41 protein-coding genes, 3 pseudogenes and 1 CRISPR repeat array (1 of these 45 running past the window's edge) are annotated in these 57,671 nt (G+C 67.2%); of the genes and pseudogenes, 9 read left to right on the forward strand and 35 right to left on the reverse strand.

Going from position 1 to position 57,671, the window contains the following annotated elements:
• Positions 1-1,280: a CRISPR direct-repeat array (repeat unit 36 nt; unit sequence GCCGCAATGGAGCCCAGGCGGTTTCGCCTGGGAGAC).
• A gap of 173 nt (positions 1,281-1,453) precedes the next feature.
• From cas2 to QJR12_RS12915, 13 genes and pseudogenes are all read right to left on the reverse strand, one after another.
• Positions 1,454-1,753, reverse strand: a complete 300-nt coding sequence (gene cas2 / locus QJR12_RS17760) for a CRISPR-associated endonuclease Cas2 (RefSeq protein WP_366526311.1) — start codon at positions 1,751-1,753, stop codon at positions 1,454-1,456.
• Between the two features lie 3 nt (positions 1,754-1,756).
• Positions 1,757-3,430, reverse strand: a pseudogene (cas1, locus tag QJR12_RS12860) (CRISPR-associated endonuclease Cas1).
• A complete protein-coding gene (locus QJR12_RS12865; RefSeq protein WP_300582831.1) occupies positions 3,427-4,377 on the reverse strand; it encodes a hypothetical protein in 951 nt (316 codons plus the stop codon). The pseudogene cas1 and the gene QJR12_RS12865 overlap by 4 nt, the downstream one beginning before the upstream one ends.
• Positions 4,377-5,111: a CRISPR-associated endonuclease Cas3'' gene (locus QJR12_RS12870; protein ID WP_300583419.1), complete on the reverse strand. Its 735-nt coding sequence runs from the start codon at positions 5,109-5,111 to the stop codon at positions 4,377-4,379. Before QJR12_RS12870 ends, QJR12_RS12865 begins: the two co-directional genes overlap by 1 nt.
• Positions 5,112-5,695: 584 nt before the next feature.
• Complete coding sequence (cas3u, locus tag QJR12_RS12875) at positions 5,696-7,387, reverse strand: type I-U CRISPR-associated helicase/endonuclease Cas3 (protein ID WP_300582834.1); 1,692 nt, start codon at positions 7,385-7,387, stop codon at positions 5,696-5,698.
• Positions 7,384-9,018 carry a type I-U CRISPR-associated protein Csb2 gene (gene csb2, locus QJR12_RS12880; protein WP_300582837.1) on the reverse strand — a complete coding sequence of 545 codons (1,635 nt, stop codon included), beginning with the start codon at positions 9,016-9,018 and terminating at the stop codon, positions 7,384-7,386. The genes cas3u and csb2 overlap by 4 nt, the downstream gene beginning before the upstream one ends.
• Positions 9,018-10,289, reverse strand: a complete 1,272-nt coding sequence (gene cas7u, locus QJR12_RS12885; RefSeq protein WP_300582840.1) for a type I-U CRISPR-associated RAMP protein Csb1/Cas7u — start codon at positions 10,287-10,289, stop codon at positions 9,018-9,020. The genes csb2 and cas7u overlap by 1 nt, the downstream gene beginning before the upstream one ends.
• 172 nt (positions 10,290-10,461) lie before the next feature.
• A complete protein-coding gene (locus QJR12_RS12890) occupies positions 10,462-10,881 on the reverse strand; it encodes an A24 family peptidase (RefSeq protein WP_300582843.1) in 420 nt (139 codons plus the stop codon).
• A 10-nt stretch (positions 10,882-10,891) separates the two neighbouring features.
• Positions 10,892-11,722, reverse strand: coding sequence for a shikimate dehydrogenase (locus QJR12_RS12895; protein WP_300582846.1), 831 nt, complete (start codon positions 11,720-11,722; stop codon positions 10,892-10,894).
• The gene (locus QJR12_RS12900; protein ID WP_300582848.1) at positions 11,676-12,920 is read right to left on the reverse strand and encodes an endolytic transglycosylase MltG; all 1,245 of its coding nucleotides are present in this window, start codon (positions 12,918-12,920) and stop codon (positions 11,676-11,678) included. The genes QJR12_RS12895 and QJR12_RS12900 overlap by 47 nt, the downstream gene beginning before the upstream one ends.
• Entirely contained in the window at positions 12,913-13,431 is a 519-nt protein-coding gene (gene ruvX, locus QJR12_RS12905) for a Holliday junction resolvase RuvX (RefSeq protein ID WP_300582851.1), read from the reverse strand. Before ruvX ends, QJR12_RS12900 begins: the two co-directional genes overlap by 8 nt.
• The gene (alaS, locus tag QJR12_RS12910; RefSeq protein ID WP_300582854.1) at positions 13,432-16,137 is read right to left on the reverse strand and encodes an alanine--tRNA ligase; all 2,706 of its coding nucleotides are present in this window, start codon (positions 16,135-16,137) and stop codon (positions 13,432-13,434) included.
• A 161-nt stretch (positions 16,138-16,298) separates the two neighbouring features.
• On the reverse strand, positions 16,299-16,688 hold the full coding sequence (locus tag QJR12_RS12915) for a secondary thiamine-phosphate synthase enzyme YjbQ (RefSeq protein ID WP_300583421.1): 390 nt from the start codon (positions 16,686-16,688) through the stop codon (positions 16,299-16,301).
• 167 nt (positions 16,689-16,855) lie between these two features.
• Here QJR12_RS12915 and QJR12_RS12920 point away from each other — a divergent pair, with 167 nt between their 5' ends.
• Together QJR12_RS12920 and QJR12_RS12925 are read left to right on the forward strand one after the other, a co-directional pair.
• Positions 16,856-17,485 carry a hypothetical protein gene (locus QJR12_RS12920; RefSeq protein WP_300582857.1) on the forward strand — a complete coding sequence of 210 codons (630 nt, stop codon included), beginning with the start codon at positions 16,856-16,858 and terminating at the stop codon, positions 17,483-17,485.
• Between the two features lie 249 nt (positions 17,486-17,734).
• The gene (locus QJR12_RS12925; RefSeq protein WP_300582859.1) at positions 17,735-18,355 is read left to right on the forward strand and encodes a hypothetical protein; all 621 of its coding nucleotides are present in this window, start codon (positions 17,735-17,737) and stop codon (positions 18,353-18,355) included.
• 213 nt (positions 18,356-18,568) lie between these two features.
• Here the strand turns inward: QJR12_RS12925 and QJR12_RS12930 are convergent, their stop codons facing one another.
• From QJR12_RS12930 to QJR12_RS12960, 7 genes are all read right to left on the reverse strand, one after another.
• Positions 18,569-19,927, reverse strand: a complete 1,359-nt coding sequence (locus QJR12_RS12930; protein ID WP_300582862.1) for a replication-associated recombination protein A — start codon at positions 19,925-19,927, stop codon at positions 18,569-18,571.
• A 95-nt stretch (positions 19,928-20,022) separates the two neighbouring features.
• Positions 20,023-21,414: an HNH endonuclease signature motif containing protein gene (locus QJR12_RS12935; protein WP_300582864.1), complete on the reverse strand. Its 1,392-nt coding sequence runs from the start codon at positions 21,412-21,414 to the stop codon at positions 20,023-20,025.
• A gap of 348 nt (positions 21,415-21,762) precedes the next feature.
• Entirely contained in the window at positions 21,763-23,250 is a 1,488-nt protein-coding gene (locus QJR12_RS12940) for a hypothetical protein (protein WP_300582867.1), read from the reverse strand.
• A 187-nt stretch (positions 23,251-23,437) separates the two neighbouring features.
• A complete protein-coding gene (locus tag QJR12_RS12945) occupies positions 23,438-26,839 on the reverse strand; it encodes a transglutaminase family protein (protein WP_300582869.1) in 3,402 nt (1,133 codons plus the stop codon).
• Between the two features lie 90 nt (positions 26,840-26,929).
• A complete protein-coding gene (locus QJR12_RS12950) occupies positions 26,930-27,847 on the reverse strand; it encodes a transglutaminase family protein (protein ID WP_300582872.1) in 918 nt (305 codons plus the stop codon).
• Positions 27,844-30,507 (reverse strand): circularly permuted type 2 ATP-grasp protein, encoded by a 2,664-nt coding sequence (locus QJR12_RS12955; RefSeq protein WP_300582875.1) that lies wholly within the window; start codon positions 30,505-30,507, stop codon positions 27,844-27,846. Before QJR12_RS12955 ends, QJR12_RS12950 begins: the two co-directional genes overlap by 4 nt.
• Before the next feature lie 290 nt (positions 30,508-30,797).
• Positions 30,798-31,583, reverse strand: coding sequence for a DUF5134 domain-containing protein (locus tag QJR12_RS12960; protein WP_300582878.1), 786 nt, complete (start codon positions 31,581-31,583; stop codon positions 30,798-30,800).
• Positions 31,584-31,690: 107 nt separating this feature from the next.
• Here QJR12_RS12960 and QJR12_RS12965 point away from each other — a divergent pair, with 107 nt between their 5' ends.
• Both QJR12_RS12965 and QJR12_RS12970 read left to right on the forward strand, forming a co-directional pair.
• Entirely contained in the window at positions 31,691-32,644 is a 954-nt protein-coding gene (locus QJR12_RS12965) for a helix-turn-helix domain-containing protein (protein ID WP_300582882.1), read from the forward strand.
• Between the two features lie 562 nt (positions 32,645-33,206).
• A complete protein-coding gene (locus QJR12_RS12970; RefSeq protein ID WP_300583424.1) occupies positions 33,207-33,542 on the forward strand; it encodes a transglycosylase family protein in 336 nt (111 codons plus the stop codon).
• Positions 33,543-33,583: 41 nt separating this feature from the next.
• On the opposite strand, the gene aspS is transcribed toward QJR12_RS12970, so the two are convergent.
• A complete protein-coding gene (gene aspS / locus QJR12_RS12975) occupies positions 33,584-35,359 on the reverse strand; it encodes an aspartate--tRNA ligase (RefSeq protein WP_300583426.1) in 1,776 nt (591 codons plus the stop codon).
• Positions 35,360-35,434: 75 nt separating this feature from the next.
• Between aspS and QJR12_RS12980 the strand changes: the two genes are divergently transcribed.
• Both QJR12_RS12980 and QJR12_RS12985 read left to right on the forward strand, forming a co-directional pair.
• A complete protein-coding gene (locus tag QJR12_RS12980; protein ID WP_300583428.1) occupies positions 35,435-36,373 on the forward strand; it encodes a 2-dehydropantoate 2-reductase in 939 nt (312 codons plus the stop codon).
• Positions 36,374-36,455: 82 nt separating this feature from the next.
• Positions 36,456-37,334: a neutral zinc metallopeptidase gene (locus QJR12_RS12985; protein ID WP_300582885.1), complete on the forward strand. Its 879-nt coding sequence runs from the start codon at positions 36,456-36,458 to the stop codon at positions 37,332-37,334.
• 15 nt (positions 37,335-37,349) lie between these two features.
• On the opposite strand, the gene QJR12_RS12990 is transcribed toward QJR12_RS12985, so the two are convergent.
• Positions 37,350-38,240, reverse strand: coding sequence for a dihydrodipicolinate synthase family protein (locus QJR12_RS12990; protein ID WP_300582888.1), 891 nt, complete (start codon positions 38,238-38,240; stop codon positions 37,350-37,352).
• Between the two features lie 2 nt (positions 38,241-38,242).
• Positions 38,243-39,028: an aldolase gene (locus QJR12_RS12995; protein ID WP_300582890.1), complete on the reverse strand. Its 786-nt coding sequence runs from the start codon at positions 39,026-39,028 to the stop codon at positions 38,243-38,245.
• A gap of 140 nt (positions 39,029-39,168) precedes the next feature.
• Here QJR12_RS12995 and QJR12_RS13000 point away from each other — a divergent pair, with 140 nt between their 5' ends.
• Both QJR12_RS13000 and QJR12_RS13005 read left to right on the forward strand, forming a co-directional pair.
• Positions 39,169-39,702: an XRE family transcriptional regulator gene (locus QJR12_RS13000; protein WP_300582892.1), complete on the forward strand. Its 534-nt coding sequence runs from the start codon at positions 39,169-39,171 to the stop codon at positions 39,700-39,702.
• A 60-nt stretch (positions 39,703-39,762) separates the two neighbouring features.
• Entirely contained in the window at positions 39,763-41,355 is a 1,593-nt protein-coding gene (locus QJR12_RS13005; RefSeq protein ID WP_300582894.1) for a metallophosphoesterase family protein, read from the forward strand.
• Positions 41,356-41,491: 136 nt separating this feature from the next.
• Here the strand turns inward: QJR12_RS13005 and QJR12_RS13010 are convergent.
• The 6 genes and pseudogenes from QJR12_RS13010 to QJR12_RS13035 all read right to left on the reverse strand — a co-directional run bounded on the left by QJR12_RS13010 (position 41,492) and on the right by QJR12_RS13035 (position 48,490).
• Positions 41,492-43,164, reverse strand: a pseudogene (locus tag QJR12_RS13010) (NRAMP family divalent metal transporter).
• Positions 43,164-44,495, reverse strand: a complete 1,332-nt coding sequence (locus QJR12_RS13015; protein ID WP_300582897.1) for a CBS domain-containing protein — start codon at positions 44,493-44,495, stop codon at positions 43,164-43,166. The pseudogene QJR12_RS13010 and the gene QJR12_RS13015 overlap by 1 nt, the downstream one beginning before the upstream one ends.
• A gap of 158 nt (positions 44,496-44,653) precedes the next feature.
• Positions 44,654-44,815: pseudogene (locus QJR12_RS13020) on the reverse strand (ABC transporter ATP-binding protein); the annotation flags it as partial.
• Between the two features lie 602 nt (positions 44,816-45,417).
• A complete protein-coding gene (locus QJR12_RS13025) occupies positions 45,418-46,431 on the reverse strand; it encodes an Rv2578c family radical SAM protein (protein WP_300582899.1) in 1,014 nt (337 codons plus the stop codon).
• A gap of 122 nt (positions 46,432-46,553) precedes the next feature.
• Positions 46,554-47,825 (reverse strand): histidine--tRNA ligase, encoded by a 1,272-nt coding sequence (hisS, locus tag QJR12_RS13030; RefSeq protein ID WP_300582902.1) that lies wholly within the window; start codon positions 47,823-47,825, stop codon positions 46,554-46,556.
• A complete protein-coding gene (locus tag QJR12_RS13035) occupies positions 47,822-48,490 on the reverse strand; it encodes an MBL fold metallo-hydrolase (protein ID WP_300582905.1) in 669 nt (222 codons plus the stop codon). The genes hisS and QJR12_RS13035 overlap by 4 nt, the downstream gene beginning before the upstream one ends.
• A 118-nt stretch (positions 48,491-48,608) precedes the next feature.
• On the opposite strand from QJR12_RS13035, the gene QJR12_RS13040 reads away from it, so the two are divergent.
• Positions 48,609-49,472, forward strand: coding sequence for a peptidylprolyl isomerase (locus tag QJR12_RS13040; RefSeq protein WP_300582908.1), 864 nt, complete (start codon positions 48,609-48,611; stop codon positions 49,470-49,472).
• A 30-nt stretch (positions 49,473-49,502) separates the two neighbouring features.
• Here QJR12_RS13040 and QJR12_RS13045 read toward each other — a convergent pair whose 3' ends face one another.
• The 6 genes from QJR12_RS13045 to secD form a co-directional block, all read right to left on the reverse strand.
• Positions 49,503-49,811 carry a hypothetical protein gene (locus QJR12_RS13045; protein WP_300582911.1) on the reverse strand — a complete coding sequence of 103 codons (309 nt, stop codon included), beginning with the start codon at positions 49,809-49,811 and terminating at the stop codon, positions 49,503-49,505.
• A gap of 461 nt (positions 49,812-50,272) precedes the next feature.
• Complete coding sequence (locus tag QJR12_RS13050) at positions 50,273-52,645, reverse strand: bifunctional (p)ppGpp synthetase/guanosine-3',5'-bis(diphosphate) 3'-pyrophosphohydrolase (RefSeq protein WP_300582913.1); 2,373 nt, start codon at positions 52,643-52,645, stop codon at positions 50,273-50,275.
• 32 nt (positions 52,646-52,677) lie between these two features.
• On the reverse strand, positions 52,678-53,211 hold the full coding sequence (locus QJR12_RS13055) for an adenine phosphoribosyltransferase (RefSeq protein WP_366526312.1): 534 nt from the start codon (positions 53,209-53,211) through the stop codon (positions 52,678-52,680).
• Positions 53,208-54,866 (reverse strand): ABC transporter substrate-binding protein, encoded by a 1,659-nt coding sequence (locus QJR12_RS13060; RefSeq protein WP_300582916.1) that lies wholly within the window; start codon positions 54,864-54,866, stop codon positions 53,208-53,210. The genes QJR12_RS13055 and QJR12_RS13060 overlap by 4 nt, the downstream gene beginning before the upstream one ends.
• Before the next feature lie 4 nt (positions 54,867-54,870).
• Entirely contained in the window at positions 54,871-56,151 is a 1,281-nt protein-coding gene (gene secF / locus QJR12_RS13065) for a protein translocase subunit SecF (protein ID WP_300583433.1), read from the reverse strand.
• A gap of 46 nt (positions 56,152-56,197) precedes the next feature.
• Positions 56,198-57,671: the 3' portion of a protein translocase subunit SecD gene (secD, locus tag QJR12_RS13070; protein ID WP_300582918.1), read on the reverse strand. It continues 263 nt past the right edge of the window; only the last 1,474 of its 1,737 coding nucleotides appear in the window; its start codon lies off the right edge, out of view; its stop codon occupies positions 56,198-56,200.

The raw sequence follows: 57,671 nt of genomic DNA on the forward strand, positions 1-57,671 counted from the left end.
GCCGCAATGGAGCCCAGGCGGTTTCGCCTGGGAGACGTGGTGGTGTGGCGCTTGCGGTCAGGCCCGTGTCGGTGCCGCAATGGAGCCCAGGCGGTTTCGCCTGGGAGACATGCGGACCCGGCTGGCCCGCGTGTACCACTTGGCGACGCCGCAATGGAGCCCAGGCGGTTTCGCCTGGGAGACGGGTAACGTGTTGTTCGGGCCGGCGAACGGTCCCTCTGCCGCAATGGAGCCCAGGCGGTTTCGCCTGGGAGACGCTCGCGAACAAAATGAGGAGGAAGCGGGAATACCGGCCGCAATGGAGCCCAGGCGGTTTCGCCTGGGAGACCCTGGGGGCACGTACCGCTAGGGAAGTGGTTGAGACTGCCGCAATGGAGCCCAGGCGGTTTCGCCTGGGAGACCCCGTGGACCGCGATCGCACCACCCGGGCGTGTGGGGCCGCAATGGAGCCCAGGCGGTTTCGCCTGGGAGACGCTGATAGTCCAGACGGTGGCCGGAGCCTGTTGTGTAGCCGCAATGGAGCCCAGGCGGTTTCGCCTGGGAGACGTTCTCGGCGATCCCCGCCAACCCCTTCGACACCCCGCCGCAATGGAGCCCAGGCGGTTTCGCCTGGGAGACACTCGTCCAGCAGCTGCCCGGGATGCGGATGCACTATGCCGCAATGGAGCCCAGGCGGTTTCGCCTGGGAGACCACGCACCCCGCAACCAATCATGTGACGCACAAAACGCGCCGCAATGGAGCCCAGGCGGTTTCGCCTGGGAGACCTCCATTGGTGGAAGAGACCGAGTTCTTCGGGCTCTAGCCGCAATGGAGCCCAGGCGGTTTCGCCTGGGAGACCCGCGCGGGGTGGCGATCGGGCCCGCGATCTCGGTGTTGCCGCAATGGAGCCCAGGCGGTTTCGCCTGGGAGACTCGGGGACCGTGCGCGCCGGGCGCGGCAGCTCGCACAGCCGCAATGGAGCCCAGGCGGTTTCGCCTGGGAGACCCAGTGTGTCCCCAATCCCATTTGGAGCTTCTTGGGGGAGCCGCAATGGAGCCCAGGCGGTTTCGCCTGGGAGACCCCGGTACGGGCGCGGATCGCTGTGGGGTGTGCGGGCTGCCGCAATGGAGCCCAGGCGGTTTCGCCTGGGAGACCAGCAGCGGCGTGCCGCAGTAGCGACGGTGCGTGTCGGCCGCAATGGAGCCCAGGCGGTTTCGCCTGGGAGACTCAGTACCCCGGGATATGGGTCCAGTTTTCTGTTACGGCCGCAATGGAGCCCAGGCGGTTTCGCCTGGGAGACCGCTCCCGAATTTCACCACGCTTGACCTGCAGGAATCCGTCGGTTTGCGAGGGCTGCCGCAGGAGTCGGCAATCTTCAATGTTATGGAGTTGTCAAACAGCAACGATATCCCATACGACGTGCGCGCGAGCCCTGACTGGCAATCACTCGTCATCCCAGCGCTCGCAACATCGCTACAAGATCACCGGCCCGCCATTAGGCAAGTCGGCTCGACCGTTCGCTCCGATGAATTCGAAGCATTCGGCTCCCCGAGAGTTCGGTTCTCCAAGATTCACAAACACGACTGAGTCCACCGAGTGATTTACCGCATGTGCGAGTTCGAGTCGCATCCCGTACTTCTCCCGTTCGTCGAGGTCACAAATAAATACCGAATACTGAAGTGCGTATCCAAATTTCTTAGCAATCGTATGCACTTCCCGGAGCCGACGATCGTCTCGGATATCATATGCGACAAGATAGCGCACCCGCTTCATTTATCACCTCGTAACTATCGGTGCATACTCTGGAACCTCGCCAGTTAAGTACGCAGCCAGTATTCGTGCCTGAACCTCAAATAGCCTCCGGTAAGAGATCTTGTAACCAAACCACGGATGAGTAATTTGGACGTCTAGACGCCTTTCATACGCAGCGAGCACTGCACGTCTCCCCTTGCTGGTTAGAGCGATGGCCCCGGCCCGAACTACAAAATCCTGTGCCCCTATCTCACCATTGTTCAAAGCTTGCAGAACCACGGAATCGCCAACCAAAGGCCGGAATTCCTCGGCGAGATCTAATGCAAGCGCAGGGCGTCCGAACCTGGGGCGGTGGTATAGTCCGATATAGGGGTCGAAGCCGACGGCCAGCGCGGTGGCGGTCAAATCTTTGACCAGCAGGCCGTATACGTACGAGAGCAGAGCGTTGACTGCGTCGCGGGGTGGCCGACGGTTACGTCCCTCAAAGGTGAAGGGTGAGCCAGGAAGTCTCAGATCAGGTCGTAACATCGCTACAAACGCACCGAAGTAATCTCTCGCCGCTGCCCCTTCCAGGCCCAGCAACTCCTGCAACGAGTCTGACCGGCCCGCCAATAGCTGCAGCTGTTTGAGACGGTCCACGACTGGGCGCACATCATCACGGGAATTTCGTCGCAACAGTGTGCGGCTGTTGGTGATCTTTCAGACAACAAATCGCCGTGCCACTTCCAGACCACCGCGCGAACCGACAATGACTTGACGGCGTCGTAGGTCTACATTCTTTGATGGAAGCCCCTCGGCGATACCGGTTAACCAGCCACCGAACGTAAAGAAGCAGACCGGAATGTCGTTGGCGAAAAAAGCCCGGAAGGCTTGGGTCGACACCTGGACGTTGCCCATCAGGCACAGCTGCGAGACGTCGATCAAGCGTACCGACGCCAAGTCTAAGCCATCTTTACGAACTTCGACTCGACCGCCGCGGACCGAAACATAGGCGCCCTGTTCCGTGACGTAGAGCGGGCGTGCCGCACGAGCACTCGGGATTAGACGTCGGCGGGGCCGCTCGGTGCGGTCGGCCAAGGTATTGATCTCGTCGGGAAGACAGATCCCGACAAGCGAACAACGCGGACACTTAGGACTGTCAACCAATGGCGGCGGAGGAATGTCGCGGCCTGCGACTTCCCGCGCTTCGACCAGCAGCTCGTGGGTTCGGTGCACGAGGTCAGCATCGAAGCTAATCGTTACGCGTTGCCTCGAGCCGGCGAAGTACAAAATTCCTTCATCGCAGAGGTACCCGGCTTCCCGCAGTAACAGCCCTTGCGCGCAGAGCTGGACTCGTTCCGGCTCGTAAGCCCCCTCGGTGATGTTTGGTGGTTTACCTCGCTTGACGTCGACCGGTCGCACGACGCCGTTGTGACCCTCGATAATGTCAATCTTTGCAGCGAGACCTAGCTCGGTTGATGAAAGCGAAACAGACTGCGCACGAATGAGATCGGCTTCGTCATCGGGAAGCGGAGCATCGCCGCTCGCAATATCGACCTGGCGATGGTGAAATGATCCCTCTGCGGTATCGCCGCTATCGGCCCATTGTTGTTGTACCCACTCAAGAAAAAAGAGCCTCGGGCAGTATGCGTATTCGTTGAGCATCCTGGCCGGAAGCAGCTTGGGCACATCGACAACGTCGGCTTCGCTTTGTGTCATAATGGCTGCCTTGGCTCAAACGACGAAGCAGCAGACCACACGAGTTGGGCTGGCCTGAAGGTACCGTAACCACCTTCGCCAGAGCGGGTAATCCGGCTGCGCATCAGCCGGTGAACGCCCCAAGCCTCGGCTGCAACCAGGAACCTGTCAGGGACGTCTTCGTCACGCGGCACTGCCTGAATGAGCGTTCGGACACCAGCAGTCGAAATTGGTACTCGCCACAGCGGCCAGGTCAGCCACCCGGACTTCCATATTCCGCCGCCGCCGGGTGTTTGAACCCGCCCACTTTTGGGGTGAACAGGAAACAACGTTAAACCACGGAATGCTAACCATTCGGCGCCTGGAGCTGTTCGCTTCTTCTCTTTGGCTGGGTTCGATGCCGCAAAAGCGTGGTCACGGTCATCGGTTGAGTCCCACTTGAAGGAAGGAAGGGTCGACTCGTACTTCCACGGACCGTAGAGAGCGTTGCGGAGGTGATCATCCGCTGCATCCTGCTGCAACTCACGTACCATGGAAAGGAACTGCTGTTGGCCTGCGGTGAAGTGAAGGTCGGTCGGCTTCGCGTGCCCCTGATTATCTACGACCCCTTCACAGACAAGGGCCGCACTCAGTGATGAACTCGGCTCCGACTTGCGACAGTGCTGAAGGAAATCCCGAACTTGCTCGGGGCGCCCGAACTTGATATCGGTAGCAGGGTCACCGGGTGGAAAGTCGAGGAGGGCGCTGACGCCGAACTTTTCCCTATCGCGCCCCACCTCCTCCACGAGGGCATCTATTGATGGGGTTCCCTGAATCCGCGCACGGGGCACCAGCGTATCGGCCCACCACAGCCGGGCCGGGTAATTGAGGTGATCGAGGATCGCGAGAACTCCCAGGCCCGCCAGGAATCCCATGGGATTCGTGCCGTCGAGCCCATCCAGGTTAAGCACTAAAGTTCGCTCGCTCATCACGCTGTCTCCCGGTTGAGTTGTTCAAGCGCACTTCGGCGATGGTCAGCAAGCCGAAGAAGCGCCTCGAGCCACGCCAATCCGTAGCGTCCGTAGCGTTTGTTCAGTGACCAGAACCTGTCTGTAACACCGCTGTCGAGCCGGGAGAGCCCGTGCTCGGATGAGGCGTGGAGGTGATGAGCGTCCCACACGACGTCGACATCGACAGGTGCTGGATCCGGTTGCGGGGGCGGCAGCGCGCGGCAATGACCGTGATGGCTCGCAATCAGATGCAGCACTAACTCCTTGTCATGGGCCTCGGCGAGCAGTTCGGGATCCGAGGCTGCCAGTGCGACGCTTAGCAACTCGTGCCGCATCCCGGCCGGATAGCCCGCACGCTTTCGCGCTTGGTCTCGCCGTCGCTTGTCGCGATGTCCGTGACTCGATTTAGCAAGCAATGTGTCGAGCCGTCCCATGGCGATCTCGTCGCCATCGCACAGCCATAACTGAAATCTGCGATCCGCCTTGCCCAGGTCGTGCAGTTTTCCCGCGAGCGCCAGGTCCTGTTGCAGGTGAATCGGCAGACCGCAGGCGACGGCAAATCGGTTGGCGAGCCGGCCGACCCCTTCGCAGTGTGCTTTCAGCGGAACCTCGCGCTCAATGAACGAGTTGGTCAAATCCTCTCCGTCGAACTCAAGACCGCCCTCGCGCCAGGACAAGTCGCGAACCGGGCGTGCGCCGCACAGCCCATACATTCTCGACGGATCGCCGTCATTTGACGCATAGACAACCTGTCGGGTAGCGCGCGAGCCGAGCGATTGACAGATGTCGGCAAGCCACGAAACCGGGCCCGCCGACTCTACAGCGCCCAGCCAGTTAGCGATATCGGAGCCGATGTCGTCAGAGACGTCATCGTCCGGGTCGATCGGTACGGGGGCTGCGGGCAGGCTCTCCGGGTGCTCGACATGTGCGGCGATGACGCGTCTGTGCAAACGCAGCGTCGGGGCTAGACCGGCCGCGAGCTGTGCTCGATCACCCAAATCCCCAACCTCTTCTCGCGATCGGGGATCCCAGTTGTGTTTTCGGAGCCCACCCCGAGCCGCCGGGACAACGAGCGTGTCGCCGGGCCGGACCTCGCTCGCTGTGATTACTTCGGTGTTGACTCCGGCCCAGCGCACGACCAAGTGGGCATCCTGGACGGTCGAATCAGGCGGGGGTCCCGACTCGGGTCCCGGTTGATCCACATCGGCGAGGTCGCCCGTAGTCTCGGCTGAGCGCAACCAGCTGATCACTGACCACACAGGCAGTGCCACCGCTTCGCTGGCTTTGGGCGGGCAGGCTAGCAGCAGCTCAACGAGCCGCTCATGGTTTTCGTTGTCGGCCCCCGCCGGCCGCGCCGCCCGAAGAAAGCCATCGTCGAGGTCGGCGCGCCACACGAGGTTGACATCGGCGGGCGTATCCTGCGGTCCGTGCAGCCATCGCGTGATGTCGAGGTCCGCCGCGGGCGCGGGATTGGTCTGGACGAGCACATCAAGGTGACTGTCAAGTAAGAGCGGCGCCTCCAGTGCCCGCGTCTGGCATTCAGGCGCCACGGGAAGACCTTCGACAATGGCCCGACATCGAAAACGCCGCTGCCGTGACGAGATTTTAATTCTCGCCACGTTGCGCTCAGGGCCGGTCCGTAGATGTGGTCATCGAATTGCTCCTGGGTCTGCGCATGGGCAGCAACGACCATGATCTGCGAGGGTGTTCCAGTTTGTGACAGTGCACCCAGGCGATCGACACGTCCAAAGCGCTGCCGTAAGGCGTCGACCGGCGCGATTTCGGTGATGAGCGCGTCGAAGTCGAGGTCAGCGCCGGCTTCGATTGTCTGTGTGGCGACAACGTACAGGCGAGGCCCGCCGGTTCGTGTTCGGCCGGCCTGCACCTCGGACTTGACCTGCTCCCACATATCGTCTCGGTCTAGAGGGCGCATACGGCCAGTTAGGAGGACCACTCGGTCCGGTTGTTCTATCTGCGCAGCCAGCTTGTCGGCGATCGCGGCGGCTGTCGCTACCCGATTGACGATGATCCCGACGACCTGTCCAGGAATACTCGTCGCAAGCGGCGGAATATGCTGTATGAGCGCGTCGTTGGGGTCATCTGGATCGGGTCGAGGTAGTTGATGGTCTTGTGCAGCCGGAATATTCTGTATGAGTTCGTCGTTGGGATCCTGAGTCTTCGAACCGACCATTTTTAGTGTTGCCTGCTTGGTGGCCTGCAGCCTCGGGGCGAGAGGTGACCCCTCGGCCAGGTCGGCATCGTCAAGTCGCAAGATGTCATTCTCGTCATAGCCGGCACCGGTTGGGGTGGCCGTCATTTCAACAACGTGCCACCTGTCCGGCAGCGGGCCGGCTGGACGATGGTAGGTGCCCAACTCATGGAGCGTCTGGGCGAATGGGCGGGACAGATGAACTTCGTCCAGCAGCAATAACGCGTCGTGGCCGAGCAGGCCGGCGTGCACGGGTCGCAAGGATCCCGATACACCGTATCCACGAAACAGCAGCCGTGATCCTACTTGGTCGACTGTGGAAACCAAAACGGTTGGAGTGTCGGGCCGGGCCGCCCAGCTGTTATCGAGTGCGATTCCTCCTCTGAGTTCGGCAAAAACGAACGGAACGCCGTGTTCACTGCTCATCCCGGACAGCGTTGCCAGGCGACGAGCTACCTCGGCGACGATTCCCGTATCGCCCTGAGGTTGCCGCAACGTCTCGCGAAGCCGATGGACTCGCGCTGCCACTTGGGAGACGATGACCCGCCGGTCAACGACGAACACTATCCGCCGGGGCGCGCGAGACGGGTTAGCGGCCAGCGCGAACACTGCTACGTCGAGGGCAATGGTCTTGCCGGCCCCAGTTGGTACGTCCAACAATGCGGGCCACTTGCCGGTGGTTAACACCTGCTCTGCGAGGCGTGTCTGCCAGGGGAATAGCTCATGCCCGTAGACGGCATGCGCAAACCTGGCGAAATCCTGTGTGGTGAGTGGGTTCATGGGCGGTCTTCCGGAATCATCAGGCCCAGGCCGAGGTAGCGGCCGGCCCCGAGCAGTAGTGGGCCCCGAACACTGGTGTCGAACGTGAGCCGTGCGTGCACCAGCAGCCGCTGGGGTGACATCGGACCGCCGCCCCGAAACGCTGGGAACGACCGAGCCGGCCTGCTGCCGACGACAAGGGCACTGCGAGTAACGGCGACGGAACTCGGCCGCGCAAGGCCCACATGCTCACAAGCTGCCGTGAGCGACGCCTCGGCCTCCTGGGCAGCCCGCGCCGCGGTTGTTCGATTACGGCTGGCCAGATTTCCCGGGTGGCGATCAAGCGCGATGGGTGTGACCGAAACCCAGGTCTGCGCGGGCCCCTCCCACCGGCTGCGCCGCAAGCTCCAGGCATCCGCCGGATCCTGAATACGCGTGAACCACAGTTCTTCCCCACCGCTAAGCAGAATCCGCACTCGAAAATTGCCGCTGCGATCGGTTCCCTCCCAACGGCCGATCGCTCGCAGTATTTCGTCTCGGGCAGCAAGCAGGGGCGATACATGGGGGAGCAGAAGCGCAAAACCCACCAGATGACCGTCGGCGTGTTGACGTCCCACAAACGGCATCGGCATGATCGCCAGATGCGGGTGGTGAGAACTCGCGCCGTCGTGGCCGTGGCCGGAGATCAACTCTGGTGGGGGATCAGCGGCGTGGCGCAGAACCCCGGCGCGCACCGCTGTGGAAAGGCTCGCCGCCGCGTGGATCGGCAATCGCCGTCCGGAAACCTGGGTAAATGCGAACCATTCACCGGAGTTGTGGGGTATTTGCGGATCGGAATCGGGCCGGGTTGCACCGCGGCGGCGATAGCGTCGTACGTCGCTAGGCATTGTCCGTGGACGGCAGCCCTGGTGTTTTAAGAAGGCCGCCTCGAGTTCTCGGAGCAGGTCGCGACTTGGTGTGCGCAGCAACCTGTCTCCGTGTGGACTCGGAACCCATACCGGCATCTGCAGGCTGTCCACATCGACGTGCCGCTCGATTCGGCACGACACAAGCGAGCTGGAATGCCCTATCCGGGTCACGGTGGCCAAAATCCGGTCAAGCGCGTCGGCGATCTCAACAGGAGGCTCGCTGTCGGGCCAGACATAGTGGACACGCGGCACCACCGGGGTAACCGACGGATAGTATCGCGGCATCCGTTTACGTCCTGAAGGCAACAACTCCAAGGCGGTTGTCCAATTCGTCCTCCCGATGTCGTTTACTTTCTTGCGAATATCGCGGGCTTTCTGCAGGGCACGACGCGCCCTCTCACGTTGGGCGCCTTCGGTTTCCGCGATCGTTCGCCTCGCCGCGAGAATGTTGTCGTAGACCTTTTCATTGACTGCTCCGACGACGGATGTGTCGTTGACCGGCACGAAATGGGGGCGCACGCTTCGCTCGGCTGCTTCCGACGCCACGACCAACGGTGGCGGTTGGCGTTCCAGCCATTCGACGGCAGCGCGCTCACCCTCCCCCGCGTCCGCTTGCTCCTTCCACGCCGCGACCAGCGCACAAAAGAGCCGGGCCGGGTGGGGTGGCCACTCATGCTGGCGGCGATCCCCGGGTGCGGTGGCCACGAATCTCCCGGTGAGAAACTCCACGGTGACCGCGATCATCACTCGGCTTCCAGCTTCGCGATCAATTTGTTGCGGCTCTGCTCGATCAGCTTCACCAGTTTCGGGGCGGGCTCAAGCCTTATCTCGGCCTGATGCCACCCGATTCCGGCGCGCTTCGCGTGCTCAGCGGCCTCGGCAACGAGACCACAGGCAGCCGACGAGTCCAGCGAGTAGGTTGCGACGGTTGAGCCGTCGCGCCCCAAGGCTTCCAGCGTGGGTGTTCCCTGGGGCAGCAGCAGACACCGCGACCGAAGGTCATAATCGTTTTCAACGTGCAACGCGGAGGCCGCGACACCCAGCGCCGCCACGGCGGTGCGGGCCGAGACCTCGGCGTCCCGGCGCCGTTCTCCCTCAAGCGGGGACCCGTCGGCATCCTGCGTGAATCGCAGTTTCCGCAGGGCGGCCAACGAAAGCACCAGTGTCTGTGTCGCGTGGTCGATCAGCACTCCGCCGGCTTGACGATCGATGCTCGGTGTGAAATTTCCATGGTTGATCTGCGACGGCCGCCCCTTCTCGCGAGCTTCCCCTGTGCGATCAAACAGCTTGGGCTTACCCTTATCGTCCTTCTTCGCTTGAGCTGGGTCCAGGGTCCAGAATTCGTCGGCATCCGCCGCCTCATAAATCGTGGCAGCATCCCGTTCGATGGCCAAAGGGTCGATCCGGCTACCGACCTTCACCGCCAGCTTGACGTCGTGGCCGACGATCTCGGAGACAATCGCCCGCTGAAACTTCGACCCCAGCCCGCCTTTCGGCCCAGTCGAATCCCACGCGCCGAACAGCAGACAGGTCAGGGCGAACCGGAACATCGCGGTGGCGTTGTCGGGCCTGGCTTCGGTGATCGCCAGCCCGATATCGCTGAGCCGAAACAGCGTGCCGTCGAGCAGGCTGTCCCGAAACAGTGCGTCGACGATCCGGTGGGGTGCGCGCAAGACCGAAATACGGTCCAGGTCGCGAACACTTTCGTAGCCACGAAAATCCACATATGCGACAGGGAAGTCAAGCTGCCCGGCGTCCCGCGCGTTCTCCAGCGCAGACTCGAGCCGGTTGGCTTGCGATGCCACGGAGTCAAGCAAGACCCGCGCGTATTCGTCAACCGTGTCGCGGACCGGCCCCTCGACGGCGTATTTGGTGCCGCCACCGTCGGTACTGTAGGTGGGGGGATAGACACGATCGCCGCGACCGCCAGCGGGCTGCATCTCGATGACTGAGCGAAGCGCCACAGCCCCGCCGGCCACGGCTTCGCGAAGCTGCTCATAGTTGATCGGGTTCATTGGATACCTCTCGTTGCGTGCCAACGAGAGGTATGTCTAACAGAAGGGTCCGACACGTCGCGGCGCTTTCGGCATGCAAGTAGTTGAAGGGCTTGCGCCCCCAAGAAGCACAACGCACATTTGCTGTGCCCACGGCCAGCCGGATCCGGCCGGTGATCCTGTAACGACGTGCCTAGAGCACGGCCAGTGCGACCGCGCCCAGGCTGGCCAGGCACATCGACGGCCCGTGCGGCACCGTCGGCCCGGAGCCGCGCAGCGTCGCGACCACCCCGATCAGCGCGGTCAGCAGCGGCGCGCCCAGCGCCGCCAGAAACCAGACGGCCGCACCGAAGCACCCGGTCAGCGCGCCCAGGCCGAGCGCCAGCTTGACGTCACCGGCGCCCATCGCCGCCGGGGCCGCCAGATGCACCGGCAGGTAGATCAGCGCCAGCGCCGCCGCCCCGGCCAGCGCCGGCGGCCCGTGCCCGCCCGCCGCCGCGCCCACCAGGATCACGCCCGCCCCGGGCAGCGTGAGCCAGTTGGGCAGTCGGCGCTGCCGCAGGTCGTAACCGCCCAGAACGACCATCCACAGCACCACGGCCGCCGCTGCCATGCCCGGCACGTTAATCCAGCGCGGCGGCCATCGCCTCCCGCGGCGCCGGCCGCCCTGTGAATTGTTCGACCTGGGCGAACGCCTGATGCAGCAGCATCTGCAGACCGCTGATCACCCGCCCGCCGGCCGCGCCCACCGCGGCGGCCAGCGGCGTCGGCCACGGGTCGTAGACGGCGTCCAGCAGCACCGGCACCGCGGCGAACACCCCGGCGTACGGCGCCGCCGCGCCGGCCGGGATGGTGCTGACCAGCAGCTGCGCGCCGGCCACCTCCCCGGCCAGCTCGCCGCTGTCCAGACCGCAGAATCGGGTCGCGACGCCCAGCCGGGTTCCCAGCCGCACCAGCCGGGCGGCCTTCTCCGGGTTGCGCGCCACGACGGTGATGGCGTCGACACCCAGCCCGGTCAGCGCCACCACCGCCGCCGGGGCGGTGCCGCCCGACCCGCACACCAGGGCATGCCCGGACACCGCGCCCAGCGCCCCGGCCACCCCGTCGACGTCGGTGTTGTCGGCCCGCCAGCCGCGCGGGGTGCGCACCAGGGTGTTGGCCGCCCCCACCAGCTCGGCCCGGGCGGTGCGCTCGTCGGCGAAGCGCAGGGCGGCGAACTTGCCCGGCATCGTCACCGAGACACCGACCCATTCCGGGCCGAACCCGCCGACCACTGCCGGCAGCTCCTCGGCGCCGCACTCGATGCGCTCGTAGGTCCACTCGTGCAAGCCCAGCGCGCGATAGGCGGCCAGATGCAGCTGCGGGGAACGCGAGTGCGCGACCGGCGAGCCGAGGATCCCCGCCTTTCTAGCGGGCGCTGTCGAGGACACCGTTGCGCTTGGCCAGCTCGACATCGGCCAGATGTTGCTGATAATCGCTGGTAAACAGCGTCGTGCCGTGCTTGTCGATGGTGACGAAGTACAGCCAGTCGCCGGGTTCGGGATGCTCGGCCGCACGCAGCGCATCGGTGCCCGGCGAACAGATCGGGGTGGCCGGCAGCCCGTCGGACACGTAGGTGTTCCACGGCGTGGGCTGCGCGCGGTCGGCGTCGCTGGTGGCCACCTCCCGGCGGTCCAGCGGATAGTTCACCGTGGAGTCGAACTCCAGCGTGCGGTGTTCGCGCAGCCGGTTGTAGATGACGGTGGCGACCTTCGGGAAATCCTGGGGATCGGACTCCCGCTGCACCAGCGACCCCACCACCAGCACGTCATAGGGCGATAGGTTCATCGATTTGGCGGTGTCGGTTAGCCCGGACTCCACATACTTCTCGGTGCCGGCGCTGATCAGCGTCGCCAGGATCGTTTGCGCCGAGGCCAACGGATCGACGTTGAACGTTCCCGGCGCGATCAGACCCTCGAGGCGGCGATGGTCGTTGCCCATGCTCATCACCGGCCGGGTGGCCCAGCTCGGCACCGCCAGCACCGACACCGCCGCGGTGCTGGCCGCCGCCCGCAGGTCGGACAGCGAAACGCAGTGCCGGGCGCCGTCGAGATCCACGCAGGTGGCCCGGGAGATCAGCGTCAGGATCCCCGGTGTCACGGCGTTGGTCTGCACGTCGGTGGTGTCGTCGAGCTGACGGCCCTCGGGGATGACCAGCCTGCCCACCCGGTTGTCGGGGTCGACGAGGCGCTGCACCGCGGCGGCCGCCGGGATTTCGGTCCGCATCCGGTAATAGCCGGGCTGAATCGACGAGATCTTGGCGTTGCCGTGCGCGGCCTCGACGAACGCCCGAACGGTGCGCACGATGTCGTGGTTGCGCAGGGTCTCGCCGATCGCGGTGGTCGAGTCACCGTCACGGATCTGGATCACGACGTCCCGTTTGCCGGCGCCGGTGTAGTCGTTGTCGGGTCTGAACACGGTGTGCCAGAGCCTGGAGCCCACGAAGACCGCCGCCACCATGACCACGATGAGCACCGCCACGGCGAACCGGCCGGCGATGCGCCGCCGCCGGCGGCCCCGTTCGGCGCGTAGCCGCTCGATGCGACTTTTGCGGTGCCGGGGCGGCCCGACCGCCACGGGCTGGGCGCGGAGGCGACCCGCGCTGTCACTCATCGCCGGCCTCCCCGGGCGCCGGGGCGGCCGGCACGGCGCGGCGCTGATCGAGCCACCCTTGCAGGATCGCCACCGCCGCCGCCTGGTCGATGACGCCGCGCTGGGCCTTTGCCCGCACCCCGGCGGAGCGCAACGCGCGCTGCGCGCTGACGGTGGTCAGCCGCTCGTCGGCGAGGCGAACCGGGATGGGGGCGATCCGCCGGGCCAGGGTGTCGGCCAGCGCTATCGCGTCGCGCGCCGACGGCCCGATTTTATCGGCCAACGTGCGCGGCAACCCGACGATCACCTCGACCGCCGGCAGTTCGGTGACCAACTGCACCAGCCGGCGGATATGGGTGCCGTCCCGACGGACGGTTTCCAGCGGGGTGGCCAGAATCCCGTCGGGGTCGCTGGCGGCCACGCCGATGCGCACCCGGCCCACATCGATGCCCAGCCGTCGCCCCCGCCCAGGATCTGGCACCCCGCCGGGGTCGCCCGGCCGGTCCGGACCGCGGTGCGCCGGCGAGCTCACTTAGCCGACCCGCGCTATTACGGCACGGACCGCGTCGAGCGCGGCGTCGATGCCGGCCGCGTTCTTTCCCGAGCCCTGCGCCAGGTCGGCCTTTCCCCCACCGCGACCGTTGACCGCCGCCGAGAGATGTTTGACCAGGTCGTCGGCGCGGATCCCGAGGTCCTGCGCGGCGGAGTTGGCGGCGATCACATACGGCACGGAATCCCCCTGCGAATCCCGCTGGCCCCCCGCGATCAGCGCCACCACAGCGGGATCACCACCGAGCCGCCCGCGGATGTCGCCGACGAGTGAACGCAGATCGGCCGCGGTCATCTCACCGGACATCCGCTGCGCCACCACCCGGACCTTACCGATGCGCTCGGCGCCGGCGGCGGCGTTGGCCGCGGCCGCCCGCGCGCCGGCCAGCCGGGTTCGTTCGAGTTCCTTCTCCGCGGCCTTGAGCCGCTCCACCAGGTTGGCCACCCGGGCGGGCACCTCCTCGGACGGCACCTTCAGCGACGACGCCAGCCCGGCCATCAGCGCGCGTTCCCGGGCCAGATGCCGGAACGCGTCCAACCCGACGTAGGCCTCCACCCGGCGCACCCCGGAGCCCACCGACGATTCGCCGAGAATGGTCACCGGCCCGATTTGCGCCGAGTTGCGCACGTGCGTGCCGCCGCACAGCTCCAGGGAGAACGGCCCGCCGATCTCCACCACCCGCACCCGGTCGGGGTAGCTCTCCCCGAACAGCGCCAGCGCCCCCATGGCCTTGGCTTTGTCGAGTTGCTCGGTGAAGGTGTGGACCTCGTAGTCGGCTTGCACCGCCTGGTTGGTGACCTCTTCGATCTGCCTGCGCTGCTCTTCGGTCAGCGGCCCCTGCCAGTTGAAGTCGAAGCGCAGATAACCCGGCCGGTTCAGCGACCCTGCCTGAACTGCGTTGGGCCCCAGCACTTGTCGCAGAGCGGCGTGCACCATGTGGGTGCCGGAGTGGCCCTGAGCGGCACCACGCCGCCACTCGGGGTCCACCGCCGCAACCACGGTGTCGCCCTCGACGAATTCACCGGATTCCACGTTGACCTGATGCACCCACAGGGTTTTCGCGATTTTCTGCACATCGGTGACCGCCGCCCGGGCGCTCGCCCCGGCACCGGTGCCGCTGATGGTTCCGGTGTCGGCGACCTGCCCGCCCGACTCGGCGTAAAGCGGGGTGCGGTCCAGCACCAGTTCGACCCGGTGCGAACCGTCGGTGGTGTGCGACACCACCGGCACCCGCCTGCCGTCGACGAAGATGCCCAAAATCCTTGCCTCGGAAGTCAATTCGTCGAAACCAGTGAACTCGGTGGGGCCGGCGTCGACCAGCTCCCGATAGGCGGAGAGGTCGGCGTGGGCGTGTTTGCGGGCGATGGCATCGGCCTTGGCGCGGCGGCGCTGCTCGGCCATCAACTCGCGAAAGCCCTGCTCGTCGACGGTCAGGCCGGCTTCGGCCGCCATCTCCAAGGTGAGTTCGATGGGAAAGCCGTAGGTGTCGTGCAAGGTGAAAGCATCCGGGCCGGAAACCATCGTCGAACCGGAAGCCTTGGTGGCGCGGGCCACCTCACCGAACAGCCGGGTCCCCGATACCAGCGTGCGGTTGAACCCGGTCTCCTCGGCCACGGCGATGCGGTTGATCCGCTCGAAATCGGCGACCAATTCTGGATACGATGGGCCCATCGCATCGCGCACGGTGGCCATCAAATCTCCGACGATCGGGGTGTCGATGCCCAGCAGTTTTGCCGAGCGGATCACCCGGCGCAGCAGCCGACGCAGCACATAGCCGCGGCCGTCGTTGCCGGGGCTCACCCCGTCGCCGATCAGGATGGCGGCGGTGCGGCTGTGATCGGCGATGATCCGGTAGCGCACGTCATCGTCGTGGTTGCCGGCGTCGTACGGGCGCGCGGCGCGGGCGGCCACGGTATCGATGATCGGCCGTAGCAGGTCGGTCTCGTAGACGTTGGGCACGTCCTGCAGCACGCAGGCGACCCGCTCCACACCCATGCCGGTGTCGATGTTCTTGCGGGGCAGCGGGCCGAGGATTTCGAAGTCGGTCTTGCCGGTGCCTTCGCCGCGCTCGCTTTGCATGAACACCAGGTTCCACAACTCGAGGTAGCGGTCTTCGCTGACCACCGGTCCACCTTCGGGGCCGAACTGCGGCCCGCGGTCGTAATAGATCTCCGACGACGGCCCGCAGGGGCCGGGGATGCCCATCGACCAGAAATTGTGCTCCATGCCCCGGCGTTGGATCCGGGCGGGCGGCAAGCCGGCCACTTCCTGCCACAGCTGTGCGGCTTCGTTGTCATCGAAATAGACTGTGGCCCAGATTTTTTCCGGGTCGAGCCCGTAGCCGCCGTCGGCGACGCTTTTGGTCAGCAGCGTCCACGCCAGCTCGATGGCGCCACGCTTGAAATAGTCGCCGAAGGAGAAGTTGCCGGCCATCTGGAAAAAGGTGTTGTGTCGGGGGGTGACGCCAACCTCGTCGATATCGGCGGTGCGGATGCATTTCTGGATGCTGGTGGCCGTTTTATACGGCGGTGTGCGCTGCCCGAGGAAATACGGCACGAACTGGACCATGCCGGCGTTGACGAACAGCAGGTTGGGGTCGTCGAGGATCACCGAGGCGCTCGGCACCTCGGTGTGACCCGCCTTCACGAAATGATCGAGGAACCGTTTCCTGATCTCGTGTGTCTGCACTCTCCGCTTCCTTTTGCCGTGGGCGCGCCCGGGGCTATTCTCAGCCTATTCTCGGCCCGCGTGCCTCGCCGGTGTCGCCCGCACTACAGTACCGGCCCGATCGAATACCGTCCGGTAGCGCTAAACCGCTAACGAACCGGCGCGCGCGGTGGTGCCATCGTTCATCCGGCGAGAAAGCTCAGCCGCACCGAGCGCCGCGGATTGTCGCGGTTGAGGTCGACCAGAACGATGCTCTGCCAGGTGCCCAAAAGCGGCCTGCCACCCTGAACCGGCACCGTCACCGAGGGCGAGACGATCGCCGGCAACAGATGATCGGCGCCGTGGCCGTATGAGCCGTGGGCATGCCGGTAGCGGTCGTCGCGCGGCAGCAACCGTTCCAGGGCGTCAACCAGGTCGTCCTCGGAACCGGACCCCGTCTCGATGATCGCCAGCCCCGCGGTCGCGTGCGGGACAAAGACGTTGCACAGCCCGTCGGCGCGGGGCGCGCAAAACGAGCGCACGGCATCGGTGAGATCGACGATGCGGCGACGTGCGGTGTCCACGGCCAGCACATCGGTATCCACCCGAGCCAGCCTACGGCCCGGCCTCGCCGACCTGCTACTTCGAGCAACTGCACCCGCCGTGGCCATTGCCGCGCGCGGTCCGCCGGAGCAAAGTTATGAGTGGACCGGTGACGCCACCGGGGCGCCGCCCAGAAAAGGGAAAGAGGGTGTCGATCATGTACGCACGCTCGACCACCATCCAGGCGCAACCCTCGTCGATCGACGCGGGAATTGCGCATCTCCGCGACGAGGTAATGCCCGCGCTCCAGCAGATGGATGGGTATGTCGGTGTGTCATTGCTCGTCGACCGAAAGTCCGGCAGGTGCATCGCGACCAGCGCCTGGGAGAACGCGGACGCGATGCGCGCCAGTGCCGACCGGGTACGGCCGATTCGCGACCGGGCCGCGCAGATCTTCGGGGGCACTGCCACCGTCGACGAGTGGGAGATCGGGGTGCTGCACCGCGATCACCGCTCGCACGAGGGGGCCTGCGTGCGGGCGGTGTGGGTACAAGGCGACCCCGCCCGGACCGACCAAAACATCGAGTACTACAAGACGGCCATCCTGCCGGATTTGGAGAAACTCGAGGGGTTCTGCAGCGCCAGCCTGATGGTCGACCGGGCATCGGGACGCCTGGTGTCCTGTGCGACCTACGACAGCCTCGCGGCGATGGACAGGAACAGGGAACAGGCCGCGGCGCTGAGGAAGGCCCGCATTCAGCGGGCGGGCGTACCGGAGCTTGAGGAACTCGACGTCGGCGAGTTCGAGCTGGCGCTCGCCCACCTACGGGTACCCGAGCTGGTCTGATCAACACGGCCGCAGCGGCCCGGCCGCCGGTGATGTGCGCGTCCCGTGCGTTCCCGTGCGGCCGGGCCGATGCCTCGGATTTGGCAAACCGCCCCGGGACGGCCCGGGGCGGCAGGTGTGGTGGTCGAGTGCGCTGGCCGATCGCACTGGCCGCTCGCACCCATTGTCAGGTGGAATCCGTTGGAGCAAGGTAGGGGTTGAGCCGGTGGCGCCACCGGGACGCCGCCCAGATAAAGATGGGGTGGATCAATGTACGCACGCTCTACCACCGTTCAGGCGCAACCCGCGTCGATCGATGCGGGAACCGCGCATGTCCGCGATGTGGTGATGCCCGCCCTTCAGGAAATCGACGGGTATGTGGGCCTATCGCTGCTCGTCGACCGGCAGTCCGGCAGGTGCATCGCGACGAGCTCCTGGCAGACCGAAGACGCGATGCGCGCCAGCGCCGACCGGGTCGCGCCGATCCGAGACCGGGTCGCGCAGATCTTCGGGGGGCCCGCCGCCGTCGACGAGTGGGAGATCGCGTTCTTGCACCGTGACCATCCCGCTGGTGACGGTGCGTGTGTGCGGGCCACCTGGCTCAAGATCCGGCCCGATCAATTCGTCCAAGCCGTCGAGTTCTACAAAACATCCGTGCTGCCCGCGATCGAGGAGCTGGAGGGGTTCTGCAGCGCCAGCCTGATGGTTGACCGCGCATCCGGGCGCGCGGTGTCGTCGTCGACGTTCGACAGCCTCGAGGCCATGGAGCGAAACGGGGAGCGGGCCCGGTCGCTGCGCACCGCTCTGCTTCGCGACCTGGGCGCCGACCAGCTCGACGTCGGCGAATTCGAGCTGGCGATCGCTCAGCTCCGGGTGCCCGAGCGGGTCTGAGCCGATCGGGCCGCGTTGTGGCATGGCCACCACCGGCCCGCATGGCCGCGACCGGCGGGCCGGTCGCGGCACGTATGCATCGTGGTTCGGCCCTTTGGCGGACGCCGAGGTTGTCGGATTTCGTGGCGGGCAGCCGGCCGTTGATCACGACATCGGTGGCCTTTCCTGCCTTTAAGGCCTTTAAAGCGTTACGGCCGCCCGTTCCACGGATGGTCAGCCGCGCTTTTTGCGAATGATCGCCCGTAGCCTGACCAGCCGCCCCGCGATCTCGCGTTCACCCCCGTGGCCGGTGGGGTGATAGTAATCGACACCGATCAGCTCGTCCGGCGGATACTGTTGCGCGACAACACCGTCGGGGTGATCGTGGGAGTACTTGTAGCCCTGGGCGTTACCTAGCGCCGCGGCACCTGAGTAGTGGCCGTCACGCAAATGGGCCGGCACCGGACCGGCCTTGCCCGACCTGATGTCGGCCATCGCCGCCGCCAAGGCGGTGGTGACCGCGTTCGACTTGGGCGCGGTGGCCAGGTGGACGGTGGCGTGCGCCAGCGTCAGCTGGGCTTCGGGCATGCCGATCAGCGCCACCGTTTGCGCGGCAGCGACCGCGGTCTGCAGCGCGGTCGGGTCGGCCATGCCGATGTCCTCGCTGGCCAGGATCATCAGTCGGCGCGCGATGAACCGCGGATCTTCACCGGCGACCAGCATGCGGGCCAGGTAGTGCAGCGCGGCGTCGACGTCGGAGCCGCGCACCGACTTGATGAAGGCGCTGACGACGTCGTAGTGCTGATCCCCGTCGCGGTCGTAGCGGACGGCGGCCTGGTCCAGGGACTGCTCGACGGCCTCGACCGTTATCCGCTCTCCGGCCGCCTCAACTGCTTCGGAGGCCACCTCCAGTGCGGTCAGCGCCCGGCGCGCGTCGCCGGCCGCCAGCCGGACCAGCAGGTCGACGGCGTCCGGGTCCACCGGAACTCGGCCGCCCAGGCCCCGGGGATCATCGATCGCACGTCGCACCACAGTTCGGATGTCCTCGGCGGACAACGGCCGAAGCTGAAGGATCAGTGATCGCGACAGCAGCGGCGCCACCACCGAAAACGACGGGTTTTCGGTGGTGGCCGCGACCAGCAGCACCACCCGGTTCTCCACCGCGGACAGCAAAGCGTCCTGTTGGGTCTTGGAGAACCGGTGCACCTCGTCGATGAACAACACCGTCTGCTGACCGCGCAGGATCCCCTGGCGGGCCGTCTCGATGACGGCGCGCACCTCCTTGACACCGGCCGACAGCGCGGACATCGCCTCGAACCGGCGGCCGGTCGCCTGCGAAATCAGCGCCGCCAGCGTGGTCTTGCCGCTTCCCGGGGGGCCGTAAAGGATGACCGACGCCACGCCCGAGCCCTCGACCAGGCGGCGCAGCGGTGAACCCGGTTGGAGCAAATGATCCTGCCCGAGCACCTCGTCCAGCGACGCCGGACGCATCCGCACCGCCAGCGGCGCCCGAACTGACACGTCCCGGTCGTGGCCGGTCATCTGCGGTGCGCCGGGCAGGTCGAACAACCCCTCGGACACGATCTCAGGCATACCACGTCCGCGCCGGAAGGCTCACCGGTTGCCGCGAAGGTGCTATCCGCGCGGCGCCGCGGCGCTACCACCCTGATCGCCCTCGGGTTGGTCGTTCACCGTGCCGGGCCCTCGGGCGGGTCGGGATCCCCTTGGAGGAGTTCGTCGGGGTGGTGGGCGTGGTTGACTTGCGGCGGGCCGGTGCCATCGGTCCAGCCGAGTCGTCCGTTGTCGGTGACCTGGGTGTGAAGCTCGCCGCAGCTGGCCCTGGCGTGGTGGGGGCCGCACCCGAAGTAGAGTTTGTCGGCGTCGGTGCGGCCGCCGTTGCCCCAGCCCGGCGAATGATGCACCTCGCAGTGATAGCCCGGTTCCAGGCAGTTGGGGTGGGTGCAGCCGCGGTCTCGGGCATAGCAGATGAGTCTCTGGTCGGCGGTTGCGACGCGTTTTTGCCGGCCCAGATACAGCGGTCTCGCGGTGTGGTCCTCGAACACCGCTAAGTAGTGGATCGCCTTGGCGGCCATGCGGATCAGATCAGGCATCGGCAGCCTCGAGCCACCGCCGGTGCGTGCGGGTGGCGGCATTGGAATCGACTCGTCGACCACCGCATGGGCGGCCCGGTCGAGTTCGGCCAATGTTGTCGTGGCTATCACCGTGACGGGGTGACCACGGTGCACACCGAGCTTGCCGGAAGCGATCGCGGTTTTCATGCCGAGTTTGAGAGCGTCGTGGCGGCGTTGGGCGGGCGTGCGCGCGTCGCGCGGCTCCAAATCGCGCTCCCTGCCATCGGGGTGGTGCCGACCGGGCCGCACCGCCGCTTCGATTGCTTCGAAGTACGCGCGGGCCTCAGGGTCGAGTAGTCCGCTCAGTGGTGACATGCCGTCGGGTCCTTGCGGTCCCAAGCGCAACCCGCGACGGCGGGCACGATCGGTGTCGTCGAAATGACCGTCGGGATTGAGGTGGTCGGCGATGCGCTGACCCAACTGAGCGACGACACCGGCGTCGAGTTTGCCCGCATACTCGACCAGGGTGCGCTCGGCGTTGGCCACCTCAAGGGGCGGGGTGCAGGCGGGGAGCACATCGACCGCTCGGCACACCGCGCGAATGTGATCCTCGCCCACCGCGCCGGCCTGCACCGCGGCCGCCAACTCCGGAAATTCGGGCGGCACCGGCGGGCCGGTCAGCGAACGCCGCGGCCGAATCCGCGCCGCGAGCCGGAACCGGCGGGTGATTTCGGTGGGGGTAAGGCGCAGCCGCCCCCACAGCTTTTCGCGCACCGCCGCCACCATCCCGGTTTCGTCGGGCGGGTCGGCGAGTTCACCGAAGAACCGGTACATCAGCCCGCGGTTGGTGCGCTCTTGAGTTTCCAGCCGCTCGGCGACATCGAGACGAAAATCGTTGCCGACAATGTCCGATGAGGTGTCACGCATGACCTCCTGGGCAGCGTCGATGGCGTCAAGAGCAGCGCTGATCCGCTGTCGGGCCTCCTCGGCGCTGATCGGTGAACCCATGCCCCGACGCTATGCGGACCCGGTGACAAAGCCCCCGAAAAACCCGGCACGCCGAGCCGCCCCGAGCTTGGTCTATGGATGAAAACCTCACTGTGGATAACCCCGCCCGCGCAGCCCCCGTCCCTCCCAAGAAGTCGGCGCCGGGAGTTAGACTGCGCCGCCCGCATTCCCACGGGGGGTGCTCATCGAGGCTCACCGACACCCATCGCCTTGATCAGCTTGATCAGCCCCTGCGCCGCAGGGTCGCCGCGAGAGCCGGCCAAATCTTGTGCACGACCGCCCCGGCGGCCTCCCCCACACCAGCGGTCAGCCGTTATGACCTGCTTTAAAGATGCGGCAACCCGGGCTTTAAAGATGCGGCAACCCGGGCAGCGGAATGTGCGGGACCACCGGGCCGGGCAGATGCGGAACCGGGATGCCCGGGCCGGGGATGGCGGGACCGGGAATCGGGAGCGGCCCGATCGGCACCGGCGGCGGCCCGACCGGAACCGGCGGGGCGGGCACCGGCACCGGCGGTGGCCCGACCGGAACCGGCGGGGCGGGCACCGGCACCGGCGGCGGCCCGACCGGAACCGGCGGGGCGGGCACCGGCACCGGCGGCGGCCCAACCGGAACCGGCGGGGCGGGCACCGGAAGCGCTGGCCGTGGAGGCGCGGGCGGAGCGGCGGGCACCGGGGCGGGGGCGGGAGCCGGGGCTTTGGGAACCGGCGGAGCCTGCGGCGGCGCAGGCGCGGGGTTAGCCGGCTGAACCACCCGTGGGTGTGCGAGGCTGGGCCGCTGATCGACGTGTGGCCGAATCGCAACCGCCAGCGCGATGACCAGCGCCACCACCCCGGCAACGAACAACGTCAACACGCTCATGGCCACCAAAAACGGCTTACCCGCGCGCTCCTGCTCGCCCTGCTCGGCACCGAAGTCCGGGTAGGCGCCGGTCGCGAAATCTTCCTGGTCGGCGGCCGCGGTGAAGGCCTCGGGCCCGCCGGCCAATACGGTGGCGGCGCCGGTCTCCTCCGGAACCGCGCTGTAGGCAAGACCCTCCTCGACCGCGGGGGGCCCGGCCGGAACGTCGAGGTAGCCGGCGGCAACGTACGGATCCACCGCGCCGGTGCCCGGATCCTGAGCGTAGGCCATGGCCGCGGTGGACGACGCGAACAACGGCGCGTTCGCCGATGCCAGCGCCGCTCCCCGGGCCAAGGCCGTCTCGGGCTCCTCCGGGGCGCTCAGCACAAGCGTCGTCGCGGCCTCCAGCTGTGGCTTGATCGCGGCGACATCGACCCCCTCGGAGCCGACGACGAACAGGCCATCCGGGCGCGATTCCAGCGCTTCCGCGGACGCGGCCATCGCCGCCAATTCGGCCACCGCATCGGCGTCGTCCTCGGGCAAGGGCCGGCGACGGACATCAAAGACCGACCCGTCGGCGGAGTCGACGACGGCCAACGTCGCGGTATCGGGTTCAACGAACAGCAGCCCGGTATGCGCAAAACCGCTCGCCGTGCCCACCGCCTGGGCCAGTGCGGCTGCGGCTAAAAACGCCGAGACCAGCATGACGTTCTCAATCTTGCGGCCCGCCAGCATGTCGCGCAGAGCGGCGGCCTCGGCGGGATCGGTCCAGGCCACGCCGATCGACGCCAGTTGGTAGCCGCTTTCGGCCGCACCTTCCCGGGTTCCCAAGATCGCCGCAATCACCTGATTAGGCGCGCTCGACGCCGCCGGGTCGTGAACATCGGGCACCTCGAAGCGCTCGGTATCGACGATGACGCCATCGGCGTTTTCGCCCTCGACCAGCACCAGCTGCACCGTCGTGGGTGCCATCGACACCCCAAGTACGGTTTCCACCGTCCCTCCCAGGTGATTTGCCGGCCGATCCGCCACCCGCCTAAGAAGCCTACCGCGCTGGCCGACAAGCACCAACATCGTCGCCGAGCCGTCCTACACCACGACCACGCGCGATTAGCTGTGCCGTGGCATGACGGTTGTCGGGCCCCCGCGGTCACCTCGTTTTATACCGGTTTTATACCGCCCGCTATCGCAGCACGGTACGCACCCGCCGCAGGTCGAGGATGCCCGGCGGGCCTTTGTCGATGGACAACCGAGCCTGTTTCTCCCGGATATCGCCGATGTCGAGCTTGCCCGGGGTGAAGCCGGCGGCCTCAAAGCGGCGACTGCGCCGCGCCTCGGCCTCGACGGCGTTGACGGGCGGTTCGTCGTAGGCGCGCCCACCCGGATGGGCAATGTGGTAGGTGCAGCCGCCGCGCGAGATGCCGGAAACAACGTCGACAAGCTCGAACCGCAGCGGACCGTCGACCGTGATACTCGGATGCAGCGCGCTGGGCGGTTGCCAGGCCCTAAACCGCACGCCACCGACCTGGATGTCGGGGTTGTCGGTGGCCAGCAACGGCATCGGGTAGCCGTTGCACGTCACCACGTGACGGTCCCGATCGGCGCCGATGGTTCGGACCTGAATGCGCTCGACCGAAGAGTCGACGTAGCGCGCGGTGCCGCCGGCGGTGGATTCTTCGCCGAGGGTGTTCCATGGCTCGATGGCTCCACGCAGCTCGATTTCCACGGCGTCGAACACGGCGGCGCCGATGCGCGGGAAGCGGAATTCGGTGAACGGATCCAGCCAGCTGGTCTGGAAGTCGATGCCGTGCGCACGCAGGTCTCCGGCGACCTCGGCGATGTCTTGAATCAAGAAGTGCGGCAACAGGTATCGGCCGTGTAAGTTGGCGCCGTGGCGGATCAGCGGGGCGCGCAGCGGCCGGTCCCAAAACCACGCCACCAGCGAACGCACCAGCAGCGACTGCACCATTGCCATCTGCGGGTGCGGCGGCATCTCGAACCCGCGCAACTCCACCAGGCCGAGCCGGCCACGGACGGCGTCTGGGTTGTAGAGCTTGTCGATGCAAAACTCGGCACGATGGGTGTTGCCGGTGATGTCGGTGAGCAGGTGTCGCAGCGCCCGGTCGGTCAGCCACGGCGCGGCTCGGTTCCCTTCAGGTGGCACCCCCGCGCTCAGCCGGGCGATCTCGGCAAACGCGATCTCGAGTTCGTAGAGCGCCTCGGCACGGCCCTCGTCGACGCGCGGCGCCTGCGAGGTGGGGCCGACGAACCGCCCGGCAAACAGGTAGGACAGCGACGGGTGCCGCTGCCAGTACGTTAGCAGCGAAACCAGCAGATCCGGGCGGCGCAACAGCGGAGAGTCCGCGGGCGTGCGGCCGCCGAGCGTGATGTGGTTGCCGCCGCCGGTGCCACCATGGGTGCCGTCGACATCAAACGACTCCGTGGATAATCGGGCCAGCCGCGCCTGCCCGTACAGGGTTTCCAGCTGCTGCGATTGTTCGGCGAAGGTGGCGGTGGGCGCGATGTTGACCTCGATGACACCGGGATCGGGGGTGATCGTCGTCGACTTCAAGCGCGGGTCCGGCGGCGGCCCGTAGCCCTCGACCACCACCGGACAACCAACCTTTGCGGCCGCGACCTCCACCCGGGAGACGAGGTCGACGAAGTGCTCGAGTGCCTCGGTGGGCGGCATGAAGACGTGTAGCAGCCCGCCGCGAACCTCGGCGACCATCGCGGTCGGTGGCGCGGTATCGGGGTCCACGACCACCGCCGGTACCGACACCGCGGGGCGGGGTTCCACCGACAGGGTGGACCCGACGGTGAGCGGGTCAACGTCCGGTGAGACGCGTGGCGGTCGCCAGCTGATCGAATCCAGCGGCAGCCGCAGGCCCGCCGGCGAGTCCCCCTCCAACAGCACGATGCGGCCGCGACGCAGCCGCCAGTCCGCGCTGGCCCAGCCGATCCTGTCGTCGCGCCGATGCAGCGGCAACACGAACGCCGCCGGGGCGGTGACGGATTCATCCAGGCGCTTCAGCAGTGCGGCGCGGCCGGCGGCGCCGTCCCGGCCAGTTTCGGGGGCGAGGTCATCGCCCGATTCCACCGGTTCGCCGCTGGGCATTCGCACTTTGGCCGCCAATCGGCTCAGCGGGTCCTCGTAAGCCGGGCGCACCTGGCTGAGCGGCAGCCCGAGACCCTCGGCGATCCGGGAGAGCACCCGGTAGGCCGCCTCGCCGTCGACGGTTTTGGCCGCCGGGGCGGCCGCCTCATCACGCCAGGGGTCGGCCAGCAGCGCGTCGTTAATCCACAGGGGCTGGCCGTCGGTGCGCCAGTAGAGCGCAATCTGCCAGCGCGGCATCGGCTCTCCCGGATACCACTTGCCCTGCTGGTGCTGGATGAGTCCGTGCGGCGCCCATACCGCCTTGAGTCGGGCGGCCAGATCCGATGCCCGCCGGCGCTTGTCTGGGCCGTCGGCGGCCGTCGTCCATTCCTCGTCGAGTCGGTTGTCCACCGACACGAACGTCGGCTCGCCGCCCACGGTCAAGCGGACGTCACCGGCGGCTAACCGCTCATCGACGCGCCGGCCGACCTCGCAGATCGCCTTCCATGCCGGGTCGGAGTAGGGCCGGGTGACGCGTGGGTCTTCGTGGACGCGACTGACCGCGTTGGAGAACTCCAGCACGGTGTGGCAGGCCTCGGTGGCGCCGCTGATCGGTGCCGCACTCGCGGGGTGCGGCGTCGCGGCCAAAGGGATGTGGCCCTCGCCGGCGAGCAGCCCCGACGTCGGGTCCAGCCCGATCCAGCCCGCTCCGGGAAGGTACACCTCAGCCCAGGCGTGCAGGTCGGTGAAGTCGGCAGCGGGTCCAGCCGGCCCGTCGAGGGGTTTCACGTCGGCGGCCAGCTGTATCAGGTAGCCCGACACGAACCGCGCCGCGAACCCCATCTGGCGCAGGATCGACACCAGCAGCCACGCCGAGTCCCGGCATGAGGCGACGCCGCTGCGCAGCGTGAAATCCGGTGTCTGCACACCGGGCTCCATGCGCACGGTATAGCCAATATCGGTGTTGATCGCGCGGTTCAGCGCGACGAGGAAGTCGATAGTCCGGGTGCCATCCGGCACCGAGAAGTTGCGCACCCACGCGCGCACGAGCTCGCCGGGGCCAGAGTCAGGGCCGTCCTCGTCGACGGGCCGCAGATACGGCTCGAGGTCATCGGCCAGCGCCTTGGGGTAGCTGAACCCGGGTGCTGAGCCACCGGTGCCGTCTGCGCCGGCGGCGGAAGGCCACGTCTCGGCCCAGTCCTCGATGAAGAAGTCGAACGGGTTGATCACCTGGAGGTCGGCGATCAGCCCGACGGTGACGCTCAGCCGGCGCATGCGATGCGGAAAGACCAGCCGGGCCAGGAAGTTGCCGAACGCGTCCTGCTGCCAGTTGAGGAAGTGATCGGCCGGCTCGACCCGCATCGAGTAGGCCTCGATGGGCGTGCGCGAGTGGGGTGCCGGGCGCAACCGCACGGTGTGTGGATACACCTCGACCAACCGATCGAAGGTGTAGCTGGTGCGGTGCTCCAGCGCGACCTTGATGCTCATAGCAGCCGATCACATCACAAGATCCCGACCGCCGCGCGGGACGCGCAGCTCTCCGACACCGGCCGCCGACCGCAGTCGGAACAGCCGAGATCACGCCCGCAACGCCTCTTCCTCGCATGGCACCACGTCGACGGCGACGTCGATCACGCTGTTCTCGGAGTTGGTGTAGATGATGCCGCGCAGCGGCGGCACATCCACGTAGTCGCGGCCACGGCCCACGACAATGTATCGCTCGTCAACCATCTGGTCGTTGGTGGGATCGAACCCCAGCCACTCGTCCGGTGGCGTCCACACCGCCGCCCAGGCGTGGGTGGCGTCGGCACCGATCATGCGGTCCTTGCCCGGCGGCGGGTCGGTGGCCAGGTAGCCGGACACGTAGCTGGCGGCCAGGCCGTTCGCGCGCAGGCAGGCGATCGCCAGCCGGGCGAAATCCTGGCAGACCCCTTCGCGGGCCGCCAGCATCTCCCACACCCCGGTGGACACCGTCGTCGAGCCCGAACGGTAGGTGAAGTCGGTGTGGATGCGCGAGGTGAGGTCCCGCAGCACCTCGATCAGCGGACGTGCCGGGACGAAGCTGGGCGCCGCGTATGCGCGCACGTCATCGGTGATCTCCGGGGGGTTGAGATCCAAGGTGAACTCGGTGGCGAGCGCACCGCCCGGTCCGGTCGGGCGGGCCGCCTCCCAGGGCGCGCGCGCCGATTCCCGTTCGTAGTGGTCCGCGGGCGGCGGATCCACCTCGACGATGGCGGTGCTGGTGATCGTCAAGGCCCGGTGCGGCTCGGTGACCTGGAAGTAGGAGCTGATGTTGCCGTAGGTGTCGCGGCTCAGGGAGCTGTCGGCGGGCGCGGGGTCGATACGCAACTCATGGGCGAGGCAGCGCTGCCGCTCGCAGTCACGCGGCCGCAGAAACCCGCGGCCATAGGAGTTGGTCACGACATCGGAGTAGCGGTATTCGGTGCGGTGGGTGACGCGGTAGCAGCGGGTGTGCCGGCCGGTATGGTCGCTCACGGCACCAACCGCCGGTCGGATCCCCACAGTGGCCGCATCTCACCGGGCACCGAGAGCTGGGATGCGCTGATGACGCCGGACAATTCGCGCAGCCCGGTGTGCACGTCGTCGAGCAGCCCGATCAGCTCGGCACGCTCCCCCTGCGCGGTAACCGCGTCGAGATCGGCCGGGTCGACCCGGCGCAGCCGGGTGGTGATCTCGTCGACCAACCGCTCGGCCTTCGACGAGCCGGACGCCCCCGGCAGCGCCTTCAAATCGCCACCCAGCCGCTGCAGCTGGTACGCCAGCGACCGCGGATTCTCCGGCTCGAAGAGCACCAGTTCGGCCACCGCGGCGACGCTCACCGCGCCCAGATTGCGCCGCAGGTAGATCACCGATGACTCGCAGGCCACCAGCGTGGATTCGGTGATGGCGTGCTCGGCGGCCGGGCTGCGGGCCTTTCCCAGGGTGGCCCGCAGCAGCGCGGTCAGCGATAGCCCACGCTCGATCCGTTTGCCGATATCGGCCATGGTCCAGTCGACGTCACGAACCATCGACTCGGCGGCCACCCCGGACAGCGCCAGCATCCCCGCCAGCGTCAGCCGATGCACGGAAGCGACCGCGGTGTCATCGGCGGCCGGTTCGGGGGGCCGACCGGGGCCGCGTCCCGCGAGCTGCGCCAGGGCGCGTTCGACGCCGCCGAGGACCATCCAGGTGTCCTTGGACATCTGGTCGCGCACCGCCCGGGCCGCCGACCCCAGGTGTTTCACCGACTGCGCCAACGAGCCGGCGCGCTCCGCGTCGACGGTCAGTGACCACAGGATGCGCGGTGCGGCGGCGACCCGATCGGCGTCGGCGAGTTCGGTGTCGGTCCCGGCGATCTCCTCGAGCGCGCCCAACAGCACCGGCACGCATTCACTGCCCGCCATTTGCGGGCGGTAGCGATATTCGTGGTAACGCTCCCGGGTGACGTTGAGCAGCCGGGCCATGTTCTCGGCACGTTCGGCATAGCGCCCCAGCCAAAACAAATCCGAGAGCACCCGCGGCGAGCTGACATCACGGATGCCGCTGGGCTTCAACGCGGGCAGCTCCCCGGCGGGAACCGTCACCTCGACCTGGGCTCGTGTCGGCGGCCGGACCCAGATATCTTTTGCCGCAACTGTATTCAGCCTATACGCGGAGTCACCGGGTGCCAGCACGTAGCCCAGGCCGCCGATCATCGGCGCGTAGCCGCCACGTTGTGAGACGGTGAATAACCGCATCCCGACGCTGGCGGCGCCCAGTCCGCCCGGGTAGTGCCCGGTCGGCGCCGAGGAAAATTGCGGCGGCTCTTGACCGACCCACTGCCACGGGGCGGCCTCGATGCGTGCCGCCAACGCCTCCCGCTGCGCCGAGGACAGGGCGGACCCGAGAACGGTCCGGCCGCCGGTGGTGGGCTTGATCAGCAGAGACGACAGCCGGGTGAGCAGGTGCGAGCGCTCGGCGTCGATACCGCCCCAATACAGCGGCGCCGTGGGCAGTAGCGGGGTCTCGCCCAGCAGTCCCCGGGCCATCTCGGGCAGGAACCGCAGCAGCCCAGGGCTTTCCAGGATGCCGCTGCCGAGGGTGTTGACCACGGTCACCGCCCCGCGGCGGAGCACCTCGACCAGCCCCGCCACACCCAACAGGGAATCCGAACGCAGGTCGAGCGGATCGGCGTATTCGGCGTCGACGCGCCGCAACACGACGTCGACCTGCTTTAGCGTGCCCAGCGACCGCATCCACAACTTGCCGGCGCGGACCACCAAATCCGCGCTTTCCACCAGCGGGAACCCCAGCACCGAGGCCAGATAGGCCTGGTCGAAGGCGGTCTCGGAGTGAATGCCGGGGCTCAACACCACCACCACCGGATCGTGGGCGGTCTCGGGAGCGACGTTGATCAGCGCCAGCCGCAGCGTCTGCGCGAACGGCGAGACGGGCCGCGGCCTGACCCGCTCGTAGAGGTCCGGGGCGGCGTGGGCGACTACCCGGCGCCCGGCCAGCGCGTATCCCGCGCCCGACGGCGCCTGGGTCCAGTCGGCGTTGACGACAAAGCCGCCGGAGCGATCCCGGCTGACGTCGCAGCCGTACAGGAAAAGCTGGTGCCGCCCCGGGATCGTGATCCCGCTGGCCGCCCGGACATAGCCGGGATGGGCGAACAGCAGCTGGGGCGGCAGCAGTCCGCCGGTGATCGCCCGCCGTGGCCCGTAGAGGTCGGTCAGCACCGCATCGAGCAGTCGGCTCCGTTGGACCACACCGGTTTCCAGTGTGTCCCAGTCTTGCGGCGATACCAGCAGCGGCAGCCCGTCCAGCTGCCACGGCGTGGGCGCCACGGCACCGTGGCCGGGGGTGCGAGTCTCCTCGCCCTGGTCGTCGACCGCGATGTAGGTAATGCCGTCGTTGTCGACCAGGGTGCGCACCGTCGCGCGCAACCGGTCCAAACCCGCACCCCCCCGCTCCCCGATGACCTCGGCGAACTCCGACCAGTCCGGCCGGATGTTGCCGGCAGCGTCGATGAACTCGTCGTAGCCTGCAACATCGGCGCGCCCGCCGCGCACGTCGAACAGGGTTTCCTGGGCCCAGGCGGCGCGATAGCCGGCGACGAGCCGGTCGGGGTCGGCAGGCGCGGCGGTCACCGGGGATATCGGTTCGGGCAACGACACCGAGCTACCTCCGGACAGCTACCAGATTCTGGCGGCGTCCGGTCAGGACGAGAGGCACGGGGGCGGATTGGCGCCGGCCGACATTCACATCACCGATCCCATCACAATCGCCGCAGGGCCGCAGCACCGAGCGGGTGCGGCATCGATCCTTCCACCGGTGTGGCATAGCGAACAGCATCGATTGGGACGCGGTCGCTCAACGCGAGTCGGGCGGAAATTGATCGGCTGGCACCAGGGACCGGCCCGGAGACCGGCCCCGAGAAGTCGACGAGCGGTCTAGCTAGATCTAGCTAGATCCCGTGCATGTCGCCCATCGCGGGCATCGTCGGCATGCCGAGCGCCATCGCAACCAACATGTAGGCCATGCCGACGTTCATCGCCGCCAGCGTGACCGAAATGCTGAGGTCGGCTCCCGAGTGCCTGGCGGCGACCGATCCGGCCGGAGAGCCCAGGTCGGCCCGACACGGTAGCGCACCGGTGAGCCAACCGGTCGCCTGCAATGTCGCCCAGGCCACCAAGGGCCAAGTCAGCCACTTGAACCAACCGCTCGGCATCGCGAACATGTACGCGAACATGTAAGCCATGCTGGCCATGTCCGCCGCGGCAGCCACCCACAGCCATCCGAGGCGTTTGCCGCGACCTGAGACGGCAGCAACGTAGGCCAAGATCGCGGCTGCCCCCACAGCGAACAGCAGCTTGCCGACCTCGGCTCCCACGAGCGGCTGCCGCACCACTGCGAACATCTCGATCATCCCCAGCGCCATCATCACATGCGCCACATGCCAGAGGCATCGACGTGCCGACCTGTCCCGCAAATGCCAGACATGGGCCACGACCACCGCGACGTAAACCAAGACGGCCGCCACCCGCAGCTTAGGCGGCAGCCATGGATTGGCCATCCCCATACCAGGAACGGCAAGGCTGGTGGCGGACACCGCCACAACGACAATCGCTACGATTATTGCCGCGCATCCCGCCACGGCCATGACGGAAACGGGGGCCGGCCGTGCCACCCCGCCCTGCCTACTCGACGAGTTGCCGATCGGCGCAAGGCTGACTATGCCATCGTTGCGCATACTCATGCTCATCTTGTCCCTTTTCGTCCTCGGCTGTTGGCCAACATTACGCGGCGCACCGCTCCGCGAGGAGTGGCGAATCCGACGCGTTTGATACACTTTCCGACATGCGGATCGCGGTGGTGGCGCTCGACGGCGTGTTCGACTCCGGACTCAGCGTTGTGCTGGACGTGCTGACGACCGCGAATTCGATGCGCGAGAACCTGGGGGCGGCTCCACCCGCGTTCGAGGTGACCGTCGTAGGGCTGACCGCCGAGGCCCGAACTGGACAAGGATTGCGAGTTGAGACGGTCCCGTTATCGGCGGTAACGGCGCTACCTGAGCTCGTCGTTATTCCTGCGCTCTCAGCGAAATCTGCGGATCAGATCCTCACCCTGGTCAGCAAGCATCCGCTGCTCGGCTGGCTGCGCACGACACATGCCGCCGGAGCTGGCGTCGCGGCGGCGTGCACCGGCACCTTTTTGCTAGCCGAATCCGGAATTCTCGACGGGCGCACCGCCACCACAAGCTGGTGGCTGGGCCCCGCCTTTCGGCAGCGATATCCGGCCGTCCAGCTCGACGACGCATCCACCCTCGTTGTCGACGGAACGATCACCACCGCCGGTGCCGCGTTCGCCCACATTGACCTCGCCGTTTCGATCGTGCATCGGCATAGCCCCGCTCTGTCTGAATTCGCGAGCCGATTTTTGATGGCTGGGGAGCGCCAATCGCAGTTCGCCTGCGCGATGCCCTCGATACTTGCCGATTCAGACCCAATGATCGCTGCTTTCGAGCGATGGGTTCGCAACCATCTGGACGAACCCGTGCGAGTTAGCGACATGGCTCAAAGGCTTGGTGTCAGCGAGCGGACTTTGCAGCGCGCGACGATGCGTGTGCTCGGGATTTCACCGTTAAAGTTTGTTCAAAAAATTCGGCTCGATCAGGCAACCTTCTTGTTGCAGACCTCAAACCGATCGGCGACTTCGGTCGCCGCGGCCGTCGGCTACCAGAATGTCGCCTCGTTGCGCCGCCTGGTACGGCGTAATGCGCACTCCCCGTTGGGCGCAATTCGAGGTCGCTGATCGAGACCGCGCTCGGCATTGGCGAATCTAGCGATCGGTACGATCTCACCCCGCCGGTGGCAAGAACCTGACCTCCCGACACTTCGGACGAGTTTCCCCGGGATCACCGCCACGAGGTGCCCGCGATTGACGCGAAACTGCACGAATGGCTCGGCCAATCCGGCAGCACCCTGTCGAAGACCGGTTACCCCTCTGACTGCCGGTGTCCGGCGGCCGGGCAGCTTGGGCTTGGTCGGTGGTTTCTGTTTAACCTCAGAAGTCACTTTTACAGCTATTAGCACTTCTGTAACTTTAGACACAGAAATTCCGACTCCTCAGGCGCTATAACAACTTAAGTAACTATAACAACTTCCGTCACTCTGTTATCAATAGTCACCGTCACACCGGGCACCCCGATAAATTTACTGCACCTCAAGCGTTGACAGCTTTCACGCTGATTTGTTAAATGTATTAAATGGTGCGTATTCGGTCCCCACTTCCTGCGGTTACCGTGTACAGATCGCTGCTGAAATCCGCGATCATCGCCGTTACCATTTCCCTGTTCATTGATCCTTCCACCGGCATGGCATACGCCAGCAGCATCGATTGGGACGCCGTTGCGCAATGCGAGTCGGGCGGAAATTGGTCGGCCGACACCGGGAACGGGCACTACGGCGGCCTGCAATTCAAACAGTCGACGTGGGAGGAAAACGGCGGCGTCGGGTCACCGGCGAAGGCGTCGCGCGAAGAGCAAATCGCCGTGGCGGAGCGGGTGCTGGCGACCCAGGGACCCGAGGCCTGGCCCAAGTGTGGGCCCGATCAAAAATTGTTCCCGGCCGAAGTCGTCAACGCCGTGCGCTCCGGCCATCCGTTGCACACCACCGTCAAAAAGCTGTGGTCGAAACTGCTCGCCCCGTGACGGGCCGCTGACCAGCCGATGGTGCCCGAACCGTCTTTCGCTCACGGCCGGTCAATCCGCTTGGGCGCGGCATCAATTCCGGATTCCCTGCGCTGCTGGGCGGTGATCGGCGCGGGAGCACCGGTCAGCGGGTCCACGCCCCCGCCGGTCTTCGGGAACGCGATGACCTCACGGATCGAGTCCATTCCGGCCAGCAGCGCGGTGATCCGATCCCAGCCGAACGCTATTCCGCCGTGCGGCGGTGCACCGAACATGAACGCCTCCAAGAGAAACCCGAATTTCTCCTCGGCCTGCGCCTTGTCCAGGCCCATCACCGCGAACACCCGCTCTTGAATATCGCGCCGATGGATGCGCATCGAGCCACCGCCGATCTCGTGACCGTTGCAGACGATGTCGTAGGCGTCGGCGAGCACGGCACCCGGATCGGTGTCGATGCGCTCCACCCACTCCGGTTTGGGTGCGGTGAACGCGTGATGCACCGCCGTCCACGCCCCCGAACCGACGGTCACCTCACCGGCGGCGGTGGCCTCCTCGGCGGGCTCGAACAGCGGTGGGTCAACCACCCAGACAAATGCCCAGGAGCCGGGGTCGATCAGGCCCAGCCGCTTCGCGATTTCCACGCGGGCCGCGCCCAGTAGCGCCCGCGACGACTTCACCGGGCCCGCCGAAAAGAACACGCAGTCGCCCGGCGACGCCCCGACATGGTCAGCCAGCCCGGAACGTTCGGCGTCGGACAGATTTTTGGCCACCGGACCGGAAAGCGAACCGTCCTCGCCCACCAGCACATAGGCCAATCCCTTATGCCCACGCTGCTTGGCCCACTCCTGCCAGCCGTCCAAGGTCCGCCGCGGTTGCGACGCGCCGCCGGGCATCACCACCGCGCCCACATACGGCGCCTGGAACACCCGGAAAGGCGTGTTCGCGAAAAACTCGGTGCACTCCACCAGTTCCAGACCGAAACGCAGGTCGGGCTTGTCGGTGCCGAAGCGGCGCATCGCCTCGGCGTAGCTGATCCGGGGCAGCGGAATGTGCAGTTGGTAGCCGGTCAGCGCCCACAGCGCGGCCAGGATCTCCTCGGCGATCGCGATGACGTCGTCGGCGTCGACGAAGCTCATCTCCAGATCCAGCTGGGTGAACTCGGGCTGGCGGTCAGCGCGGAAATCCTCATCGCGATAGCACCGGGCGATCTGGTAGTAGCGCTCCATCCCGGCCACCATGAGCAGCTGCTTGAACAACTGGGGGCTCTGCGGCAGCGCGTAGAACGTACCGGGCTGCAGCCTGGCGGGCACTAAAAAGTCGCGGGCACCCTCCGGGGTCGAACGGGTCAGCGTCGGCGTCTCGATCTCGACGAAGCCGTGCCGCGCCAGCACCTCGCGTGCAGCCGCATTCACTTTGGAGCGCAACCGAATTGCTGCACCCGGCCCGTCGCGACGCAGGTCGAGATAGCGGTATTTCAGCCGCAGCTCCTCCCCCGCGGGCTCGTCGAGCTGAAACGGCAGCGGCGCGCACTCGCCGAGCACGGTCAGCGATGTCGCATTCACCTCGACCTCGCCGGTGGCCAGCTCCGGGTTCTCGTTGCCCGGGGGGCGGATCTCGACGACGCCGTCGATCGCGATGCAGAACTCGGCGCGCAGCCGATGCGCCCGGGCAAGCACCTCGGGTGCCCGAAACACCACCTGTGACACCCCGGAGGCGTCCCGCAAATCGATGAATATGACACCGCCGTGGTCCCGGCGCCGGGCCACCCAGCCGGCCAGCGTCACCTTCTGGCCGGCGTCGGCTGCCCGCAACGAGCCGGCGGCGTGGCTGCGCAGCACACATCCTCCTCTTTGCGGGATGCCACGTGACACGGTGGAACGAGTGACCAGTGTAGAGGCGGTAGCGTCGGTGGCATCGCCGCCCGTATTGCCGTTGTCGGTCCGGGGGCCGTCGGTACGACGGTCGCCGCGCTGCTGCACGCTGCCGGACATCAGGTGTTGTTGTACGGGCGCACCGCCCGCGACCATGTCGAACTGCGGCCCGACGGAGCCGATCCCATCCTGGTGCCCGGCCCAGTGCGCACCGACCCTGCCGAGGTCGTCGATCCGGTCGAGGTGGTGGTGCTGGCGGTGAAAGCCACCCAGAATGCCGACGCCCACGACTGGCTGGTCCGGCTGTGCGACGAGCACACCATCGTCGCCGTCCTGCAAAACGGTGTCGAGCAGGTCGAGCAGGTGCGGCCGCACTGCCCGTCCGCGACGGTGGTTCCGGCAATCGTCTGGTATTCGGCCGAGACCCAGCCGCAAGGCTGGGTGCGGCTACGCGGCGACAATGCGGGCCCGGGCGGCCCGAGGGGCCGCGCCATCCAAGCACGCGGCACAGCCCGGCTGGTGCTGCCCACCGGGCCCGCCGCGGAAACTCTCGCCGGGCTGCTGCGCGATGCGGGCTGCACGGTGCACTGCGATCCCGACTTCACCACCGCGGCTTGGCGCAAGCTCCTGGTGAATGCCCTGGCCGGGCTCATGGCATTGACCGGGCGGCGCTCCGGGATGTTCCGCCGCGATGAGATGGCCGCTCTGGCAAGACGCTATGTCGCCGAATGCCTGGCTGTCGCGCGGGCGGAAGGCGCCCGATTGGGCGACGACACCGTGGACGAGATCGTCGCGATGTTCCGGCGCGCTCCCGTTGACATGGGTACCTCGATGCTGGCCGACCGGGAAGCGCGCCGGCCAATGGAATGGGACATCCGCAACGGCGTCATCATCCGCAAAGCGCGTGCCCACGGTCTGGCCACACCGATCAGCGATGTCGTGGTGCCGCTGCTGGCGGCCGCCAGCGACGGCCCGGGATAGGCTGGGCACCGGGTGGCTGGGGGGCCACCCTACAACTGCACCCGCCGGGCAGCAGTCACCAGTACGGGCATCGGAGCAGGCAATGACCTTCAACGAGGGTGTGCAGATCGACACCAGCACCACGTCGACATCCGGCGGCGGCGGCCGCGTCATCGCCGTCGGCGGGGGGCTGGGCGGGCTGATCATCATCCTGCTGGCGGTGTTCCTGGGCGTGGATCCCGGGGGCGTGGTCAGCCAGCAGCCGGTGAACACCCAAGAAGACGTGTCGCCCGGATTCGACCTGAGCAAGTGCCGCACCGGAGCCGACGCCAACAAATACGTGCAGTGCCGCGTGGTGGCCACCGCCAACTCCGTAGACGCGGTGTGGCGTCAGCTGATGCCCGGCTACACCCGCCCGTATGTGCGGCTGTTCAGCGGCCGGGTGGACACCGGCTGCGGGCCGGCCACCAGTGAGGTCGGGCCGTTCTACTGCCCGGTGGACAAAACCGCGTACTTCGACACCGATTTCTTCCAGGTGCTGGTCAGCCAGTTCGGCTCCAGCGGTGGGCCCTTGGCCCAGGAGTACGTGGTGGCCCACGAGTTCGGCCATCATGTGCAGAACCTGGAGGGTGTCCTCGACCGCGCCCGCCAGGGCGCGCAGGGCGCGCTGGGCAATGGGGTGCGCACCGAGTTACAGGCCGACTGCTACGCCGGGATCTGGGCGCACTACGCGGCGACCGTCACCCAGCAGAGCACCGGGGTTCCGTATCTGCGGCCGTTGAGCGACCAGGACATCGCCGACGCGCTCTCGGCGGCGGCCGCGGTGGGCGATGACCGCATCCAGCGGGCCGCGACCGGGCATACCAACCCCGAATCGTGGACCCACGGTTCCTCGACGCAGCGCCAGAAGTGGTTCACCGTCGGCTATCAAACGGGTGACCCCAACAAGTGCGACACGTTCACCACGCGTGACCTCGGGTAGCCGGCTGGCCGACGGCTACGTGCCGGCCAGCAGCCCCCGCAGCTCGGCGCGGCCGTCGTCGTCGAGCGGCAGTAGCGGCAGACGCGGATCACCGGCGGGAAATCCGAGCAGATCCAGTCCGGCTTTGACGGTCGTGGCCAGCCCGCCGGCGACGATGAACTCCAGCAGCGGTTTGAGTTCGCCGTAGATGGCTTCCGCCGTGCGGGCATCGCCGGCGCGCACGGCGTGGTACAGCTCGATGCACGGCCGCGGCCGCAGGTTCGGTGCGGCCGTGCACCAGCCGGCGGCACCCGCCCGCAGGGCGGCCAGCACCAGCGGGTTGCTGCCGTTGTAAAACGGCAACCGCCCCCCGCTGAGCTCGGCGATGCGCTGCATCCGGGACAGCTCGCCGGTGGATTCCTTGACCATGGTCAGGTTGTCGATGCTCTCGAACATCCGCACCAGCAGCTCGGGGCTCATGTCCACGCCGCTGGTCGCCGGATTGTTGTAGGCCATGATCGGGATATCGATGGCCGCGGCGACCCGCGCGTAGTGGCCGATGATCTCGCGTTCGGTGAGCTTCCAGTAGCTCACCGGGATGACCTGCACCGCATCGGCGCCGGCCCGTTGCGCGTAGCGGGCGCGGCGAATCGTCTTGGCGCTGGTCAGATCCGATACCCCGACGATCACCGGCAGCCGGCCGTCGACCGCGGCGATGGTGGTGTCCACCACGGCGTCGAATTCGGGATCCTCAAGGTAGGCCAGTTCGCCGGTGCTGCCGAGGGCGGCGATGGCGTGCACCCCGGCGGTGACCAGCCGGTCGATGAGCCGGGCCAGCGTGGCGGTGTCGATGGTGCCGGCCGAATCCTGGGAGAACGGGGTCACCGGGTAGGCGATGATGCCGTGAATTTCGGGTGTTTCGGACATGCTCAGCTCGTCAGAACCTCGGGGTGGCGCGCCAGCGCGCGGCGGGCGTAGTAAGCGAAATTGGCCCGGCTGCGCTGCGGGGTCAGCGTCCAGTCGTGGGCCTCACGGGCCAGCCGCTCCGGCAATTCTTTGATGGTGCCGGCCGACATCGCCGCCAGCTGCAGCTTTGCGGCGCGCTCGATGAGGATCGCCAGTGAGCACGCCTCCTCCACGCTTGCGCCCGCTATCACCTGGCCGTGGTGGGCCAGCAGGATCGCCTTCTTGTCGCCCAGGGCGGAGCTGATGATCTCGCCCTCCTCGTTGCCCACCGGCACGCCCGGCCAGTCGGCCAGAAACGCGCAATCGTCGTATAGCGGTGTGGTGTCCATGTGCGAGACGAGCAGCGGCACCTCAAGCATCGACAACGCCGCCACATGGAAGGCGTGGGTGTGCACAATGCAGTGCACGTCGGGCCGCGCCCGGTAAATCCAGCTGTGAAATCGGTTGGCGGGATTGGCCATTCCGGTGCCGTCGAGCACGTTGAGGTCTTCGTCGACGACAAGCAGGTTATCCTCGGTGATCTCGTCGAAGCCAAGTCCCAACCGCTGGGTGTAATAGCTGCCGGGCTCTTCGGCGCGGGCGGTGATCTGGCCGGTCAGGCCGGAATCGTGGCCGGCATCAAAGAGCACCCGACAGGTCAGCGCCACCTTTTGCCGGGTGGTGAACCCCGTGTCGGCGACGGTGGCGGCGAGGCGGTCCTGCGCACGACGCATCAGCTCGGATTTCGAATCGGTGAAGGTGGTTGCCATCGGAGGCTCCCGGGATCGTCGTAGTTAGACACTATGATCACTATAGGAAACATTGTGTCATGCAGCAATACCGTCCGGAAAGCCCCGATGAACCGCCTCGACCACGCGAAACACGTGAGCATCACCCAAAGGAGCCACCGGTGACCGCGCTGCTGCGCGCGGTTCGCCGGCAGCGCGGCCTCACCCTTGAGACGCTCGCCGCGCAGACCGGATTGACCAAGAGTTATCTGTCTAAAATCGAGCGCCGCCAGAGCACCCCGTCGATCGCGGTCGCCCTGAAAATCGCCCGCGCTCTCGATGTCGATGTCTCGCAGCTATTCTCCGACCAGACACCCGACGCCAAGATCACCGTCGACCGCGCCGCCCAGCGGGACGCTGCCGGGAGATATGTGGCTTTGGCAGCGGGGGTTCTCGGAAAGTCCATGTCGGCATTCGTAGTTCGGCCAACCGGCAATACGGCCGAGGGTCCCGGACCGGTGCACACCGGCCAGGAATTCGTGTTCGTGCACGCCGGGACGGTCGAACTGCACTACGGTGACCAAACCATTACCCTGGGTGCGGGCGACAGCGCCTACTTCGACGCGTCGGTCAGTCACCGTTTCCGTGCGATCGGCGCGGCGCGCGCCGAGGTGGTGGTGGTGGCGGCCGATGACCCCGGCGCTGCCCGGCGGTGACCGGCGACCCCGTCACCGGCGCGGATGCGCCCCGCCGGATGACCCGGGGAGGAAACGTACATGGACGAAGATCCGCAACCGGCCGACGGTGATGACGCCGGGCCGTCGGGCATCCGCCGGCGAACGCTGCTGACGACGGGCGCGGCGTCGGCGCTCGCCGGTGCCGGCCTCGGCCTGGGTGGGGCCGCGCTGCTGCCCTCACGGCCCCACGGCCTGACCCTGTGGCCCCGGCCGAGCCGCAACGGCGCACCTCCGGTCAGCGGTCTGCACCTGCAATTCGGCACCAACGCCGCCACCGAGGTCGTGGTGTCGTGGCACACCACCGACGCCGTGGGCAATCCGCGGGTCATGGTCGGCGTGCCGGGGTCCGGTTTCGGGCGCACCGTGCACGCCGAGACGCGCACCTACCGGGACGCGAAATCGGGTATCGAGGTCCGCGTCAACCATGCCCGGCTGGATCGCCTGTCCCCCGACACCGACTACGTCTACGCGGCGGTCCACGACGGCGCCACCCCCGAGCTGGGGACGGTGCGAACCGCTCCTTCGGGGCGAAAACCCTTGTGTTTCACCAGTTTCGGCGATCAGTCCACTCCGGCGCTAAACACCGCCGCCGGGACGTCCTTCACCAGCGACAACATCGGATCACCGGCCGCGGCGGATATCACCACCGCCATCGAACGCATCGCCCCGCTGTTCAACCTGGTCAACGGCGACCTGTGCTATGCCAACCTGGCCCACGACCGGGTCCGCGCCTGGTCGGATTGGTTCGAGAACAACACCCGCTCGGCACGCTACCGGCCCTGGATGCCCGCGGTGGGTAACCACGAAAACGAATTGGGCAACGGGCCCATCGGATATGCGGCCTATCAGACGTATTTCGCGTTGCCCGACTCCGGGTCCGGGCGGGAGTTCCAGGGCTTGTGGTATTCGTTCACCGCCGGTTCGGTGCGGGTGATCAGCCTCAGCAACGACGACGTGTGCTATCAAGACGGCGGCAACTTCTACGTCCACGGCTATTCGGGTGGGGAGCAAAAGCGGTGGCTTGACGCAGAACTCGCCGCCGCCCGTCGCGACCCGGGAATCGACTGGGTGGTCGTTTGCATGCACCAGACGGCGATCTCGACCGCCGATCGCACCAACGGCGCCGACCTCGGCATCCGCCGGGAATGGCTGCCGCTCTTCGACCGCTATCGCGTCGATTTGGTGGTGTGCGGACACGAACATCACTACGAACGCGCACATCCGCTGCGCGGCACGCTTGACACCGACACCCGAACACCGATACCGGTGGCCACCGCCGGCGACGTCATCGACTCCACCAAGGGAACGGTGCACGTCGTCATCGGCGGGGGCGGCACCTCGGCGCCGTCCAATCGGATGTTCTTCCCCGAGCCCCGGTGCCGGGTGCTGACCGGTGTCGGCGGTTTCGATCCGGCGATCGGGCGCAAGGCCCCGATCTATGTCACCGAAGACGCACCGTGGTCGGCGTTTCGCGACCGCGACAATCCCTACGGGTTCGTCGCGTTCGAGGTCGATCCCGGTGACCCCGGCGGCAGCACATCGATCAGGGCGACCCACTACGCGGTAGCCGGACCGTTCGGTGCGCTAACCGTGGTCGACCGGTTCACCCTCACCAAGCCGCGGGGCGGCTAGCTGCAGCACGCCGCTTGGCGACGGTGCCGGTTGCCAGCGCGTCAGAGATCGGTCCGATCGGCGATCCCCACCCGCCAGCGCGCGGGCGGTGGCGTCCAGCCCCGACCGGCCGCGTGGTCAGCTTTCGACGGCACGGCTAGCCGTGACCGAGTCGGATGGCTTTGACCAGCAGCATGATCGCGCCGAGGACCAGATAGCCGCGCAACGCCAGCATGCCCAGCCGGGTGCCGGTGGACCAGCGGACCGGTTGCAGCAACGCCAGCGGCGGCATCCGCCAGGTGGAGCGCTCGGCGGGGCTGATCGCCCGGGAGCGGGGGTCGGGCCCTAAGGGCTGGGGCTTCCGGCGGGCCGACCACCGCATCAGGATCACCGCGGCGCCCCCGGCGAGGGCAAGCCCCCCGGCCAGGTAGCCGGTGACGGCGACCCCGTCAACGCGAGGGAACAGTGTTGTTGTCATCAGGACCGCCGACAGCAGCAACAGCACCCCGACGATGAAACCGGCTAACGCGTTAAGCCACGGCCGATCACCCACGGCCCCAGCACTTCGCGATCGTTGCACAGCAACAGCAAAAACACGGTGGCGCTGGGCAGCAGCAGCCCCGCCAAAGCCTGCACCCCGGTGGTGATCAACCCCAGCGGCGCGCCGGGAATCAGCACGATCACCGCGGCCAGCGCCACCATCGCGGTGTAGGACAAATAAAACGGTTTGGCGTCGGAAAAACCGCGGTGCAGCGAATGCTTGATCCCGAACACGTCACCGAAGGCGTTGCTGGTGGCCAGGGTGACCGCGGCGGCGCCGATGATGGCGGCATCCAAAAGCACGATCGCAAACAGCGACCCCAGCAGCCGATCGTGCTCACCGAGCAGCCGCGCCACCGCGCCGGCGTCGACGAACTCGCCACGGGTGTGGGTTTCCCGGGCGACCCAGGCGCCGGTCATCATCAACGCCGCCGCCCCGATCACCACCACGAACGCCCCCACGGTGGTGTCGGCGCGCTCATAGCCGATAAAACGGGGGGTGATGCGCTTGTCGATGATGTTGGACTGCTGGAAAAACAGCTGCCAGGGGGCGACCGTGGTGCCGACGATGGCGATGATCAACAGCACCACCGTGGAGTTAAAACCACCCGACACCCCGGGAACCACGAAGGAATGCCCCGCGTGCGCCCAGCGCGGGTGCGCCATCAACAGCATGGGGATTTCCAGCAGCGAGACCGCGATAAACACGAACATCGCCCGCTCCCAGCGCCGGAAACTGCCGGTGGCCGCGATCACGATCAACGCCACCGCCGCCGCCGGCACCACCACATAGCGGGAGACCCCGAAATACTCGGCGGCCAAAACGACCCCGATGAACTCGGTGACGATCGTCAAAAAGTTCAGCGCGAACAGGTCCCCGACGGAAAACCAGCCCCAAAACCGCCCGAAGCGCTCGTTGATCAGCCGGGCATGCCCCACCCCGGTGACCGCCCCCAGTCGCACCACCATCTCCTGGTTGACGATCAGCACCGGGATCAACAGCGGCAGCGTCCACAGCAGGCTATACCCGTAGTTCTGCCCGGCCTGCACGTAGGTCGCCACCCCCCCGGCGTCGTTGTCGCCGACCATCACGATCAGACCCGGCCCCATGATCGCCAGCAGGGTCACCAGCCGGGCCCTGAGCGTGCGCGGGCGCTCGGACTCACCAACCCGGATCCGCCCCAGCGCCCCCTCGATATCCCCCAGGTGCGCGCTGTCGAGCACCGCGGCGCGCCGCGGCGCCCCCGCCAAAGCGGCCCCCTCAACATCAACCCGGTCCTGCACGGTCATCACCGATCACCCCCCACGCCATCGATCCCCTCCAGATCACCGGTGTCCCGCAGCGGGCGGGGCCCGGGTTCTCGCCGGCGCCACTCCTCGGGAACACTGAAATCCAGCACATCATCGATGGTGACCACCCCCAGCAGCCGATCCTCCTCATCGACCACCGGCATCAGGTGCAGGTTGTAATCCGACATCAACACCGCGACATCGGTCAGATCGGCCTGCGGGGTCACCCGAACCGGATCCGAATCCATCAGCCTGGCCACCGCCTCACCCGGGTCGGCCTGCAGCAACGTGATCACCGCCACCGTCCCGGCCAGCCGCTGGCGCTCGTCGAGCACATGCATCTGCAGCAGCGCCTCGGGCTGCAAGGGGCGCGCCCCGGCGATCACGGCCAGCGCCTCACCGGCGGTGGCGGCCGTGCCGCAGGTCACAAAATCCAGGTTCATCAACCCCCCCGCGCTGTCGGGATGAAACCCCATCAAGGTGAGCACCTTGGTGCGCTGCGGGGCCGGCATCAACTCCAAAACCCGCCGCCGGCGGGATTGGCGCACATCCACGATCGTGTCCGCGGCGTCATCGGCGCGCATCCGCCCCAGCAGCGCGGCCACCTCCTCATCGGGCATGTCATCGAGCAACCGGCTGGCCTTGCCGGGGTCGAGCTCTTCGAAAACATCGGCCTCCAGCTCCGGGTCGGTGCGCACCCGATCGAGGATCTCCCCGCTTTCGGCCCGATCCGCCTCCTCCAACAAATCGGCGATCTGCGCCGGCTTGAGCGCCCCCACCCGCCCAAACACCCGGCGCACCGCCATCGACTGGCCATGCCCAATCAACGGCTCAAACGCCTTCCAATCCCGGGCGGGATGACCCCCCGGGGTTTTCAGCAACCCGAACAACCGCGGCGGGCGGCGGGTATCCACCCGCGCCAGCACCCACCCCCCCGCGGTCTCCTCCAACTCCACGTCATAGGCGCGCACCAACTCCCCGGCGGCCACATCAATCAACCGATACCCCAACACATCCGCCCGCAACAACACCTCCCCCAGCCGGCGCTCAAAACCCCGCAAATCAATCTTGTTTTTCGCCAACACCACCCGCCCCGGCTCCAACCCCTCCACAGCCTTCCCCCCCACAAACACCCGCCGATCCCCCACCGCGACCACCACCCCACTCACCCGCGGATAAGCCTCCAGCCCACCCAACCGCACAATCACGTCATCCACCCGGCCCACTGCCTCCCCCGACGGCGTCACCACCGGCGCCCGCAACACCTCCGACAAATGAATCACCCGTGCCCCCACACCCCGCACACCCAGTTCCGTGGATGACCCAACCATCGGAAAACCTCCCATCAACGCAGGACTCGAAATGACTGGACTAGCCGCCGCACAGCGCTGCTGTGCAGCGGATGAAACGGTGTGCCGATCCCCAGCGCCCGCAGGACATCGACCTCGTAGCCGAGCGACTTGACCCTGCTCGGCACGCTGGACCGGGAGATGCGCACCACCATGATCTTTCCCGCATTTCCCGCACCGTCGGGCCCGAGCGAGCCTATCGTCTCGCCCGATCTCACCTGCAGGCTTAGATCATCGACGGCGGTGACATGACCGTAGCGGATGGTCAGGTTCCGGCAATCTGCGGCCGGCCGGGCGCTCATAGTCGCCCTCCTTCAGGGTTCGGGCCATGTTGCCAGACACCTCCTATCCCGCCGTCGGGGCCATGCCCTGACCCGCGTCAACATTCGCCGAGTACGTCGGACACCGGCACCGATGCGGTACCGGAAGCGCCCGCGCCCACCCGGTCGAAACGGTGCGCGCTTCACCACCGGGGCGGTGGTTAGCTACGCGCACGTCATGGTTAGTAGTCGCCCAATTGCTAACCAAAGTTCCCGGGTCGGGTCGTGAAGGGTGTGCCGGCTCACCGATCGACGCACAGCGTGACCCTCACCGGGAGGACGTCAACCTGTCCGCCGATGCCGCGGGCGATACCGTGGTGACCCGGGGGCACACGCTCAGCAACCCTCGCGGCGGCTAGGAGCGTGACTCGGTAACGGGTCAGGCGTCGCGCGCGTGGCGACGGACCTGGGAATGTTTGGGCCTGGCTTGCTAACACGCCGGGTGGACCAGGCGCGAAAGTGCAGCCAGCGACACGTTTCCCGAGAGACACCGTCGCCACCGGCACTCTCGCGTCACACCCGATGATCACCCCTCGCCACCGCACCACTGACCAGGTTAGCAATACCGACCCACGCTCCTCGCCTCAGAACAGCGTCGCCTGCAGCGGTGCCGGCCCTACCGCGGCGGTGGCCGCCGCCGGGTAGGGACGATGATCGCCGGCCAGCCGGTACCTGGCGATCAGCGGCGTCACCCGCTTGTGCAGTTCGTCGCGATAGCGTGGCGGCAGATACGCTCCGCGCCGGTACAACTCGCGATAGGTGCCGACCAGTTCGGGATGTGAGCGGGCCAGCCAGGACATGAACCAGCCGCGGGTGGCGCCGCGCAGGTGCAGCCCGAACACGGTCACACTGGTGGCGCCGGCGGCCGCGATCTGGCTCAGCAGTCCATCGAGGTGCTCGACGGAGTCGGTCAGATACGGCAGCACCGGCGCCACCATCACGTGGCAGTGCAGACCGGCGTCGCGGACCGCGGTGATCAGCGCCAGCCTTGCCTGTGGCGTCGGCGTGCCGGGTTCGACGTCTTTGTGTAGCTCCGGATCCGCTACTGCCAGCGACACCGCCACCGACAGTGAAACCCGTTGCGCGGCAGCGGCGATCAGCGGGAGGTCACGGCGCAACAAGGTGCCCTTGGTGAGAATGGAGAGCGGGGTGCCGGACTCGGCCAGCGCGCCGATAACGCCGGGCATCAGCGCGTAGCGGCCCTCGGCGCGCTGATAGGGGTCGGTGTTGGTGCCCAACGCCACGGTCTCGCGCCGCCATGACGGGTGGCGCAGCTCACGGCGCAAGACCTCGGCGACATTGGTCTTGACGACAATCTGGGTGTCGAAGTCGGTGCCGCAGTCGAACTCCAGGTATTCGTGGCTGGGACGGGCGAAGCAGTAGCGGCAGGCGTGCGAGCACCCGCGATAGGGGTTCACGGTGTAGCGGAACGGCAAGGTCGCCGTGCTCGGCAGTTTGTTGAGCGCGGACTTGCACAGCACTTCGTGGAAGGTGATGCCGTCGAACTGGGGGGTGCGCACACTGCGGAACAAGCCGATCCGCTGCAGTCCGGGTAGCGCTCCGTCGTCGACATCGATGCCCTGGCCGGCCCACCGCATCCCTTAATTCGAACTGACGTGCGAGGACATGTCAAGGATCGGCGCGCCCCGGGCGGCTGCTCACCTCGGATGCAAGGCCGGCCCCGGTGGCCGAGCCGGCTGCCGAGGCGCCGCACCGCCACCTACGGGTGCATCGCGGCCAGCCGGGAAAGCACCTCGTCGACAACCGAATCCATCGCCACGTCGACCTGCTGCCCCGTCGACAGGTCTTTCACGCCGATGCTGCCGGCCTCGATATCGCGATCCCCGGCGAGCAGCGCTAGGCGCGCACCGGAACGGTCGGCGGCGCGCATCGCCCCTTTGAGCCCCCGGTCGCCGTACGCCAGATCGACGCGCACCCCGGCATCCCGCAGCCGCCGGGCCAGGACCGCCAGCCGCAGTTTGGCCCGCTCACTCAACGGCACGCCGAACACGTCGCACCGGGTGCTTTCCCCCACGGTTTTGCCCTCCGCCCGCAGCGCCAGCACGGTGCGATCCACACCCAGCCCGAATCCGATGCCGGATAGGTCGGCCCCCCCGAGTTGGCGCATCAGGCCGTCGTAGCGTCCGCCGCCGCCGATACCGGATTGCGCGCCCAGCCCGTCATGGACGAACTCGAAAGCCGTCTTGGTGTAGTAGTCCAGCCCACGCACCAGCCGCGGGTTAATCACATATGCCACCCCCAGGGCGTCCAGGTGGGCCAGCACGGTGTCGAAGTGCTGCTTGGCGACGTCGGACAGGTGATCGAGCATCACCGGCGCGTCGGCCGTCATCGCCTTGACCTCGGGACGTTTGTCGTCGAGCACCCGCAACGGGTTGATCTCCGCGCGCCTGCGGGTTTCCTCGTCAAGATCGAGCGCAAACAGGTACTCCTGCAACAGTTCCCGGTATTGGGGGCGACACGTCTCGTCGCCCAGGGAGGTGATTTCCAGCCGGAATCCCTCCAGGCCCAGGGAGCGAAAACCGGCGTCGGCAACCGCGATCACCTCGGCGTCCAGCGCCGGATCGTCGACACCGATAGCCTCCACCCCGACCTGCTGCAGCTGGCGATAGCGGCCGGCCTGGGGGCGCTCGTAGCGGAAAAACGGGCCCGCATAGCAGAGCTTCACCGGCAACACCCCGCGGTCCAGCCCGTGCTCGATCACCGCCCGCACCACCCCGGCGGTGCCTTCCGGCCGCAGCGTCACCGAGCGGTCGCCACGGTCGGTGAAGGTGTACATCTCCTTGGACACCACGTCGGTGGACTCCCCCACACCCCGGGCAAACAACGCGGTGTCCTCGAAGATGGGCAGCTCGATGTCGCGGTAGCCGGCCCGGCGAGCGGCGTCGAGCAGGCCGGATCGCACCGCGACGAATTGCGCCGAGTCCGGCGGCACGTAGTCCGGCACCCCCTTGGGTGCCACGAATTCGGTCACGAGCTCAGGCCTTGGAGGAACGGGTTGCCGCGGCGTTCGGCGCCAATGGTGGTCTTCGGACCGTGTCCGGGCAGTACCACGGTGTCGTCGTCGAGCACCAGGAGTTTGTCGATGATCGAGGTCAGCAGATCGCGGCCGCTGCCCCCGGGCAGATCGGTGCGGCCGACGGTGCCCTCGAACAGAGTGTCGCCGCTGAACACCACATCCGGCGCCGCGGGCGGGCTGACCCGGAAAACCACCGACCCGCGGGTGTGACCCGGGGTGTGGTCGACGGTGACCGGCACGCCACCGAGTTCGAGTTTGTCGCCGTCGCGGTCGAGTTCGATCACCTGCCGCGGCTCGCGGAAGAACGCGCCCGCCAGCAGCTGCGCCAGCCGCGGGCCCACGCCGCTGATCGGGTCGGTCAGCATGACCCGGTCCTCGGGGTGGATGTAGGCGGGGCAGCCGTAGCTGTCGGCGACTTTCTGGGCCGACCAGATGTGATCGATATGCCCATGGGTGAGCAGCACCGCGGCCGGGATCAGCCGATTCCGGTCCAGGATGTGTCGCAGCCGGCCCATGGCCCGCTGCCCCGGGTCCACGATGACGGCGTCGGCGCCCTGGCGGCGGGCCAGCACGTAGCAGTTGCACTGCAGCAACCCCGCGGGAAATCCGGTGATCAGCACGCTTCCCAGTGTCCCATCCGGTGGGAGTCGGGTCCGCAGCGCCCGCGTTCAGCGTCGGCTGGCACACTCGGTCCAGATTCACTACCCACCACCACACACCCATGGAGGGATATCGGCGGTGCCCACCAACCAACAACGACGCGCGGCAGCGAAACGCAAACTCGAACGGCAGCTGGAACGCCGTGCCCGGCAAGCCCACCGGCGCCGGGTGTTCCTCATCGTCGGCGCAGCGATCGCAGCCCTGGTCGTGGTGGCCGCCGCGGTGACCAGCGTGGTGCTCACCAATCGCGAGCACGCGCGCAAAATAGCGTCGGCAAAGGCCGGAACCGCCGCGCTGTCCGGCGTGCCGCCGCTGCCGTCGTTCAAGCCGCCCGCCAATCTGGGCGCCAACTGCCAGTACCCGCCGTCGCCGAACCCGGCCAGCAAGCCCGCCAAACCACCCCGCTCGGGCAAGGTGCCGACCGATCCCGCCACGGTCAGCATCAGCATGGTCACCAATCGGGGGAATGTCGGCCTGCTGCTGGCCAACAACGAATCACCGTGCACGGTCAACAGCTTCGTCAGCCTGGCGCAGCAAGGATTCTTCGACGACACCAGGTGCCACCGGCTGACCACCTCCCCGACGCTGGGGGTGCTGCAGTGCGGTGACCCCAAGGGCGAGGGCACCGGTGGACCGGGTTATCAGTTCGCCAACGAATACCCCACCGACCAGTACCCGCCCGGCGACCCCGCACTCCACCGGCCCGTCGTCTACCCGCGCGGCACCCTGGCCATGGCCAACTCCGGGCCCAACACCAACGGCAGCCAGTTCTTCCTGGTGTACAAGGATTCCGAGCTACCCCCCGAATACACGGTGTTCGGGACCATCCAGCAAGACGGGCTGGCCACCCTGGACAAGATCGCCAAGGCGGGCGTCGCCGGAGGCGGCGACGACGGCCCGCCCGCCATGGAGGTCACGATCAAGTCGGTTCGGCTGGACTGACAACCCGCCGTGCTGCGGCGCCGTTAGCAGTTAGCCGGATGGCCCGGCGGAGTCAGCGGCAAGGTCGCGTGATCTCGCTCGGTCGGGCGCTGACTTCAGGTAGTCGATGACCGCCCGGTGGGGGATCAACCCGTAGCGGACCTGTAGGTCGACGGGGTTTAGCCCGAAGTACTCCGCCGCCCTGATCAGATTGTCCGCAGTGATCAGCCTGCCCTCACGAACCGCCTTATAGTAGGCCGATTTGCGGTAGCCGAACGCTTGGTACACCTCGGTCGCGGCCAGGGGCCTGCCCACCAGGTAAGGCAGCACCACCGTCGGGTCTTTCTCGCGATCATCCACGACCATCGAAAGTAGCCGATGGGTGGACAAAGCATCGATTGCATGGACGTAAAGAGTTTATTAACTACCGAAGTCTCTTTTTATGGACTATTGTTCACATATATAGCCGTTAGGCGGTGAGACCAATGTGGGCACGCCGGCACTCTGAGACTCTTGAGCGCACCCGGGCGGTGGGGGTGCAACCGCTTGCGGGACACCCGCGGCGAAGGCCCGCGCACCTGGCCGTGATCGTCGGGGCCGCAACGGTGGTGATCCTGGGCGCCGTTGGCGGTGCCGAGCTGCCGGGACAGGACCGCGCGAGCGGCCCCCCGTGCGTGGGCACCGCAACCGATCCGTGCCCGCCGCCGGTGGAGGGGTCGGCGGATCTGCCGAGCGGGCAGGTTTTCTGCCATCCGGCCGGGATTTTCGGGCAGCACTGCTATCGGCGATAGCGCCGTGATCGGCGGCCGGCCTCCGGGCGGTTAGGCCGCGGAGGTTATCCGGTAGACGTCGTAGACGCCTTCGACGTTGCGCACCACGTCCAGCAGATGCCCGAGGTGCTTGGGATCCCCCATCTCGAAGGTGAACCGGCTGATCGCTACCCGGTCCTTGGACGTGGTGACCGTCGCCGACAAGATGTTGACCTTCTCATCGGCCAGGGCGCGGGTCACGTCCGAGAGCAGCCGGTGGCGGTCCAGCGCCTCCACCTGAATCGCCACCAGGAACACCGACGACGGTGACGGAGCCCAGTGCACCTCGATGATCCGCTCGCTCTGCCGCTGCAGCGAAGCGGCGTTGGTGCAGTCGGTGCGGTGCACGCTGACCCCGCCGCCGCGGGTGACAAATCCCATGATCTGGTCCCCGGGGACGGGCGTGCAGCATTTCGCCAACTTGGTCAGCACCCCCGGGGCGCCGGGAACCGCGACACCGGTGTCGTCGGCGCGGCGCGCCCGCCGCGGCATCGTCGCCGGCGTAGAACGCTCGGCGAGTTCCTCCTCGGCCTGGTCGATGCCGCCCAGCTGCGCGACCAGTCGCTGCACCACATGTTTGGCCGACACGTGTCCTTCACCGATCGCGGTGTAAAGCGCGGACACGTCGCTGTAGTGCAGCTCGCGCGCAACCGCGGCCATAGATTCGCCGTTCACTAAGCGCTGCAACGGAAATCCACCGCGACGCACTTCGCGGGCCATCGCCTCTTTACCGGATTCCAGCGCCTCCTCGCGGCGCTCCTTGGCGAACCATTGCCGGATCTTGGCCTTGGCGCGCGGTGAGACCACGAACTGTTGCCAGTCGCGAGACGGTCCGGCGTTGGGGGCTTTCGACGTGAAAATCTCGACGACTTCGCCGTTTTCCAGTTTGCGTTCGAGCGCCACCAGCCGCCCGTTGACCCGGGCCCCGATGCAGCGATGACCGACCTCGGTGTGGATCGCGTAGGCGAAGTCCACCGGCGTCGACCCCGCGGGCAGCGTGATCACATCGCCCTTCGGGGTGAACACGAAAATCTCTTGCACCGCAAGGTCGTAGCGCAGCGACTCCAGGAATTCGCCGGGGTCGGCGGCCTCGCGTTGCCAGTCGAGCAGCTGACGCATCCACGCCATGTCGTCGATCTCGGCCGCCGCATGAGGATGTGGAATACCATTGCGGCCCTTGGCTTCTTTGTAGTGCCAGTGCGCCGCGATGCCGTACTCGGCGGTGCGGTGCATGTCGTGGGTGCGGATCTGAACTTCCAGCGGCTTGCCTTCGGGCCCGATGACGGTGGTGTGCAGCGACTGGTAGACCCCGTATCGCGGCTGGGCGATGTAGTCCTTGAACCGGCCCGCCATCGGCTGCCACAGCGAATGCACCACGCCCACGGCCGCATAGCAGTCCCGAATCTCATCGCAGAGGATGCGGATGCCGACCAGGTCGTGGATGTCGTCGAAATCACGGCCTTTGACGATCATCTTCTGGTAGATCGACCAGTAGTGCTTGGGACGCCCTTCCACCGTCGCCTTGATCTTCGAGGCGTTCAGCGTGTCGATGATCTCGGCCCGGACCTTGGCCAGGTAGGTGTCCCGCGACGGTGCCCGGTCGGCCACCAACCGGACGATTTCCTCGTACTTCTTGGGGTGCAGGATGGCGAACGCCAGGTCTTCCAGCTCCCATTTGACGGTGGCCATGCCCAGCCGATGCGCAAGCGGGGCAATGACTTCCAGTGTCTCGCGTGCCTTGCGGACCTGCTTTTCCGGCGGCAGGAAACGCATGGTGCGCATGTTGTGCAGGCGGTCGGCCACCTTGATCACCAGCACGCGCGGATCGCGGGCCATCGCGGTGATCATCTTGCGGATGGTTTCGCCCTCGGCGGCGCTGCCCAGAACCACCCGATCCAGCTTGGTCACGCCGTCGACCAGATGGCCGACCTCCTCACCGAACTCCTCGCACAGCTGCGCCAGGCTGTAGCCGGTGTCCTCGACGGTGTCGTGCAGCAGCGCGGCCACCAGCGTGGTGGTGTCCATGCCCAGCTCGGCCAGGATGTTGGCGACGGCCAGCGGGTGAGTGATGTAGGGGTCCCCGGACTGGCGCAGCTGGCTGGCGTGGCGCTGCTCGGCGACCTCGTAGGCCCGTTGCAGCAACGCCAGGTCGGCTTTGGGGTAGATCTGGCGGTGCACCGCGACCAGGGGTTCCAGCACCGGGTTGATGGCGCCGCGCTGGGCGGTCATCCGCCGCGCCAGCCGGGCGCGCACCCGGCGCGAGGTGCTGGTGCCGGCCCGTAGCCCGACCCGTTCCCCGGCCGGCAGGGCGTCGGGAGGCGGCGGCGCCGGCACGGTCGGCTGCAGCGCCTGCACCGCGCCCTGGTCGTCCGCCACGTTGCTCACCTCCGCTGCTCCAGGATATCGCTCCGGGACGTTCAGATACGCCGTAAGCTGTGGACCGGCACCGGGGCCACCGTCCCCCGACCCCCCAACGCCGTCAGCTCCAGCACCACCGCGGCCGCGGTCACCCGGGCACCGCTGTGCCCGAGCAGCCGACACGCCGCCGCGATGGTGCCGCCGGTGGCCAGCACGTCGTCGACGACGACCACGCTGCGCCCCGCCAGCGCGATACCGTCGGCGGGGATTTCCAGGGTGGCGGTGCCGTACTCCAGGGTGTAGGTCTCGGTGCGCACCGGGGGCGGCAACTTGCCGCCCTTGCGGATGGCCAGCACCCCGGTGCCCAGCCGGGTGGCGACGGCCGCCGCCACCAGGAACCCGCGGGCATCCAGGCCGGCGATCAGGTCGGCGCCGGATGCGACGGCGGCCAGCGCGTCGGTCACCACCGCCAACCCGCGGCGGTCGGCGAACAGCGGGGTGAGATCCTTGAACTGCGTGCCCGCGGTGGGAAAGTCGGCCGCCTCGCGGGTCAGCGATGCGATGATGTCATCGAGGGACTCGGCTGCGCTCACCGCAGCAGCACCCAGCGGTCCATGTTCCAGCCCGCGCCCCAGCGGGTCGGATTGGCGCTCACGGCATACATTTTCTTCGACATCAACAGGGTGCGCTGCTGGCGGTACAGCGGCAGCGTCGGGATGTCGGCCCAAAGCACCGGGGTGCTTTCGGCCAGCAGCCGCGCCCGCTCGCCGGCGTCGGCGGACACCGCCAGCTCGCCGATGATGCGGTCGATTTGCCCGTTGCTGTACCCGGAGAGGTTGTTGCCGTTGCCGGTGTGCAGGTCATAGGCGTCCATCGCGGACGATCCGGTCGACCCGCTGCCGGTGGCTCCACCGGTGCTGGCCAGCAGCACGTCAATATGTCCGTCCTTCAGCGTCTGCGGCCCGGTGGAGTCCGAGGCAACGTCGGTGACCGTGATCCCGGCCGGGGCGCACGCCTTGGCGATCATTCCGGCGGTAGTGGCCAGCCGCGCGTTGGGCGCCCGATAGCCGAGCCGCACCGCCAGGGGCGGGCCGCCGAGCGCCGCCCGGGCGGCCAGCGGGTCAGAGGTGTCGAATTGCCCGGCCGGCGGGGCACTGTCGTTTTCGACGACCGCGTCGTCGATGGTCGGGTTGAGCCGTGCGTTGGCGATCGGCACGGCGGCGTCGCGCGCGATCACATCGCGTGGCGTGCACAGCGCGAACGCCCGGCGCGCGGGAATCTGTGCCAGCGGTCCCTGCGGCGCGAAGATCAGCTGCTCGATCCCGTCCGACGGCGAGTCGGTGCGCTGATAGCCGTCCGGGGTGATCAGCGCGCCCGACGAGCCGGCCGCGACGTCGAGCACGTCGACGCTGCGCTTGTTGAGCCGGTCTTGGATGTCGGCCCCGGCCGAGCGCACGGTGATCCGCTTGGTCGCCGGTTGGCTGCCCCACCAGCGCTCGTTGGCGACCAGCACCACCGCGCCCCCGTCGAGCACCCGGTCGAGCCGGTAGGGTCCCGATGAGGGGAAGCGTTTCCTGACCGTGTCGGGCTGCAGGCCCGGCTTGAGGTCCCACATGGTATTCCACGCCCGGGCGATGCGGTCAACCACCGGTGTGTTGTGGGTGAGCAGCGCGGCGGTCACGTCGACACCCAGCTCATCGGCGATGACATGCGACGGCATCATCGAGGTCGCGGTGAACAGCTGGGTGTAATCGACGATGCTACGGCCCGGGGCGAAGGACACCCGGGCCCGCTTCTGTCCCGACACGCAGTCGATGCCGGCGATGTCGACGTAGCCTGCTTGGCTGGCGGCGGCGAAGCTCGGATACTGCCCGGATTGGGCCGCCCAGGCCAGCACCAAGTCGTCACAGGTGATCGGCTTTCCGTCGGAGTAGACGGCGGGGTCGGCGATGCGGTAATCGAGCACCAGGGGGTCGCCACCGACCACCGAGATCGTCCCGAAGTCATGGTCGGAGACGACCTGCCCGTCGGGCCCATGGTAGCCGAAACCGGTCAGCGTGCGGGCGAACGCCTGCGCCCCTGCCGATGCGGCGCCGTCGACAGTATTGGTGTTGTACGTGGTCAGCGCGCCGTCGACCACATAGGTGATCGCGGTGGCGGCCGTACCCGAACACGCCGTCAGCGTCCCCGAGCCGCCGGCCGCCAGCGTCGCCGCCAACCCCGCCACGGCAGCGCGCCACCTCGTCATCGGGCTAACGCCGCCCGGCGTTTCGCTTATCCGTCGGACGTCCGCGACGACCGCCGGCCGGCCGCACCGGCCGCGCTCCCGGAGCCGGCTTGGTGCCCGACGTCCGCGAAGCCGGGGCCGTCTCGCTCGGGGACGACGTGCCGGCACTCTCCTTTTCCGTGTCGTTTTCGGACGGTTCCGCGGCATCGTCGGCGGGCGAGCCCGCCGGGGCGGCCGAGTGACGCCGGCGCAGCACCCGGCGGGTGTGGGTGCGCACCAGCTCGGTGCGCTCCCGCAGGGTGACCAGCAACGGGGTGGCGAAGAAGATCGACGAGTAGGTGCCCACCAGGATGCCGACCAGCTGGACCAGCGCCAGGTCCTTGAGCGTGCCGATACCCAGCAGCCAGACCGCCACCACCAGCAGCGCCGTCACCGGAAGCACCGAGATCAGGCTGGTGTTGATCGACCGCATGAACGTCTGGTTGATTGCGAGGTTGGCCTGTTCGGCGAAGGTCCGCCGGGTGGTGTGCTGGAAACCGTGGGTGTTCTCTTCGATCTTGTCGAACACGATGACGGTGTCGTACAGGGAGTAACCCAGGATCGTCAAAAGGCCGATGACCGTGGCCGGGGTGACCTCGAAGCCGACCAGCGCATACACCCCGGCGGTAACCGTCAGGTCGAAGCACATCGTCGTGAGCGCGGAGATGGCCATGTAGCGCTCGTAGCGCACGGTGATGTAGAGGGCGACCAGCACCAGAAACACGACCAGCGCGATCAGCGCCTTCTTGGTGATCTGGCCGCCCCAGGTTGATGACACCGCGGAATCGCTGATGGCTTGTTTGCTGGGTCGGCCGTCGGCACCGTTGGGGTGAAACGCGTCGAACAGGGCGTTGCGCAGTTTCGAGGTCTGCTCGTTCGACAGCGTCTCGGAACGGATGTGCACGCTCGCCGAGGCGCCGCTGCCCACGATGACCACCGACTCGGGGTTGATGCCGAGGGTATGGCGGAAAACGTCCTCGACCTGGCCGACCCGTACTTGCTGATCGCCACTGCCGCGGGGGAACGACACCGTGGTGCCGCCCTTGAAATCGATGCCGAAGGTAAACCCGCGGAGCACGATGCTGACGACCGCGATCGCCACGATCACCGCGCTGATCCCGAACCACAACCGCCGGCGTCCCACCACCTCGAACGCCCCGGTGCCGCTGTAGAGCCGGGTGAAAAAGTTGCGCCGCGGCCCCCCGGCGGCCACGCCGGAGGCGTCGCCCACGCCGGGTTCGGTGATTTCCACCGCCCCGGCGGCCATCCCGTCCTCGGTATTCGCTTCGGTATTCGCTTTGGAAGCCATCTCGCTATTCCCGTCCTGCCTGGGCCCGTGCATAAGCGACGGCCCTGCGTTCACGTGCGATTTGCTGCACCGCTCCCAGCCCGTTGTATGCCGGCTTGGCCAGCGTCACCGACTTGGACGCCAGGTACAGCAGCGGCCAGGTCACCAGGAACACCACGACGGTATCGAGCATCGTGGTGAGGCCCAGGGTGAATGCGAAGCCCTTCACCTGGCCGATCGCCAGGAAGTACAACACCGCGGCGGCCAAGAACGTGACGGCATTGCCCGACATGATCGTCTTGCGGGCCCGCACCCATCCTCGCGGAACCGCCGAGCGAAACGAACGGCCTTCGCGGATCTCGTCTTTAATCCGCTCGAAGAACACCACAAACGAGTCGGCGGTGGTACCGATACCGATGATCAGCCCCGCGATGCCGGCAAGGTCAAGGGTGTAGTCGATGTATCGGCCCAAAAGCACCAGGATCGCGAAAACCATTGCACCGGAGGCTGTCAACGACAATGCGGTAAGCAATCCCAGTACCCGGTAGTACAGCAGCGAGTACACCAGCACCAGGATCAGCCCGATTGCGCCGGCAACCAGCCCTGCACGCAGTGACGTCAAACCCAATGTCGCTGAAACGGTTTCAGCCTGCGACGCTTCGAACGACAGTGGCAACGACCCATACTTTAAGACGTTTGCCAGCTGGCGTGCTGTGCTGGCGGTGAAATCCCCGGTGATCTGGGTCCGGCCGCCGGGGATGGCTTCCCGGATCACCGGGGCGCTGACCACCTCCGAGTCCAGGGTGAATGCGGTTTGTGTGCCCACGTGCGACGCGGTGAAGTCGGCCCAGGTGTTGGCCGCTGCGCTTTTGAACTGCAAGTCGACGACGTAGGCGCCGGTGTGCTGGTCGAAACCGGAAGTCGCGTTTTGGATCTGGTCACCGCTGATGATCGACGGCGCCAACAGGTAGGCGGTCTTGTGGTCGGTCGAACAGGTCACCAACGGCAGCTTCGGGTCGTCGTTGCCGGCCAGAATGTCGTCACGCCCGCAGCGCGTGGCTTCAAATTGCAAGGCCAGGAACTGGATGGTCGGGTTGGTGCTTTGCCGCCATTTCTTCTCCTCGGCGATGCGCTCGGCGAGGTCCTTGCGCGGGTCCGGCGGTCCCGGCACGACGGGCGGCGCCGGCGCCGTCGTGGGCGCCGGGGCGCCGGGTCCCGGTGGCGTAGGAGCGGGGCTGGGCGTCGGCTCCAGCGGATATGGCCGCGGCTGGGCCGGCGGCGCCGGGGTCGCCGGGGGCGCTGCCGGAGGGTTGGCATCCGGCCCGCGCTTGGCCGGTTCCTGTGCGGGAGGCGGCGGTGGCTGCTCGGGTTTCGTGGCGGACTGGGCCGGTATCGCGTTGATCACCGGACGGATGTAGAGCCGTGCGGTCTGGCCCAGGTTGCGGGCCTCATTGCCGTTGTTCCCGGGCACCGTGATGACCAGGTTGTCGCCGTCGACG

It is taken from the genome of Mycobacterium sp. (genome assembly GCF_029961025.1).
Classification (GTDB): Bacteria; Actinomycetota; Actinomycetes; order Mycobacteriales; family Mycobacteriaceae; genus Mycobacterium.

Excerpts from the sequence above, each read along its gene's own strand:
- cas2 (WP_366526311.1), bottom strand. The coding sequence starts at position 1,753 with ATGAAGCGGGTGCGCTATCTTGTCGCATATGATATCCGAGACGATCGT.
- QJR12_RS12865 (WP_300582831.1), bottom strand. The coding sequence starts at position 4,377 with ATGAGCGAGCGAACTTTAGTGCTTAACCTGGATGGGCTCGACGGCACG.
- QJR12_RS12870 (WP_300583419.1), bottom strand. The coding sequence starts at position 5,111 with ATGTATGGGCTGTGCGGCGCACGCCCGGTTCGCGACTTGTCCTGGCGC.
- cas3u (WP_300582834.1), bottom strand. The coding sequence starts at position 7,387 with ATGAACCCACTCACCACACAGGATTTCGCCAGGTTTGCGCATGCCGTC.
- csb2 (WP_300582837.1), bottom strand. The coding sequence starts at position 9,018 with ATGATCGCGGTCACCGTGGAGTTTCTCACCGGGAGATTCGTGGCCACC.
- cas7u (WP_300582840.1), bottom strand. The coding sequence starts at position 10,289 with ATGAACCCGATCAACTATGAGCAGCTTCGCGAAGCCGTGGCCGGCGGG.
- QJR12_RS12890 (WP_300582843.1), bottom strand. The coding sequence starts at position 10,881 with ATGGCAGCGGCGGCCGTGGTGCTGTGGATGGTCGTTCTGGGCGGTTAC.
- QJR12_RS12895 (WP_300582846.1), bottom strand. The coding sequence starts at position 11,722 with ATGTCGAGCTGGCCAAGCGCAACGGTGTCCTCGACAGCGCCCGCTAGA.
- QJR12_RS12900 (WP_300582848.1), bottom strand. The coding sequence starts at position 12,920 with ATGAGTGACAGCGCGGGTCGCCTCCGCGCCCAGCCCGTGGCGGTCGGG.
- QJR12_RS12920 (WP_300582857.1), top strand. The coding sequence starts at position 16,856 with ATGTACGCACGCTCGACCACCATCCAGGCGCAACCCTCGTCGATCGAC.
- QJR12_RS12925 (WP_300582859.1), top strand. The coding sequence starts at position 17,735 with ATGTACGCACGCTCTACCACCGTTCAGGCGCAACCCGCGTCGATCGAT.
- QJR12_RS12930 (WP_300582862.1), bottom strand. The coding sequence starts at position 19,927 with ATGCCTGAGATCGTGTCCGAGGGGTTGTTCGACCTGCCCGGCGCACCG.
- QJR12_RS12935 (WP_300582864.1), bottom strand. The coding sequence starts at position 21,414 with ATGGGTTCACCGATCAGCGCCGAGGAGGCCCGACAGCGGATCAGCGCT.
- QJR12_RS12945 (WP_300582869.1), bottom strand. The coding sequence starts at position 26,839 with ATGAGCATCAAGGTCGCGCTGGAGCACCGCACCAGCTACACCTTCGAT.
- QJR12_RS12960 (WP_300582878.1), bottom strand. The coding sequence starts at position 31,583 with ATGCGCAACGATGGCATAGTCAGCCTTGCGCCGATCGGCAACTCGTCG.
- QJR12_RS12965 (WP_300582882.1), top strand. The coding sequence starts at position 31,691 with ATGCGGATCGCGGTGGTGGCGCTCGACGGCGTGTTCGACTCCGGACTC.
- QJR12_RS12970 (WP_300583424.1), top strand. The coding sequence starts at position 33,207 with ATGGCATACGCCAGCAGCATCGATTGGGACGCCGTTGCGCAATGCGAG.
- QJR12_RS12985 (WP_300582885.1), top strand. The coding sequence starts at position 36,456 with ATGACCTTCAACGAGGGTGTGCAGATCGACACCAGCACCACGTCGACA.
- QJR12_RS12990 (WP_300582888.1), bottom strand. The coding sequence starts at position 38,240 with ATGTCCGAAACACCCGAAATTCACGGCATCATCGCCTACCCGGTGACC.
- QJR12_RS12995 (WP_300582890.1), bottom strand. The coding sequence starts at position 39,028 with ATGGCAACCACCTTCACCGATTCGAAATCCGAGCTGATGCGTCGTGCG.
- QJR12_RS13005 (WP_300582894.1), top strand. The coding sequence starts at position 39,763 with ATGGACGAAGATCCGCAACCGGCCGACGGTGATGACGCCGGGCCGTCG.
- QJR12_RS13015 (WP_300582897.1), bottom strand. The coding sequence starts at position 44,495 with ATGGTTGGGTCATCCACGGAACTGGGTGTGCGGGGTGTGGGGGCACGG.
- QJR12_RS13025 (WP_300582899.1), bottom strand. The coding sequence starts at position 46,431 with ATGCGGTGGGCCGGCCAGGGCATCGATGTCGACGACGGAGCGCTACCC.
- QJR12_RS13060 (WP_300582916.1), bottom strand. The coding sequence starts at position 54,866 with ATGACGAGGTGGCGCGCTGCCGTGGCGGGGTTGGCGGCGACGCTGGCG.
- secF (WP_300583433.1), bottom strand. The coding sequence starts at position 56,151 with ATGGCCGCCGGGGCGGTGGAAATCACCGAACCCGGCGTGGGCGACGCC.